The organism is Novosphingobium decolorationis, from assembly GCF_018417475.1.
Taxonomy (GTDB): Bacteria; Pseudomonadota; Alphaproteobacteria; order Sphingomonadales; family Sphingomonadaceae; genus Novosphingobium; species Novosphingobium decolorationis.
This window is the reverse complement of sequence record NZ_CP054856.1, coordinates 1678806-1734820: the sequence shown is the minus strand read 5'-3', so window position 1 is coordinate 1734820 and position 56015 is coordinate 1678806. Positions and strand designations below refer to the sequence as shown.

Below are 56015 nucleotides of genomic sequence, written 5' to 3'. Positions count from 1 at the left end.
GCGCGCCGGGCAGGAGGTCTTCGAGGCGCAGATCGAGGCGCTCCTCCACCGCCCCGATGTCGAGGACGTACTCTCGTCGCTCACCTGCCCCGTCGCGCTGATGGTGGGCGAGGACGATGCCTGGGCGCCGCCGTCGCAGCACCAGGACATTGCCGATACCATCGCGCCCCACTGGGCCGATCCCTGTCCGCTGACGGTGATCCCCAAGGCCGGCCACATGGCTCCGGCCGAGGCGCCCGAGGCTTTCAATGCGGCGCTGCGCCGCTGGCTCAAGGCCAGCGTCGACGCGCCGTCCGCCGCCTGAAGTTCACACCCGAACCCAAACAATAACCAACCAACCTGAAAGGCATAGCTGACATGACCGGACAAACCCTTCAGCAGCTGCTCGACGAAAAGGGAGATATCGTCGAGTTCCTGCGTAACCAGCAGACTGGTCCCAACGTCTATCCGGGCGTTCCGGGCGAATACTCGAACTGGCGCGACGAACAGCGCGCCTGGGCCGAGACGGCCGTGCTCTTCAACCAGAGCTTCCACATGGTGGACCTTCTGGTCACTGGCCCCGACGCCTTCGAGATGCTTTCGTACCTCGCGCCCAACAGCTTCAAGGGCTTCAAGCCGAACCGCGCCAAGCAGTTCGCGCCGGTTACCCCCGAAGGCTACGTCATCGGCGACGTCATCCTGTTCTACCTCGAGGAAGAGACCTTCGAGCTCGTCGGCCGCGCGCCGACCATCGAGTGGGTCGAGTACTGGGCCCAGACCGGCAAGTGGAACGTCAAGGTCGAGCGTGACGAGCGCACCGCCGCGCGTCCGGCCGACCAGCAGGGCTACCGCCGCAACTACCGCTTCCAGCTCCAGGGCCCCAACGCCATGAAGACGCTGGAAAAGGCGATGGGCCAGACCCCGCCCGACCTCAAGTTCTTCCACATGGCGCCGGTCATGATCGACGGTGTCGAAGTGCGCGCGCTGCGCCACGGCATGGCCGGCCAGCCGGGCTATGAACTGTTCGGCCCCTGGAAGGACTACGACAAGGTGCGCACCGCGCTCCTGGCGGCGGGTGAGGAATTCGGCATCCGTCCCTCGGGCGGCCGTACCTACAGCTCGAACACTCTGGAATCGGGCTGGATTCCCTCGCCGCTGCCCGCGCTCTACACCGGCGAAGGCTCCAAGGGCTTCCGCGAATGGGCCGGCGCCAAGTGCTATGAGGGCATGACGTCGCTGGGCGGCTCGTTCGTCTCGGACAACATCGAGGACTACTACCTCAACCCGTGGGAGCTGGGCTATGGCATCATGGTCAAGTTCGACCATGACTTCATCGGCCGCGAAGCGCTTGAAAAGATGGTCGACCAGCCCAAGCGCAAGAAGGTCACGCTCGCGCTCGACAACGAAGACGTGATGCGCGTCCAGTCCTCGATGCTGACCAAGGGCGCGCCGCGCGCCAAGTACATGGACTATCCGAGCGCGGTCTACGCGATGCACCCCTACGACATGGTGCTCGACGCCGACGGCAAGATGGCCGGTATCTCGACCTGGATCGGTTACACCCAGAACGAGGGCCGCTTCCTCTCGCTCGCCATGGTCGATGAAAGCATCGCCGAGCCGGGCACCGAAGTGACGCTGGTCTGGGGCGAGCCCAACGGCGGCACCCGCAAGCCCACCGTCGAGCCGCACGAGCAGACCCAGATCAAGGCGGTCGTCGCCTCGGTCCCCTATTCGGAAGTCGCCCGCGACAACTACGCCGACGGCTGGCGCACCAAGGCCAAGGCCTGAACGAACACCCGAACACTCTGACGCGAGTGAGAGAGGAGGGGCTGCCGGGACACCGGCGGCCCCTTTTTTGTGGCGCTGCGCTGAGGTGGCGGGGCAAAATTTGTCGCTACGTGGGCCATCTGCTTAGGGTGGCTGCGGGCATTGCCATTTTCATTGCCCAATGTCAGCTAACGACGAATTGCGGGGCGAATGAAACTCGGCCGGATATGGGGAATGGTGTTTTCAATGGGTCAATGCCACAAATTTCAAGTTATGATGTTTGCGGTTCTTCTTACTGGCTGTTCAAGCCAGCCAACGCATTGCGATTCGTTTGTATCTGAAAATATCTGGTTTGCCGAGTTAGAAGACCGCTTCCCTATTAAGACTTCTACAAGCCACGAGACGCAGGAACGGGTTGATAGCAGTCGATTTAATTTCGATTGCCTTAATCTGCGGCATCCAGAATTGGTCGGCGAATTGAAATATCATGAAACGCGTAAGTCTCGAAACGGTGAGGAAGTCTTTCTTTTCTGGCCCTCTGCGGTAACCGACACTCTCGTAGGTTTCATCCCAAGTGAAGGGGGCAGCCGTGTCGTCATTGTCGGCATGTTGTGATCAATGCGCCAGGCTTGACGTCTGCTTTCTCCGCCATGTCAGATATTGAGCCGGTCGAACCTGAATATCCATAAGGGGTCGGAACCGGACGCTTGTCATTGGCCATGCTGCTCAGAGAGACAGAGGTGAGCGTTGCGCAACTCGCTTGGGCCGGATGAAGGTAATTGCTCAAGGGAGCAATATTCCTTGATCCAAGGGCAAGTGCCCTCACGCTCTGCATCTGAGGCCCCACGCGAAAAGTGAGCCAGACAGTTCCGGGAGCCCGAGGGCGATGGCTCTCGGAATCTCTCTTCTGCCTACTTCACGCCGAGAAACTCTCCGCGATGGTCTTGAGCGTCTCGCCCGCGCTCGCTTCGACATTGGCGTCGCAGCGCACCACGGGGATGGCGACGGCGAGCGAGCCGACGACCTGGCCCGCATCCCGCAGCACCCGCCCGATACCGCAGATGCCCGGCGTATACTCGTTGCGGGTGACGGCAAAGCCCTGTTCGCGGGTGCGCGCCAGTTCGTTGCGCAGTTGGCCTTCGTCGATGATCGTGTTGGCCGAGAACTGCGCGCGCAGCGTGCCTGCGAAATAGGCGGCAAGTTCGTCCTCGGAAAGCGTGGCGAGGATCGCCTTGCCCGCAGCCAGGCAATGCATCGGGGTTAGTGCGCCCACCGCAATGGAATAGCGCAGGGTGTGTTCGGCGGTCTCGGTGATGATCGCCTCGATCTGCCAGTCGCGCCGCACGAAGAACGAGGAGGTTTCATCGAGGCGCATGCGCAAGGTGCGCACCAGCGGGCGCACGCGCTCGACCAGCGGGAGCCCTTGTGGAGCAAGCCGCAGGCGGTCGAGCCCGCTGCCCGGCTGGTAGAGACGTCCTGCACGCACCAGGTACTGACGGTCGACGAGCGTGCCCAGGAGGTAGGACAGGCTGCTGACGGGGATCGACAGCGCCTGCGAGATTTCCTGGGCGACGACGCCGGTGGGATGGGCCACGACATATTCGATGATGTCGAGCGTGCGCATGGCCGATTTGACGGCGCCGCCCGAGCCCGTCCCCCCTGTGGTGGCCATTGTGGGTCTACCTTTCCTTCGCGTTATCTTAGAATGTCATCAGGCCGCGGCGCTCGGCGAACTTCCAGCCCTCCACCGTACGCACGAAGCGATCCTCGAACGAGCCGACCTTGGGCACGCTCTCGCCGGTGAAGAGCAGCATCGCGCTCTCGCCGATGGCGGTGTCGGCGTCGAGGACGGTAATCTCGACGTTGGAGCATACGTGCCGGGTGGTGCGCGCGGCGCGGGCGGTGAAGGCAGCAAGGATCGCCTCGCGCCCCTCGATCCAGTCGTCGGGAGCGGAGGGGCGCGCCATGCGCCCGTCCTTTGCATAGAGCGCGACCACCGCCTCCCAGTCCGCCGCGTCGTTGTGGTTGGCGTAGCGGGCGACGAGCTTGGCGCAGTCGTGCTCGATCGCGCGCACGGCTTCGGGCGTGAGGTCTGCGCTCATGCGGCCACCCCGGCGCGGGCTTCGGCGATGTCGGCGCCTTCACGCAGCGCGCGCAGCTTCTTCCAGGTCACGTCCGGGTCGATCTTGCCATAGCCCGCGAAGGTGCCGAAGCCGCAGTCGGTACTGGCGACCACGCGGTCCACGCCGACGATGCCGATGTAACGCTCGAGGCGCTGGGCGATCAGCTCGGGGTGCTCGACGTAGTTGGAGCAGGTGTCGATGAGGCCGGGCGCGAGCATCTTGTAGTCGGGCAGCTTGGCATCGCGCCAGACCTTCCACTCATGCTCGTGGCGCGGGTTGGCCGCCTCGAACAGGACCGTCGCGGGACGCGCGGCGATCACCGTGTCGATGATCTTGGAAAGGTCGATGTCGCAGTCGTGCGGGCCCTCGTAGTTGCCCCAGCACACGTGCATGCGCAGGCGTTCGGGCGCGATGTTGGCGGTGGCCGCGTTGAGCGCCTCGACATTGGCCGCGGCGGTCTTGAGGAACTCGGCTTCCTCCTGGTCCTGGTAGCCGGTGTGGCGCGACATCGCGAGGTCGGGGCAATCGAGCTGGATGTCGAAGCCGGCCGCGACGATGGCCTCGTACTCGGGCTTCATCGCATCGACGAGGTCGGCGAGGTAGGCCTCGTGGCTGGGGTAGTGGCGGTTGACCTGGAAGGCGGTGACGAGCCCGGGCGAGGCCGCGTTGAGGAAGCCGCGCACGCCCGGCTTGCCGTGCTTGTCGAGCGCGTTGCGGAAGCGGCGAATGTCCTCGTGCAGCGGCTCGAGCGTCTTGAGCCGGACCGGCCCGATGCACGAGGCGCGGGTGAACTCCTGGCTGCCCATCATCGCGGAGAGCTTCTTGGAAAGGTCCGGGTGCGCGGCCAGGTCGGCGGCGGGCTTGCGGTCGATGTGTCCGCCAAAGCCGGTCAGGCGTTCGATCATGTAGGTCGAGTAGCCGACCTTGCCGAGTTCCCCGTCGCTGACGATGGTGACGCCGCATTCGACCTGCTTGCGGACGCCTTCGTCGACGGCGGCTTGCACCACGCGGTCGAATTCGGCAGCGTCATAGGCCTCGCCCTTGTCGCGGGCGAGCAGCAGCGGCGTCAGTTCGCTCCCGCGCGGCAGGCTGCCGACGTGGGTCGTGTCGATCGTCATCAGGGGCTCTCCTTGTTGGCTCCTCTCGGTCCTGTGAGGTCATGCCATTTTTTCACAAATGTGTATAGCTTCGCATCCATGAAATATACTATGTCCGCCGCAGTGAGGGCGGGAAACTGCGAGAGGATATTGAAATCATGACCGAAATGGCAAAGGCCGCGATCTGCACCGGCGAAGGTAGCGCGTTCGAATTCGCGGATGTGACGCTGGATGCGCTGCGCAGCGACGAAGTGCGCGTACGCATCGTCGCCTGTGGGATCTGCCACACCGACCTTGCCGTGCGCGACCGCCAGTTGCCGGTGCCGCTGCCCATCGTGCTTGGCCACGAAGGCGCGGGCATCGTCGAGGCCGTGGGCGAGGGCGTGACCGTCGCCAAGCCGGGAGACCGGGTGGTGATGAGCTTCCACTCCTGCGGCGAATGCCCCAGCTGCGCGGTCGAGGCGCCGACCTATTGCTACGACTTCTTCCCGCACAACTGGTCGGGCGCGCGCGCCGATGGCAGTCCCACGCTGTTCCGCGACGGCAAGCCGCTCCACGGCAACTTTTTCGGCCAGTCGAGCTTTGCCACCCACGCCATTGCGCACGAACGCAACGTGGTGAAGGTGCCCGAGACGATGGACGAGGTGCCGCTCGACGTGCTCGCCCCCATCGGCTGCGGCCTTATGACCGGCGCGGGCGCGGTGCTGCGCTCGATTCAGGTGCGCAAGGGCCTGCCTATTGCCATCTGGGGAGCCGGAACCGTCGGCATGGCCGCGATCATGGCCGCCAAGATTGCAGGCGCGGACCCCATCATCGCCATCGACATCCACGATTCCCGCCTAGAGATCGCGCGCGAACTGGGCGCGACCCACACCATTAACGGGCGCGAGGACGTGGCCGCGCAGATCCGTGAACTGTGCCCGCAGGGGCTGGGCTACGCCTTCGATACGACCGGCGTGAACACGCTGATCGAAGGGGCATTCCACCTGCTTGCGCCGATGGGTATCCTGGGCCTGGTCGGTGCGTCTGACCCGGCCGATACGCTTACTCTCAACGAGGCCGAGCTGATGGGGGGCGGGCGCCGCGTCATGGGAATCCTGGGTGGCGACAGCGACATCGCGACCTTCCTGCCCGAGCTGATGGAGCACTACCGTGCGGGTCGCTTCCCCTTCGACCGCCTGATCGGCCACTTTGCTTTTGCGGATATCAACGCGGCCATCGCGGCGAGCGAGAGCGGGGAGGTCATCAAGCCGGTGCTGCGGATTTCGGAAGAAAGCTAAGAGGAAGGGACGATTCAAGGGGCCATCGCCCCTTGGCCCCCGGAATCGGCGACCTCACCATTCTCCACTAACGTGGCGCGCGAAAGGTGAGGGTTCCTCTTCTTCGCAAATACGAACGAGAAAGGGCCGCTCCTTCCGGGACGGCCCTTTCTTCATACTGGTGAAGGCGGTGGATCAGGCCGGTTCGGCTTCGAGGCTCACCGCATTGATGATGTGCGCCTGGGTGTATTCCATGAGGCCGGCGGTGCCGTGCTCGGAGCCCAGGCCCGACTGCTTGGAGCCACGGAACGGAATGTTCGGGTCGATGGCGAGGTGCTGGTTGACCCAGACCGTCCCCGAATTGATGCGGCGGGCGACGTCCATCGCGCGCAGCTGGTCCATGCCCCAGACGGTACCGCCCAGGCCAAACGGGCTGTCGTTCGCGCGCTGGATGACGTCCTCGATGTCGTCGTAGGTGAGGACGGGGAGAACCGGGCCGAACTGTTCCTCGGCCACCAGCGGGGCATCATCGGAAAGGCCGCCGATGACGGTCGGCGCGATGAAGTAGCCGGCCTTGTCGGGCTTCGCGGCCTCGGCGATGAGGGTGCCGTTGGCCTTGGCATCCGCGATCATGGCGAGGACCTTGTCGTACTGCATCTTGTTCTGGACCGGGCCCACGGTCGCGCCCTGCTTGGAGCCGTCGTCGACGACGGCGGCCTTGGTCAGCTTGGCGATCTCGGCGCAGAATTCATCGTACATCGCGGTGGGCACGTAGGCGCGCTTGATCGCGACGCAGATCTGGCCCGCGTTCGCCATGGCGCCGTTGTAGACCTTCTCGGCGGCGACCTTGGCGGGGACGTCATCGAGCACGATGGCGGCGTCGTTCCCGCCCAGTTCGAGCGTTACGCGCTTCACCCCTTCGGCGGCCGACGCCATGACCTTCTTGCCCGTCGCGGTCGAGCCGGTGAACGAGACCTTGGCGATGTCCGGGTGGCCGGTGAGCTTGGGGCCAAGCTCGTTCTGGTCGCACACGACATTGAAGACGCCCGCGGGCAGGATGTCGGCGGCCAGTTCGGCCAGGAGCAGTGTGGTGAGCGGGGTCGTCGGCGCGGGCTTGGCGACCATCGTGTTGCCGGTGATGAGGCAGGGCGCCATCTTGCCCACGAGCAGGATCACCGGGAAGTTCCAGGGCGTGATCGCGGCGCACACGCCCAGCGGCGTGCGGTGCTCGATGATGGTGTTGCCGCCTGCATCGCGCATGGTCTGGTCGGGCAGGCGCATCGCGGCAATGGCGCGGATGGTGTAGATGCTGCCGCCGATCTCATACATCGCCTGGTCGAGCGGCTTGCCCTGTTCGGCGGTGAGGAGGCGGCCGAATTCCTCGTGATGCGCTTCCATCGCGTCGGCCAGCTTGTTGAGATAGGCCTGACGCTCGTCGGCGCTCAGCGCGGCCCAGGCTGGCTGGGCGGCCTTCGCTGCGGCCACGGCTTCGTCGAGCATGGCTTCGCTGGCGCGCGGGCACTGGGCAAAGGACTCTTCGGTCGCCGGGTTGACGACGTCGAACGTAGACACGCCATCGACGAGTTTGCCGTCAATCAGCAGCTTGAAATCGGTTTTCACGATCGCTCTCCTTGTTTAGCGTCGATGCTACAGGGAATTTTTCCCGCTGTCAGGCGCATTGACGCGAAGTCCCTTTCTCTCGGGCGCGGCTTTATGTACGCCTGGGATACAAAGATGGCAAGGTGTGGGGTGAACGGGAAATGAAGGTGGGAGGCGATCTTGCCGGGCAGTTGGGATACCAGGTCCAACTGGTCCATCCGATGGCGCATGAAGCCGCGCGTGCGGCGCTCGAGCACCTTGATATCACGCCCGCGCGCGCGACCGCACTTCTGCTCATTCGGGCCAATCCGGGGTGCTCGCAGTCGGCGCTCGGCGGCGCGCTCAACGTCAACCGGTCGAGCGCGATGAAGATCGTCGACCTGCTCGAGGGACGCGGCCTGATCCGCCGGGCACCCAGCGCGGACCCGCGCGCGCATGCGCTGGAACTGACCTCCAAGGGCGAGCAGTTTGCCGCCGATGTCGACGTGGCGTTGGAAGAGAATGAGCGGCGCTTCTTCGGTGTCCTGAGCGCGGCGGAGCGCAAGTCGCTCCTGGAAATGCTGCAGCGGCTGCACCAGCGCGCGCCATAATTCGTTACGTGCATGAGGGGAAAGGGGCCGCGCAATCGGCTTGCACGCTATGTATCCCTAGGATACAAAGCTGGGGCTTGCCGGAAAGGACCGGAAGCCGTGCGCCGGGCCCGTGGGGCGGCGCGTGAACCAGATGGGAGAGCTGAGAGTGTCCGTGCAGGAAGCCGCCGTACAGGATCGTGTCGCCAGAGCCGCGATCGACCGCCTTCTCAACCCGCGCAGTGTCGCCATCGTCGGAGCCTCGGACCGTCCGGGCTCGCTGGGGGCGTCTGTCCTCAAGAACCTAGTCGAGGCGGACTTTCCGGGTGACATTCATCTCGTCAATCCCAAGCGCGAAGAGATCGGCGGGCGCCCGTGCGTACCCGACGTGTCCGCGCTGCCCGAGGGGATTGATGCCGCCGTGCTGGCGATCCCGCAAGGTGCGGTGCTCGATGCGGTGAAGGCGCTGGCGCAGCGGGGCTGCGGCTCGGCGGTGATCTTCTCGGCCGGATTTGCCGAGGACGGTGCCGAAGGGCTCGCCCGGCAGGAAGAACTGGCCCGCGTGGCGCGCGAGGCGGGGATGGTCATCGAAGGGCCCAACTGCCTTGGCCTCGTCAATTTCGACGCCAACGTCGCGCTGACCTTCGTGGAATTGCCGCCCGCCCGCGCCAAGGGCGCGAAGAAGGTCGGCGTGGTCTCGCAATCGGGCGCGATGGCCGCTGTGCTGGCCACCACCATGATCGCGCGCGACGTGCCGCTCTCCTGCTATATCTCGACCGGTAACGAGGCCGCGAGCGGGGTCGAGGACTATCTCGACTATCTTGCAGGCGATGAGGATACCGCGGTCATCGCCATGATCGTCGAGCATTTCCGCAAGCCCATGGAGTACCTGGAAGCCGGCGAACGCGCGCGGGCTAAGGGCAAGACTGTTGTCCTGCTGCACCCCGGTTCGAGCGAGGCCGGGCGCGAGAGCGCGGCCACCCACACCGGCGCGATGGCGGGCGACCATGCGGTGATGGAGACCCTGGTCACTCATGCGGGCGTCATCATGGTCGAAGGTCTGGAGGAACTGGGCGACGTGGCCGAGATCGCGCTGCGCTGCCCATCGCTTCCGGGCCCCGACCTTGCCGTGGTCTCGGAATCGGGCGCGCTCAAGGCGATGATGCTCGACGGGGCGGAAAAGCTCAGCCTGCCGCTGCCCAAGTTGACGGACGCGGACAGTCCGGCGCTGCGCGAGGCGCTTCCCGTCTTCGTGCCGGTCAGCAATCCGCTCGACATCACGGCGCAGGGGCTTGTCGATTCCACGCTCTACAACCGCACGCTGGCCGCGCTTGGCAGCGATGACCGGATCGACACGATCCTCGTGCCGCTGATCCAGACCGATACCCACACCAGCCACATCAAGTTCGCCGCCGTGGCGCAGGCCGTGGGCGAACTGGGCGGGGCCAAGCCTGTCGTGGTGGCGGGCGTCGACGAGGGCGGCGGCGTCCTTGACGACGATATCGCAGCGCTGCGCAAGCTCGGTGTCCCCTACTTCCCGACCCCCGAACGCGCGCTCAAGGCGCTCGCGCGGCTGGCCCACAGCCGCACCGGCGTGCGCAGCGGAAGCGCACCGGCTCCCATCCGCATCGACGGCCCGGCGCCGGGCGAGGTGATCCCGGAATACCGCGCCAAGGCGCTTCTCGCGCCCCACGGCGTGCTCTTCTCGCCCGGCGAACTGGCGATGAGCGCGGCCGAGGCGCGCGCCATCGCCGAGCGGATCGGCTACCCGGTCGTGCTGAAGGCGCAGGCCGCCGCGCTCAGCCACAAGAGCGATGCGGGCGGCGTCATCATCAACATTGCCGATGGCGATGCGCTGGAAGCGGCCTGGAGCAAGATGCAGGGCGATGTCGCCAAGGCCCGTCCCGGCCTCGAACTCGATGGCTTGCTGGTCGAGGGCATGGGTCCGCGCGGGGTGGAGATGATCGTGGGTGCCAAGCGTGATCCCAGCTGGGGACCCGTGCTTCTCGTCGGCTTTGGCGGCGTGGCGGCGGAATTGCTGCACGATGCGGTGCTGCTCGCGCCGGATCTCACGCGCGAGGAGATCAAGGCGAAGATCCGCACACTGCGCATGGCGCCGCTGCTGGAAGGCTTCCGCGGCGCGCCCATGGCCGACCTCGACGCGCTTGCGGCCACGGTGGAGGCGCTGGGCGCGGTGGTGCGGGGCACCCCCGAGATCGGCGAGCTCGATCTCAACCCGGTCTTGGTGCTTCCTGAAGGGGAAGGTGCTCTGGCGCTTGATGCGCTGATTTCAGGGTAAGAAGAGAAGAGAGATTCCGAGGGCCATCGCCCTCGGGCTCCCCAAACTGTCGCCCTCACGTTGCGCGCACTGCGGTGGCTGCGAAAGGTGAGGTTGCCCGTTCTGGGGTCAAGGGGCGATGGCCCCTTGAATCTCTTCTTCTTGCCTACAAACGAAAAAGCCGCCCTTCCATAGGGAGAGCGGCTTTTTCGTTAATTCAGGAGGGCGTCAGCTGTCGGCCTTGGCGCGGTCCTTGTCGTAGGCGCCCAGGCCCGGCTTGTAGCTCTTCTCGTCGATGAACTGGCGGATGCCTTCCTTGCGGCCTTCGGTCTTGTCGTGGAAGTTGCAGGCTTCCTGCATGCGCACGAGGTAATCCTCGGCCTCGTCGTAGGTCATCAGGCCCACGCGGCGCACGGCGTCCTTGGCGAACTTGAGTGTGACCGGGTTCTTCTCCAGCATCATGTTGGCGATCTCGGCGGTGCGGGCCTTGAGCTGGTCGGCGGGAACGCTCTCATTGACGAGACGCATCGCGCTGGCCTGCTTGCCGTCGATGAGGTCGCCGGTCAGCGTCAGCCACATCGCGTCGCGCATCGGCAGGAGGTCGACCACGACCTTGGTCACGCCGCCGCCGGGTAGGATGCCCCAGTTGATCTCGGACAGGCCGAACTTGGCATCGTCCGAGCAGATCGCGAGATCGCAGGCGAAGAGCGGACCGAACCCGCCGCCAAAGCACCAGCCGTTGACCATCGCGATGGTGGGCTTCTGGTACCAGCGCAGGCGGCGGAACCAGCCGTAGCTTTCCGACTGCGACTTGCGAATGCCGCGAAGGCCGTTGGCCTCGGTCTCGCGGAAGTATTCCTTGAGATCCATGCCCGCCGACCAGGCCGTGCCTTCGCCGCCGAGCACAAGAGCGCCCACGTCGTCGCGGTATTCCAGCTCGTCGAGCACTTCCATCATGCGGCGGTTGAGCTTGGGGCTCATCGCGTTGCGCTTGGCCGGACGCGAGAAATAGACCCAGGCGACGCCGTTCTCGACCGTGTAGGTGACGGTCTCGGCTTGCTCTTCACTCATCCTTGTCTTCCTTTCCTTGCAGGCTCTCCCGGCCTGACGTTTTATGTATCCTCAGGATACAATATCGGAAGCTGGGATCAAGCGAAACCATCACCGTGCGTCATGGGACGCGTGATAGAACGCCTTGACTAGGCAAGGTCGTTGCTGCCGAAATGGACGTGGGTGAACATGGAATTCTTCTTCCGTGTCGGGGTTTGTTGTCAGGCCTGCTCGGGAGCGGCGCTGCGCGAAATGGCAAGGACGATCATGAGCATCAGCGCGAATGCGGACCCGAGAACGAGCGTCAGCGGCTGGAGCGATACCGGCGGCCAGAGGGTGACGGCCGCGCTGGCGAGGGCGGTGACGGCGAGCTGGATCGTGCCCAGGAGCCCGGCCGCCGCGCCAATGCCTTCGCGCACCGAATCGAGCGCGCTCGTCGCCGCCGGGGTCAGGACGAGCCCTGCGACCATGAAGAGCAGCACGGAGAAAAGCTGAAACCCGGCGAGCGGCACGCGGCCGGGCAGAAGCGTCGAGGCAAGTCCAAGTGCGGCGGTGATGGCCAGCGCTCCCAGCGCGGCGCGCAGGGCAAGGCGGCTGGCCCCCAGGCGCTTGAGCAGGTGCGGGGCGATCTGGGTGGCAATGATCGACATGCCTGCATTCACCGCGAGCAACACGCTGAACCAGACAGGAGCGAGGCCATAGACGCCCGAGTAGACAAACGGGGCGGCGGTCACGAAGGCGAAGGGGACCGTGGTGGCAAGACCCGCGACCACGGCCCAGCCGACGAACCGCCCGTTGCCAAGCAGCGCGGCGAGAGCACGGGGGAGGCCGCTCCAGTCGGGCGCGCGGTTCTCGGGCGCCAGCGTTTCGGGCAGGAACAGGACCACGCAGATCGCGGCGAGCAGACCTGCGCCCGAGAGGATCACGAAGAGCCCGCGCCAGGACACGAACTGGAGGAGGCCGCTTCCCAGGAGCGGCGCCAGCATGGGCGAGATGCCGATGATGAGGAAGGTAAAGGCCATCAGCCGTGCCGCGTGGTGCCCGCGGTGCAGGTCGCGGATGATTGCGCGCGCGCTGCTGGTGCCCGCACAGGCGCCCATGCCCTGCACGAAGCGCAGCGCCACGAGCTGGTCGAGGCTCGTGGCGAGGCTGCAGGCGAAGGAGGCAAGGATGAAGAGTGCAAGGCCGAAGATCAGCGGCGTGCGGCGTCCGAAGCGATCCGCCAGCGCGCCGATCGGGATCTGTGCGAAGGCGAGGCCGAAGAAGAAGGCCGAGAGCGTGCGCTGCACCGCGTTCTCGTTGCCCTGCAGCGCGCCCGCCATCTCCGGCATGGCCGGTAGATAGAGGTCGATGGCGAAGGGGCCGAGGGCGGACAGGAAGCCCAGCGCGATGCCGAAGCCGAGCGTGGGTTTTCCACTCGCCGCGGCGGCTGGGTTCTGGGGGGATGGGGAGGTCATATGGCCGTCGTCCCGGCCGTTCGGTGCGTGCGCGCGTCGATCATCATAATAACGAACGTTATAGTATGTGGGGCCAACGAGGCAAGGCGCACGTGCACGCTTCGCAGCCACGATGACGCGGCGGCGCATGGGGGGAGCGGAATGGAGGAGGCGCGCTACCTGCCTGGCAAGGCCCTGCGATGCCCGGCGATCAGGCCTCGTCGGTGGGGCGGGTGCGCTCGAGGAAGAGCGATTGCCCTTGCGCGTCGGTGGCTTCCAAGGTCGTGATCAGCGTGCTCAGGATGTGGTCGAACATCGCCACTTCGTGGGGCTTCAGATCGGAGAGGAGATAGTCGGCCACGCGCTCGGTCTGTGGGCGCATGATCGTGTAGAGGCGTTCGCCTTCCTCGGTCAGTGTCAGCCGCTTGCGGCGGCGATTCGTCTCATCGCGCTCAACGTTGACGCGGCCATGTTTCTCCAGGGCAGAGACCGCGCGCGAGACGCTCATCGAGTTGACGCCGGTACGTTCGGCCAGTTCGTGGCTGGCCGAATGCGGGTAGCGCCCGATCAGCATGAGCATGCGGAACTCGTTGATGCTGATCTTGTACTGGTGCTCCAGGTTGACTGAGAACGGTGTCATCAACCGGTTCGACAGCTTGAGCAGGCGGTGCAGAATCTCCGCGTGCGGGCTCGATGTTTCCATCGCCTCCAGCGCGCCGCTGTCAGCTCCATCTTCCAAGGATTCCTGATCGGTGTCAGCCATTGGCGGACATTTGGGCAGGAGCTTTGCTGGTTGTCAAGATAATCACGAATGTTACTTATCGCCGGAGGGATGAGGAGTGAAATTTCCGTGGAGCACAGCCGAGTGAATGTAAATAGGCACGAGGTTGCCGCGTTCCTGAAAACGGTTGCGCAGGTTACCGGTTCCGACCGCGTCCATGCGGGCGAGGAGGACCGGCAGGCCTACAGCGATCAGATGGGCTTCGATCTTGCCCGCCATGAACCTTCGGGCGCGGTGGCCCCGCGCTCGGTCGAGGAACTGCGCGAAGTCGTGCTGGCCGCCAACGTGCACAAGGTCCCGCTCTGGCCGATCTCGCGCGGCAAGAACTTCGGCTATGGCGGCGCTGCACCGGTCCAGGCAGGCGCCGTGGTGGTCGACCTTTCCGGGCTCCGGCGCATTCACGAGATCGACGAGAAGCGGGGCGTCTGCGTGGTCGAGCCGGGGGTGGGGTTCTACGATCTCTACGACGAACTCACCAGGCGCGGACATCCGCTCTGGCTCTCGGTGCCGGGCAATGCCTGGGGGAGCGTGGCGGGCAATGCGCTCGAACGTGGCAAGGGGCCGCAGCCCTACGGCGATCATGGCGCGCAGATCTGCGGTCTGGAGGTGATGCTCCCAGACGGATCGCTGGTGCGCACGGGCACCGGGGCCATGGAGGGCTCGGCGACCTGGCACCTGTCGCGCGACACCTACGGCCCGGCCTGGGACCAGATGTTCTGCCAGTCGAACTTCGGGATCGTGACGCGCCTTGGCCTGTGGCTCATGCCCGCGCCCGAGGCGACACTGTCCGTGGACTATGCGCTGCCCGACGCCAGCGATCTCGCACGCGGGGTCGATGCGCTCTACCCGCTTCGCCAGCGCGGGCTGATCGATCACGACCCGGCCTGGGTCAGCTATGTCGGCATTGCCTCGTTCGTGGGGCCCCGCGCGCAATGGTACGAGGGCGAGGGCCTTCTGCCCGAGGACGTGGGGGCAAGCATCCGCAGCCAGCTGGGCATCGGCTGGTGGAATTCGCAGCTCAACTTCTATGGGCCCGAAAAGGTGATCCGGGCCAAGTTCGAGGTCGTCGCCGAGGCGCTCGCGGCGCAGTTGGGCCAGCGTCCCGAGCCCCGGCTGTGGCGCCAGGGCGACGACTTTGGCGCGAGCCATGCGGGCATTCCCTCGACCCGCGACATGGCCATGATCGACTGGTACGGCGGGCGCGGGGGGCACCTTGGTTTCTCCCCGATCCTGCCTGCCGATGGCGCGCGCGCGCAGGCGCAGTTCGAAAGCACGCGGGCCCGCTTCGAAGCGGCGGGCATCGACTATTACGGGGCCTTCTCGGTAGGCGCGCGGGCGATCATCAATATCAACGAGATCCTCTACGACCGCGACAACGCCCAGATGGCGCGCGCGGTGCCCCAGCTGATGGACACGCTGATCGCGGACGCGGCGAAAGAAGGCTATGGCGAGTACCGCACCCATATCGATGCCATGGATACGGTGGCGGCAACCCAGAACTACGGCGTGGACGCCTCCGGGGTGGGCGCGATGGGGCGGCTCAACGGCGTGCTCAAGGATGCGCTTGATCCCCATGGCATCCTGGCGCCGGGCAAGCAGGGGATCTGGCCTGCGCGCTACCGGAGCTGAGCGGTGCGCTCTCGGACGTGCGCCACCATCGCGGCGACCGTCTCGACCGCGTTCCAGTGGCCGGCGACGGGGGCCTCTTCGGGGTAGATCTCCAGTTCGATCTCCGGCGCAAGGCCGGTCTCCTCGTAGACCGTGCCATCGGGCGCGGCGAAGGTCTCGTTCGCGAGTTCAAGCAGCCAGCCGTTGGGAAGCGGCTTGGCAAGAGGCGTGGAGAAGGCGCCGCGCGTGCGGGTGCCGACCTGCGTTACGCGCGGGTTCTGGCGAAAGGCGAGCGTGGCGAGTTCGCCGCCGCTGACCGTCACATCGCTCGTAATCACGTAGACCGGCCCTGCGAAACGCGCACCCGTGGCGGGCGTGATGGCATGAGGGAACGGGGCAAGCCCTGATCCGCGGGCGCGGGTGGTAAAGCCCGTCTGCGCGGTGTCGAGGAAGCGGGCGGGCAGAGCCTTGGCGATCTGGTCCCATCCGCCCCGGTTGTTGGAAAGATCGACGATCACGCCGTCGAGCCCGGCAAAGTCGGCCATGGCCTGGTCGAGTGCATCCTGGAATGCCGCCATTTCCGCCTCGGCCCATTGGGGCGTGGCAAAGTCGCTGCGCTCGGTGAACCCACCCATGACAAAGACCTGCAGATAGCCCACGCGCCCGTCGATCACGCCCCACACGATGCGCCCGCCTCCGACCGTGCGCGCGCTCTTACCCAGCTTCGCGGTGGTCTGCGCGATGAGCGCGCCGAGCCAGGCGGGTTCGCCACCCTCGCGGGCACGGATGCGCGGGAGGGTCTGCCCCTGACCGTCCTGCACGCGGCGGCGTTCTCCGTCGACTTCACCCAAGAGCTTGGTGTGGCTGTCGGAGAGCCCTTCCATGAAGGCGGCAAGTGCGTCCCACAACTGGGCCTCGTCCATGCCAGGATGCATCTTTGCGCGCAGCGCCGCGCGGCGCGCCGCAAACCCGGGAGGGCGCCTGTCGAAGAAGGCGTAGTGGCGTTCGAAATGGTCGAGAAAGGCCGCGGCTACGGCGCCGGGTGTGCGATCGGTCGGCGCGCTGCAGGCTTCGGGCAAGGCGGGGAGGCGGTCGAAGACGACGTTGGTGTCCCCCTCCAGCAACTGGAAGATCGCCGCCTGACCGCCGGGAAGCGCGCGGAAATAGCGGTAGCGCGCGCTGTCCATCTCGCTTTGCGCGCCCCGCTCCAAGGGCGGGCGATAGCAGGTCGTTCCCTCCTGGTGCCGGATGACGCCAGCCTCGTCGATCTCGAGCAGCCAGCCATAGCCGCGCGAACGCCAGATGCCGCGCACGGCCGGATCGGTGGAGCCATCGCTGCGTGCGATGCTCTGCACAGGACCTGCCGCCTCCCACGGGCGCGGCGCCTTGGATTGCGCGGCTTGGGCTTGGGCGGACAGGGGCGCGCTGAGGCAGGTGGCGGCGAGGAGCGCCGCGGCAGGAACTCGGATCATGGGCGACATGCTAGCGCGCGACCTGCCGCGCTCAAGCGCGCGCTCGATGGATGGCCGACCGGGATCGATGGGGGCTCAATCCATCAGCGCGCACGAGACGCCCGTGAACAGGCCATTCGTCACGTGGTAATGGATGTACTGGCGAAGTTCCTGCACCTCGCCCTTGCGGATCGGGAAGAACTGGTCGAGCCCCTGCGCGGCGAGCGCTTCTGCGGTCAGGTCCTTGCGCGCTTCGATGCGGATTACCCCTTCGAGGGCAACGAGTTCGGCGCTGGCGGCGAAGCGTTCGATGGTCAGCGTTTCCTCCACGTGGTCGTGCAGGAAGCCGTAGAAATCGCGGAACGCCTCACGCGTGGCGAGGTCGACGCCGAAGAAGGTGAGGTGCGCGCCGGGCGCGTAGAAGTCGTAGACGGCATCGTAGTCGCGCGCGTTGAAGGCCGCGGCGTAGCGGTCGTAGTCCTCGCGGGTCATCGGGCAGCTCCTCTCTTGTCGAAATGGCGTGTCGCTCCGCCTTGCACATATTGATAACGAGCGTTACGATTATGCGCAACGACTGCCCCGATGCAGCGAAGGGAGAGAGAGCTTGCACCCGACGACAGAGCCCGAGACGCGCGTCTATACCGCGCAGGAACAGGCGAACATCGACCACGTACGCACGATGATCCGCGAGGTGCTCGACGCGCTCGATCCCGATGCGGTCGACCGGTTCATCGTGCCCGACTACATCCAGCACAACCAGATGGTGGGGCAGGGCACCGAGCCGCTCAAGCAGTTCCTGCGCGAGGCCAAGGTCCATTCGCCCGAGCCGTGCCATGACATCAAGCGCATCTTTGCCGATGGCGACCACGTCATTGCGCACTACCACCTGCGCCGCTGGCCGGGGGATACGGGCTACGCGATCATGGATATCTTCCGGCTCGAGAACACGATGGTGGTCGAGCACTGGGACGTGATGATGGAAGTCCCGGTGGACAGCCCCAACCCAATCGGACCGTTCTGAGATGGCGCGCGCGGATCGCTTCATCGGCAAGCGGGTGGTTGTCCTGGGCGGCAACAGCGGCATCGGGCTGGCCTGCGCACAAGGGTTTGCCGAGGAAGGCGCGGGCGTGCGCCTCACTGGCCGGGACCCGCAGACCATCGCCAGCGCCGTCGCCTCGATCCCCGGGGCGAAGGGCAACGCGGTCGACATTTCCGACCTTGCCGCGATGGACGCCTTCTACGAGACCGTGGCGGCCGAGGAGGGCGGCATCGATGTCCTCATGGTCAACGCCGGGATGGGCGGCTTTTCGCTGATCGAGGACATGACGAGCGAATACTGGGACCAGGTCCATTCGATCAATCTCAGGGGCTGTGTCTTTGCCATGCAGAAGGCGGTGCGGCTGATGGGCGAAGGGGGCGCGATTGTCGTCACCGGATCTATCGGCGGCCATGCCTTCGTGCCCGGCAACGCGGCCTATGGCGCGGCCAAGGCGGGCCTTGCGCTCGCCATGCGCCAGTTCGCGGGCGAGTATGTTGCGCGCGGGATCCGGGTCAACATGGTGAGCCCGGGCCCCATCGAGACGCCGCTCCTCTACCGCAATCCCGGTATGGACGAGGCGGCGGTCGAGGCGATGCGCGAGCAGATGATCGCGGCCGTGCCGATGAAGCGCATGGGCGCGGCGAAGGAAGTGGCCGATGCGGTGCTCTTTCTCGCCTCCAACGAGGCAAGTTTCGTGACCGCGGCCAACCTGATGGTCGATGGCGGCGCGCTGGAAATCGGATGAGGATGGCATGACCCATAACGACACGACGCCCTTTGCCGGGCCTTTCTCGACGCTCGACAACCCGCGCCTCGAATTCGCGATGGAAGTGCGCCTGACCTTCCCGCGCGTGCAGATGATCGCCAACACCCCGATGGGGGGCAACCGCAGCGCGGTCTATGTCGATGGCGGGACGTTCGAGGGGCCGCACCTGAAAGGCAAGGCGGTGCCGGGCTCGGGCGGTGACTACGCGACCTTCCGCCCCGACGACGTCGCCGTGTTCGACGCGCGCTACATGCTGGAGGAGGACGACGGGACGCTGATCCTGCTCAACAACCGGGGCTTCCTGTGGGGGCGCAAGCCCGGCACGATGGAGCGCCTGCGCGACTGGGCCTTCAAGGGGGGCGAACCGGTCGAGCAGCAGGAATACTACCTGCGCGGCAACCCCAGTTTCGAATGCCCGGTGGGCAAGCACGACTGGCTGACCAAGCACGTCTTCATCGGCGTGGGTGAGCGGCGCGCGGATGGCAACCTGCTGCGCTACTACGCGCTGACCTGAGGTGCGTCATGGCCGAAGCTGAGACGCTCCAGCAGCGCAACGCCCGGATCGTGCTCGACATGTGGCAGGGCGTGATCCGCGAGGGGAGCCGCGAGGCCGTGCTGCGCTATATCCACCCGGACTACGTGCAGCATGCGGTGAACCTGCCTTCGGGGCGCGAGCAACTGCTGCACCTGACGGACCTCATCCGCAATCCGCCCGAGGGATTCGTACCGCCGGCAACCAAGCACCTTGTGCGCACGGTGGCGCAGGACGACACGGTCGTGGTGATCTGGCACCAGGACCAGCCCGATCCCGCACGGCCAGGGCAGACCTACCCCGGGCACGCCTTCGACATGTACCGGCTGGAGGATGGTCTCATCGTCGAACACTGGGACGACACCCGCAAATGGGCGCGCTCCTGGGCCGAGGAACAGTCGGGAGAGCGCTCATGAACATGGCCACACAGCTGGTCCCCGGCGCGAGTGTGCCCGAGGGGCAGACCCCGCCGATGGTGGCGGCCGACCATGCACAGCTGCTCGCCAGCGCAGATCCCGTTCTCGCGGCGAACAAGCGGCTTTGCTACGACATGTACCGCATCGTGCTGCAGGGCGGTCATGCCGACCGCGCGCACGAATTCATCGCCGAGGGCTATATCCAGCACAATCCCAACGTCGTCAGCGGGCGCGCCGCGCTGGAAAGCTTCATCCGCGGTTCGCGCCCGGCGCGCGAGGTCCGGCCCACCATCGAGCTGCCGCTGGTCTCCATCGTGGCGGAGCGGGACATGGTGACGATGGCCTTCGTGCGCACCGAAACGGGTGAGGTTGGAGAGACCTACCACACCAGCTGGTTCGATCTGTTCCGTATTCAGGATGGCCGGATAGCCGAGCACTGGGACCCGGCGATCAAGAGTGCGGCGATGCTCAGGACCGATCCCAACTCGCAACGTCTGGACTAGACGCGCGCGGCGTGCGGCGCTCCTTCGAGCGGTAGAGGTCGGCATCGGCCCGGCGGAAGAGCTCGTTCGGAGAGGACGGCTCTCCGGCGCGGGGCAGGGCGAGACCGAACGAGGCGCGGATCGAGAGGGACGTTCCCTCCCAGTCGAACGGCGTGGCGAGCATGTGCAGGGCAGCGTTCAGGCGCTGCTGCAACTGGTCCTCGTCCTGGTTCTGCGCAAGCACCATGGCGAACTCGTCGCCCCCGATGCGGGCGAGCAGCAGGGCTTCGGGAAAGGCGCTGCGCAAGTGCGCACCGAAGCGGGCAAGGCAGGCATCGCCTGCGATGTGGCCGAAGGCGTCGTTGACGGCCTTGAAGTGGTCGAAGTCGAACAGCACCAGTGCGCCGGCCGAGGCCATGTTGCGGGAGGCTGGCGAGGAAGGCGCGTGGGGCGCATGAAGAAAGGCGGCGTGGAACAGCGCGCGGTTGCCCAGCCCGGAGACCGGATCGGTGAAGGCGAGTTCTTCCAGTTTGCGCAAATAGAGCCGCTCGTGGGTGATGTCCTGCTTGGTGCCGTGCAGCCGCAGGGCCTGGCCATTGCGCGATTCGACATGGGCATGGATGCGCAGCCAGCGTTCCTCGCCCTCGGCGGTATATATCTGCGCCTCCAGAGAAAAGGCCCCGAGCACTTCGATGGCCTGCGCGCGTCGCACCTCAAGGAGGCGGCGCGATTCGGGGGCATACATGTCGAGCACCTCGCGCCGGTCGACCTTCTCGCCAGGGGCGAACCCGAAAAGCTCGAAAGTCGCTTCGTTCCAGCGCAGGCTCTGATCGCCCAGATCGCACGAAAAGGCTCCGATCGCTACGGGCGTGCCGTCACTCTGCGTGTCGCCCTCGGACGCGCACGAATCCCTGCGGGTGATCGCCTCGAAGGCGGCCCGCGAGATGGAAAAGGGAGGGACAGCCTGGGCCAATGAGAGGTCAAATACCGTAGGAGTGGTGAAGGTGCGTTAAGTATCCTGGAATACTTAAGGACGGGCTAAGGTCTTGGCTTCGCGAAGTATCTGGGCCACTCCTATAAGCATCTCGCGTTAACTAGAAAAGGGGGCAGTCATGGGCGCGACGCAGCGGCGGACATGGCGACGCCCGATAGCGCGGCGAAGCGCGTGAGAACGGCGTCCTGGACCTTCGTGTCGAGCGTCTTGGGATCGGGCTCGCGGCGCTCCATGTGGTGCCAGTAGCCTCCGCTGGCTCCCGCCTCGCCGTCCAGGCATGTTGCAAGCCAGCACTGTGTGAGGTGGGCTTCGTCGAGGGGATCGCTGGCCGATTCGCCGCCCATGCGGGTGGGCACCCAGCCCGGATCGACGGTGTGGCACGCGATGTCGGGAAGGTGGCGGGCAAGGCCGTTGGCCATGGCCGTCAGCAGCATCTTGCTCTCGCCATAAGCGCTCGCGCCCGACCAGCGGCGTTCGCGCCAGTCCATGTCGTCGAGCGCTTCCTCATGGCCATAGTGCATCGAGCTGCCGGTGAAGATCAGGCGCGCAGGGCGTTCGGCGAGCAGGCTGAGCATGTAGGGGGCGATCGCGTTCACCATCAGGACGCGCAGGAGGCCCTCGCGAGTTACCTCACGCGTCGAGTCGATGACCCCGGCGTTGTGAATGATCGCGTCGACAGGGCCCGTTTCGTTGAGCGCCCGGGCAAGTGCGCGGACCTCCTCGAGGCTGGCAAGATCGCCGGTCAGGACCGTATTGACGTCGGCGAGCGCGCCAAAGGCGTTGATGCGCTCTTTCGAGCGGGCATGGAGGATGACATCGTGTCCGTTGCCGATCAGTGTCTGGATGGCGTTGCGACCGATCCCCTGCGTTGATCCGGTGACGAAAATGCGGGCCATGTCGCGCTCCTTTCCCGCTTCTTCGGGGTGGTCGTGACGGCCCTGGTGTGCGGGAAAACAAAGCCGCGCCAAGCCCCTGGATGGAGCCTGTCGCGGCAGGATGTGGTCATGGAGCGTCCGCCCTGCAAGGCGCAGGTGCAGGGCATCGGTCTCGGCTCAGGGGCGTTCCGGCTCCCAGACCGCGCCCTTGATGTGGTGGATGAGGCCGGCCGCGTCGACCTTGTAGAGGATCAGGAACTCGACCTCGACCCGTGCCCCTTTCGGCACGAGCGACATGCCGGAAAATCCACGCGCCTCCAGCACCTCGCGGGAGAGGTCCTTCAGGCCCTCGAAGGTGATGACGACATGGCCGACGAAGCCCTCGGCGCCGGGATAGAACCCGCGAAAGTCGACGGTTTCACGGCAGTACTCGTGGAAGAAGGCGTAGAACGCGCGGAACGCGGGCTTGCCGCGCACCGCAAAGCCTGCGTTCTCCAGCACGAAGTCGTCGGTGAAGAAGGTCTCCAACGCGGCGTAGTCGCGCGCGTTGAAGGCCTCCACGTACCGAATGTAGTCCGCTTCGCACAACGGCATCGTCGCGGCCGAAGCGCTCACAGCTGCGAGGGCATGCCGTCGAGCAGCATCGTCTTGCTCTCGAGGAAGGAGTAGAGACCTTCCACGCCGCCCTCGCGGCCGATGCCCGACTGCTTGAAGCCACCGAAGGGCAGGCCGAATTCGAGGCGCATGCCGTTCTGGCCGAAACCACCCGCGCGCACCTTGCGCCCGATGCGGTAGGCCGCTTCGTGGTCGTTGGTCAGGACCGAGCCGTTGAGGCCGAAGGCGCTTTCATTGGCGATGCGGATCGCGTCCTCTTCGTCCTCGGCCGGGATGAGGCTGAGGACCGGGCCGAAGATCTCTTCCTGTGCGATGCGGCTCGTGTTGTCGACGTTGGCAAAGAGGGTGGGCTCGAGGAAGTAGCCCTTGTTCATCGTGGTCGGGCGGTTGCCACCGGTGATGAGGTCGGCGCCTTCGGCCTTGCCGATGGCGATGTAGTCCTCGACGCGTTCGAGTTGGCGCTTCATGGCAAGGGGACCAAGCTGCGTGTCGGGCGCGGTGCTGGCCCCGATTTTCACGCCCTGCATGACCCTGGCGATGGCATCGGCCAGTTCGTCGTGGCGCGCTTTGGTGACAATGGCGCGGCTCAGCATGGCGCAGACCTGCCCGCTCATCACGGTGATGGTGTTGCCCAGGATCGCGGCGGCGGCCTCGATCGGGAAGTCGTCGCGCACGATGGCGGCCGACTTGCCGCCCAGTTCGAGCGTGCAGCGCGCGACGCGGCCCGCGCAGACCTCGCCGATGCGCTTGCCCGCGATGGTCGAGCCGGTGAAGCTGACCTTGTCGATACCGGGGTTGTTGACGAGGTGATCGGACGCGTCGCGCCCGCCGCACACCAGGTTGACGACGCCCGCCGGGATGCCGGCCGCGTCCGCCGCTTCGGCCATGATATAGGCTTCGAGCGGGGTTTCGGGCGAGGGCTTCATGATGACCGTGCAGCCGGCAACCAGCGCGTAGGCGACCTTGCTGGAAAGAATGCCGTAAGGCGCGTTCCAGGGCGCGATGCAGGCGGCAACGCCAACCGGCTCGTAGGCGACAAGCGCGGTGTCGACCATCTGGCTGGGGCGGCGCACGACGAACTCGAAGTCCTTGCCCAGCGAGGCGATGAACTTGATCGTGGCGGTCGCGCCGCCGTGCATCTGCGGGGCAAAGCTGGAAAGGCCGCCGACCTGCGCGGTCCAGCAGGCGCACAGTTCGGCTTCGCGCTTCTCCAGTTCCTCGGCCCAGCGCAGGACGGCGGCCCCACGCTCGGCCGGGCTCATCTGCGGCCAGGGGCCGGTGTCGAAAGCCTCGCGCGCGGCGGCAACGGCCTTGTCCATGTCCGCGGCGGTGGCGTCGGCAACCACGCCGATCACCTCCTCGCTGTTGGGCGAGACGAGTTCGAAGCGTTGGGTGCCGGTTGATTCGATCCAGCTGCCACCGATGTAGAGTTTCTCGGGGTTGCGGATATCCACGCCTTCAGGGGTCATTGCAGGTGTCCTCTTCCATGTGCGCACGGCTTGCGATCCGACAATGATGCCGGAGGGTGCGCGTCTCTTGCCAAAACGATAACGAACGTTACGATGGTGCGCAACGCCCAAAACGCGTTTCGGGGGAGCCGATCTGGTTTCTCCGGCCGCGGGAAGAGGGCTCGGGAGAGGAGAGAGGCTGCATGGATCAGGATCCGGCAATTGCCCAGTTGCGGGCCGAAGTGGCGCAGCTGCGCGAAGAAGCACGCGCCGCGCGCGACTGGACCGAGATCGCCAACCTCCAGGCGATGTACGGATACTATGTCGACAAGGGGCTGTGGGACAAGGCAGCGGATCTGTTCGCCCGCGAGGGTACGCTCGAGATTGCGGGGCGCGGCGTCTATGTCGGGCGTGAGCGGGTGCGGGCTTACCTGCATGCCTTGCCGCCCTACGAGCGCGGCGCATTGTTCAACCACATGCAGCTCCAGCCCGTGATCCACGTCGAGGGAGATACGGCAAAGGCGCGCTGGCGCACCTTCATCCAGATCGCCTGGCTGGGCGGGGTCGCGCGCTGGGGCGAGGCGACGTATGAAAACAGCTACGTGCGCGAGGACGGGGCCTGGCGCATCGCCTCGCTCCATGGCTTCATCACCTTCTATTGCGAGTACGACAAGGGCCTGAACGAGGGCGGCATCCCGCTTCTGCGCAAGATCGACGGGCTGAAGCCAGACCTTCCCCCCACGGTCGAATATGAGGCGTTTCCCGAGGTCTTCGTGCCGCCCTTTCATTACGGCGATCAGGCGGCGGAGGCGGGCGCGTGAGCGGCCTGTCGTCAGGGCTTGATCGCGCCGCGCTCTATGCCGTGCTCGACCGCTATCTGGCCGCCCTGGACGCGCGTGATCCGACGCAGGTGGCCTGGACGCGCGATGTCTTCCACACTGAGAACAACGTCGCGCTGCTTCCGGGCGATGGGCTGTGGGCGACGATCACCGGCCGGGGTACCTACGACTTTCGCTTCTGCGATCCCGAGACGGGGCAGATCGGCCTGTTCACGACGGTGATCGAGAGCGGCGACGAATCCGCCGCCGCGCTGCGCCTTGGCGTGAGCGGGGCGGGCGAGGTCTGCGAGGCCGAAATGATCGTCGTGCGCCAACGCGACGAGGCCCTGCAGTTCCCCGATCCCAGGTTCGAGGCCAAGCCGGTCATGGACGCCTTTGTGCCCGAGGCCGAGCGGATGACCCGCGAACGGCTGCTGACATTGGCCAACGGCTACTTCGCGACGCTCGAGCAGAACGACGGGCAGCTCTTCACCGCCTTTCACCCGGACTGCCAGAGGGTCGAGAACGGGACACAGACGACCAACAATCCGGCCTTCATGTTGCCCATTGCGAAGCTGGGCTGCGAGGCGCAGTTTCGCCTCGGCTGGTACCGTTACGACGATCGCCTGCGCGCGCGCCGCTTCCCGCTTGTCGACGTGGAACGCGGGCTGGTCATGGCCCATGGCTTCATCGACCATCGCGGCGTGCTGGAGCGCTATACCCTGACCGACGGAACCGAAGTGGAATCGCATATCCGCCGCCCGCACACGTTCTATCTCTCCGAAGTCTTCAAGATCGAGGCCGGCGCGATCCGCCAGGTCGAGGCGAACTTCATCACCGTGCCCTACCACATGCCCTCGCCCTGGGACGCTCAGGGGCAGGGGCGATGAGCGCGACCCTCCTGCCGGATGCAGCGCCCGCGCTTTCTGCCCGCGCGCGCTGGACCTCGCTGATCCTGTGCGGCGCGGTCATGCTGCTTGACGGCTATGACCTGACCGCGATGCCGCTGGCCGTGCCGCACCTGGTTCAGGCCTATGGCCATGCGCCCGAGACCTTTGGTCTCGCGCTCTCCGCCGTTCTGCTGGGGCTGGGTCTTGGCGCGGTGGGGCTGGCGCCGCTGGGCGATCGGTTCGGGCGGCGGCGTGTGATCCTCCTCGTCCTGCCGGTGCTGGCGCTGGCGACCTTCGGGACGGCCACGGGCCAGAGCGTCGAGGCGTTTACCGCCTGGCGGCTTCTCACCGGCCTTGCCCTCGGCGCGTGCCTACCCAACGTCACTGCGCTCAGCGCCGAACTGGCGCGGCCCGGTCGGCGGGCGAGCACGATGACGATTGTCTCGATGGCGATCCCACTCGGCGCGGCGGGATCGGGTCTGGTGGTCTCACCGCTTGTTGCGGCCTTCGGGTGGCAGGCGATCTTCATCCTTCCGGGGCTTGTAACTTTGCTGCTGCTGGGCCTCCTCTGGTTGGCCTTGTCCGAATCCCCGGCGGTCGCGGGTGATGTCGAGGAGGGGGCAGGTTCAGGAGCGCCACTGGTGCAGTTGCTGCACCGGCCCATCTTCTACGTCACCGCGCTTATATGCGTGCTCTACGGGGTCAACGCCGCAGCGCTCTACTATATCAATTCCTGGGTGCCCACGGTCCTGCCGAACGCTGGTTTCACGCTGGAGACGGCGGCCCATGCGGTCTCGCTCCTGCAATTCGGAGGCATGGTCATCGGGCTCCTGCTCGCCCGCATGCTTGACGGGGGGCGGGTGACGGTGGTGCTGGCGACAAGCTACGGCGCGATAGGGCTGGCGCTGCTGGCCTTTGGCCTCGTCCCGCCCACGCGGCTGGGCTGGGGTATCCTCCTGCTGATCGCAGGCGGCGGCATCTCAGGCGTGCACGTCGCGATCCTGGCGGTGGCCTCGGGGCTCGTCCCGCCGCGCCTGCTCTCCAGCCTCATTGGCCTTGCCGTGGCGGTGGCCCGGATCGGCGCCATCGGCGGCCCCTTGCTGGGCGCTGCGGTCATCGAGGGAGATGTAGGGGCTGCGCTGTTCTTCGCCTTTGCCGCGCTGCCGGTGGCCTTGTGCCTGGGCCTCACGATGTTGCTGCCCGTCGTGCGACGGGCCGCGCGTCCCGCGCCTCAGTCGAGTGAAAGCGAGAAATCCCGCTCCCCGCGCCAGGCGGTGAGCGTGGGTCGGTAATAGGCCCGATAGGGCCAGAGCAGGACCGCGTTGAAGAGGATCGTCAGCGCGCCGAAGACGACTTCGACGACGCCCCATTCCAGCGCGAAGTTCCAGTAGGCGATGACGACCGTCAGCGGCACGGCTGCGGCCGCAACGAGCGGCATCATGCGGTCGGCAAGGACAAGGACTGCAATCGCGATCTCGGCCACCTTGATCCAGGCGAAGAGCCCGGAGTGGATGAGCGCCAGCGTGAATTCCTGGCCCAGCGGCGTATTGCCGAGCGGCTGGAGTTCGAAGGGGGTGAAGTACTCCACCCCCGAGAACAGGTACCACAATCCGAAGATCCAGCGGCTGGTGTGATAGAGCGCGCGCATCGTGTCGTCCTCTCGTCCTGGAAACGTGCCGGAAAGGTCCGCGCTCAGAACGCGCGGCGGACCGAGAGGAACCACTCGCGCGGACGGCCGACCGAGCCGGTGTTCACGCCGTAGTTCTGCACGTTTTCGCTGACGCCGGTGTAATAGAATTTGTCGAAGAGGTTGGTGATGCCGGTGCTGACCTGCCAGGTCTCGTCGTCCGAGGCGTAAGTCAGGCGCAGGTTGAAGAGGCTGCGCGAACCGATCTGGTTGTCCGGGTTGTTGACCGAGTTGAAGTAGAACGAAGACTGGTAGGTCCAGTCGACGCGCGGGGTGAGCGTGCCGATGCCATCGCCTAGCTGTGCCTTGTACTGCATACCGGCGCTCAGCTGCCAGCTGGGGTTGAAGGGGGCGACCATGTCCTCTTCGACAAAAGTCGTGGGATCGACGCGGGTATAGTCGAAGTTCAGGTAGCCCATCGCGCCGTCGATGGTGAGGTTGTCGATGGGCTCGGCAAAGAGCTCGGCCTCCAGGCCCCATACGTCCGCATCGCCCGCATTGGCCGGCTGCGAGCAGGTCGGGCTCACGCTTTCCGGGCAGAAGTAGCGGTTGATCTGGAGATCCTTGTACCGGTTGAAGAAGAACGTGCCGTTGAAGCGCACGCGGTTGTTCAGGAGGTCCGACTTGAAGCCCGCCTCGTAGGTGGTGAGCGTCTCGGGATCGAAGGGCACGATCTGGTCAGGCGTGTAGGGGCGCGGGTTGATGCCGCCGCCCTTGTAGCCCGTCGCGATCTGCGCATAGACCATCAGCTCGGGCATGAAGCGGTAGTTGACGCCGAGGCGATAGTCGGTGCGCGTGCCCTTGAAGAGGCCCACTTCCCCGTCCAGCCCCGCGACGAGGAAGTTGGTCGTCAGGGGAATGCCCGAGGGCAGGGTGCCGTCCGGATTGCGCCGGGTGAACTGGTACGTCTTCTTGTCGTCGGTGTAGCGGATGCCCGCGATCACGTTGAGGTCGGGCGTCAGGTGAAACTCGGAGTGCGCGAAGGCGGACACGGAGCGGTTCGAGATCGGGTCGTCCTGCACGAAGTCGAACATCGCGGTCGGGATGAGCGAGCGTCCGGCGATGTTGTCGTCGGCATCGTAATAGTAGCCGCCCACGGTGAAGTCGACGAGCGTGCCGACCTGGCCGGAAAGGCGCAGTTCCTGGGTGAACTGGGCGTGTTCGTAGTCGAACTCCTGGACCAGCACCGAGAGGGGCGAGCCATCGAGATCGATGCCCGAGGTGCCGCTCGCCTCGCGGTAGGCGGTGATCGACTTGACGGCGAGGAAGTCGGTCAACTTGAAGTCGACCGTACCGGCCACGCCCCAGCTCTTGGCGGTGCTCTGCGGGCTGGTGTCGAAGGTGCCGGGCGCGACTTGCAGCGGCGTGCCGAAGATCGTGGTGTAGTTGCCGCCCGAGGCGTAGTTGGCGTAACTGGAATAGGACTTCGGCCCGGTCAGGAAGCGGCTGTCGAAGGGGACGCCGCCCATCGGATCGGCCGCGTCGTAGGAGCGGGTGTCGTTGCTGTTCGCATAGATCAGCTTGGTGGCAACCTGCTCGGACTTGTTCATCGCGTAGTCGCCGATGAGGTTGATCTCGAGGCTCGATCCGACAGGGGCATAGCGCAGCGCAAGGCGCCCGCCCTGGACATCGACGCCGCCCTCGGTGCCGGTCTGGCAGTCGCCGCCACCCACGGTCGGCGCAATGCCGGAATCGGGGTTCAGGCAGCCGTAGTCGTAGAGCTTGAAGAAGCCGTCGGTGTGTTTCGAGACACCTGAAATGCGCGCGTAAAGCCCATCGGCAATGGTGAAGCCGGCGCTCGCGCGCAGGTCGATGCGGCCGTAGCTGCCCGTGGTTGCCTCCACGAAGCCATCGCTGACCTCGTCGGGCTTGCGGCTGAACAGCTTGATCGAGCCGCCGATCGAGTTCTTGCCCGAGAGGGTGCCTTGCGGCCCGCGCAGGACTTCGACGCGGTCAAGGTCGTTGAGGTCGAGGATCGCGCCGAAGGTGGTGCCGTAATAGACATCGTCGATGTAGATGCCCACGCCCGGTTCGAGCGCGAAGCTGGAATCGTTCTGGCCGATGCCGCGGATATAGGCCTGCACCGCGCTGCCGTTGAGGCCGGTCGCTTCGGACAGGTTCACGTTGGGCGCGATGGCGGTGAGGTCGGTGACGCTGTCGACGCTCTTGGCGGCCAGCTGGTCGCCGCTCGTCGCGGTGATGGCGATGGGCGTGTCCTGCAGGCGCTGTTCGCGAAACTGCGCGGTCACGATGATCTCGGGGGCGTGGACTTGCGCACTGTCCTGTGCGCCGTCCTGCGCATGGGCGCTGCCAGGGCTCAGGGTCAGGCCGGTGAGGCCCGTGGCCAGGGCGATCACGGCGCTGGCCGTGCGACGACAGGTGAATGGGGCTCGTGCCATGATATTTCCTCTCCCTCGACCATCGGATCGGGCAGGCGGATGGAGGACGCTGGCGGTCCTTTCTCACCCTTCATGGTCGCGTGAAAAGCCCTGCCGGGCATTCCTTGCGGCCACCGTTCTCCCTGCCCCAACGGTCCATCGTTGGTGACTTCGTCATTGTGCAAAGGGCAGTCTGGACCCGGGCAGCGGTGCCCCTGTCAGCCGGACTACCAGCTTGGGTAAATTAGTAACGATCGTTATTAATGTGTCAATCGATTTCGTCGCCCGAAAGGAGCCTCCTCTCTCCTTCCGGACGACGTCCCGACAGCGCGCCTCGGCGCGTGCGCATCAGGCCGCGGCGGCCTGCGCCTTGCGGGCCTTGGCCTTGTCGAGCTGTTCGCGCGAAACCCACCAGCCGTGGACCTGCGCGCGCATGGGCAGGGGCATCGGCACGCGGGCGATGGGCCCCTTGGCCACGGCATCGGCCTCGACCACCCAGAGTTCGGAATCGAAGCTGTTCTCGCCGGTCTGGCGGTCGACCACCATGAGCAGCCAGCCGTCCTTGTCCGGATCGGAGGAGGGCACATGGACCGGCTCGTTGATGGCCATGCCCGGTTCGAGCGGCATCGCTTCGATGCGTCCATTGCCCGGCTCGATCTGCACCAGCATGTTGAACGAGACCCCGACCGGGCCACCAAGGACGGGCGGGCCGCCTTCGGGGTTGATGGTGAGGTACCAGCCCTTGCGGTGCATGCGGCCCTGGCTGGCGTCGGGAATGCGCGGCATGTCGCCCGGAGGGCCGATGACGCGCGATTCAAATTCCTCGCCGGGCTTGGACATGTCGAAGGTCCAGCGGGTCATGCCACCCTGGATGCTCTGCTGCGCGCGCTCGACGCCGCCCGCCTCGCGCATGAAGCCGAAGGCGCAGGTGTCGGACAGGCACACGTCGAGATGGACCAGATCGCCATCGTCGTAGGCGTTGAGGAAGTGGAAGGCCGAGACGCCCTTGGGTCCCTTGAACCAGCGCATGTCCTCGACCTTGCCGTAGCGCGGCATGATCCCGACCCAGGATTCCAGGTCCTGCTGGTGCGCCCAGTGCGCGCCGCCTGCCTTAAGGCGGTCAAGATCGGCGGTGGTCGGGAAGATCGGGAAGACAGCGTACGTCTCGGTGATCGTGAAGTCGTGGATGGTCGAGCAGTAGGGCTGCTTGAACCATTGCTCCGAGATCAGGTTGCCGTCCTTGTCGGCAATGCCATAGGCCACATCGAGGCTGGCGAGACCGCCCGCTTCATAGCCGAAGAAGAACATTTCGCCCGTCTCGGGGTCGATGCGCGGGTGGGCGGTGAAGGTCTCGGACTTGAGCGCACCATAGTAATCGAAGCGGCCGATGGTCTCGAGCGTCTCGGGATCGACCTCGTAGCCAAGCCCATCTTCCTTGGTCATCAGCAGGCGGCCGCCGTGCCAGACAGGCGTGGTGTTGGCGACGGTGCGGTCCTTGCCCGCGACGCTGGGATCGTCGGTGTAGGGGTTGCGGTAGCGCCCGAAGAGCGCGGTGCGCGCCTCCTTCTCGAGGAGGTAGCGCTCGGTCTCGACATACTTGATCGCGTAGTCGACGGTGCCGCCGCGGATGTCGAACTTGGCGACCATGCCATCGGCTGAAAGCGCGACCTCGTCCTCGAAGATCGGGGCCATGGCCGGGTCGGGGACGGCGCGGAAGAAGGCGCCGTCGATCTCCTCGGGAATGGTGCCGATGACATCGAGATTGCGGGCCGACCACTCGACCCCGATGGGGGTGTTGGTGCCGGTGAAATGGATGGTGTGCGGGAACTGTGTCACAGTGACGTCCTCTCCAGAATGTATCCAGAACCTGTTTTGGGTGGTGTCTCCCCGGGGACCCCGGTTTGTTGTGTCACGCGTTCCATCAGCGGTTCGCGCGCAGGGCCTTGAGTACGTGGTCCGAGCCCTTGTCGCCGACCATGATCGCGGTTGCGTTGGTGTTGCCGGCAGGCAGGCTCGGGAAGATCGAGGCGTCGGCGACCCACAGGCCCTCAACGCCGTGGACGGCAAGGTCGGGATCGACCACCGCCATCAGGTCCTCGGCCGCGCCCATCTTTGCGGTGCCGACCGGGTGGTAGAGCGGGATCGAGGCGAGCTTGACGTATTCGCGCAGAGCCTCGGGCGCGTCGAGCCCGGCGCCGGGGCGGACCTCGCCGGTGATCTGGGCGGCCATGGGAGCTGCCTCCATGATCTTGCGCGCAATCGCGATGCCCTCGACGATCTGCTCGATGTCGTCCTCGCTGCCCAGCTGCTGGTGCGCGATGACCGGCGGCGCCAGCGGATCGGCCGAGCGCAGGGTGATGCGCCCGCGCGCGGAGGGGCGCATGAGGCCGATCAGCGTGGAGACCGCCGCGTCCTTGCGCAGCATGAGGCGGCCCTGCTCGTCGAAATCGAAAGCGAAGGCGGCAAACGAGATCTGCAGATTGGGTGCGGGCAGTCCCGGGCGCCCATGGACGAAGGCCTGCGCATGGCCGATCCCGGTGGTGAGGGCACCTGTGCGCAAGGCGGCGAACTTGAGCAGTTGCAGCGCGCCCCGCAACCCTTGCGCATCGGTGTTGAGCGTCGTGCCCGAAACCGTGTTGACGAGGTGCGTGCCGACATGGTCCTGCAGGTTGCGCCCGACGCCGGGCAGATCGCGCACGAGGGGGATGCCCATGTCCTGCAGATGCTCGGCCGGGCCAATCCCCGAGAGCATGAGCAGGCGCGGCGTGTTCATCGAACCCGCGCTCAGGACCACGCCGCGCGTGCTGCGCCAGGTGCGTTCCTCGCCGCCTTGCCGCACGACCACGCCGCAGGCGCGGCCCTCCTCGATGAGGATGCGCAGGACCTGGCATTCCAGTTCCACCTTGAGCCGCCCGTCGTAGTCGCGCCCCTCCAGATAACCGCGCGCGGTCGAGCAGCGCAGGCCGCCGCGCTGCGAGACCTGAACGTAGTCGACGCCTTCGGCGCTCTTGCCGTTGAGATCGTCCGAGCGCGGGATTCCGGCAGCTTCGGCCGCGGCAATCCAGTCGTCTGTGATGGCATAGCGCGCGCGGACTTCGGAGACCCCGATGGGGCCGCCCGTCCCGCGCCAGGCGTCGGGACCGCGCTCGTTGTCCTCCAGGCGGCGGAAGTAGGGTAGCACGCTCTGGTAGTCCCAGCCTGCCGCGCCCAGGTCAGCCCAGTGGTCGTAGTCCCACTTGTGCCCGCGGATGAACATCATCCCGTTGAGCGAGCTGCCTCCGCCCAGGAGCTTGCCCGCCGGCCATACGTCGGCACGCCCGCCGAGCGAGGGGTCGGGCTCGACCTTGTAGCACCAGTCGTAGTCCGGGTTCTGGACGACCGAGCTGGTAAGGGCAGGGACGCGCGATTTCAGCGTCTTGTCGGAGCGTCCGGCCTCGACCAGGAGCACGCGCGTGCCCCCTTCGGCGAGCCGTCCGGCCATTGCCGCGCCGGCGGAACCGCCGCCGATGACGATGATGTCAGGGGTATCCATGGCCTGTCTCTCCTTCGTCAGTAGCTGGACAGGATGGTGAGGCTGGGCGCGTCGAGCGGCTTGCCCGCGGCCTTCAGCTTGAGTTCACGCGCGCGCACCTTGGCCTGCTCGTCGATCAGCCAGGCGTGGATCGCATGCGCGTCCTCCTTGCTGATGAGATCGTCCCAGCGGGGCATGCCCATCGGCAGGAACGCGCCTTCCAGCACGATCTGGTCGAAGGCTTCGTGGATCTCGGGCTGCATGCGGCGCAGGTCCGGCACGCCCGAGATGATCTGGTTCGAGTGGCAGATCGCGCAGTTGCCGAAGAACACCGCCTGGCCGCGTGCGATCGTCGCCGGGGTTACGCCGGGAAGCTGTGCGGGCGGCTCGGGCGCAACTTGCGGAGCGGGCAGCGGATCGGGCTTGGGTACTTCGCCGCCGTCGATCTTGAAGACGAGCAGACGGTTGGCGTTGCCGTATTTATAGGGCGCGGAGTAGCGCGGGACGAAGCCCCAGCCACCCCCGCCGAAGCCCGCCTGGACTGCGACGTACTGCACGCCGTCGACGCGGTAGGTCATGGGCGCGGCCATGATCGCGGTACCGGTGTCGATTTCCTTGAGGATCGCGCCCGTCTCGGCGTCGCGCGCGATGAAGCGCCCGTCGATGCTGCCGTGGAAGACGATGCCGGTCTTCGTCGCCATGACGCCGGGGCGGTCCTGCCAACCCTCGGTGTCGACCGCCCACTTGGCCTTGCCGGTCATCGGGTCGATGGCGCGGATCTGCGAGGAATAGGGCTTGTCCTTGACCCACTGCCATTCGGGCAGGGCCTTCACCATGTCCTGGAGCGGCGGGGGCAGGGTGGCGATCGACTTGTCGAGATCGGCGGTGAAGAGCAGCGCGGTCTGGATGTTGAGCGCCTTCTTGCGGTGCGGATCGGCCGGGTCGAGCGGGGGCGTGGTGAACATGAGGTTGCCCATGTCGAGCACGGAGGCGAAGTAGAGCTCGCGGTCCGGGTCATAGGCGGGTGGGTACCAGTTGCGCGCGCCGGGCGAGGCGGGGAAGATGATCTTCGGTCCCTTCCAGTAATGGGCGCTTTCGGGCTTTTCCTTGGGGCGCCCGGTCTTCATGTCGTAGCCGTCGGCCCAGCTGGTGCGCACGATGGCGTTGATCGCGATGGGTTTTCCGGTCTCGCGGTCGAGCACGAACATGTAGCCGTTCTTGGGCGCGTGGATGAGCACGGGGCGCATCTCGCCCTCGACGTCCATGTCGGCAAAGACAATGGGCTGGGTCGAGGTGAAGTCCCAGGCATCGCCCGGCGTTTCCTGGTAATGCCACTTCACGCGGCCCGTCCTGGCCTCAAGCGCGACGAGCGAGGCGACGTAGAGGTTGTCCCCTCCGCCCGGCGAGCGACGCTCCAGGTTGTAGGGCCCTGCGTTGCCGACACCGATGATGACCGTGCCGAAGCGTTCGTCGTAGTTGATCGCGTCCCACACGGTGCCGCCGCCGCCGATGTCCCAGCGGCTTTCGGGCGACCAGGTCTTGACCGCCTCTTCCAGCTCCGGGTTTTCCTGAGGTCCTTGGGCGGGATCGTGGGGCACGGTGTAGAAGCGCCAGGCCTGTTCGCCGGTGGCGACGTCATAGGCGGTCACATAGCCGCGCGCGTCGTATTCTGCGCCCGCATTGCCGATGAGCACGAGGTTCCCGGCCACTTCGGGCGCGCCGGTGATGGTGTAGCCGCGCGAATGGTCGGTGATCGTGTCGGCCTTCCAGGCGACCTTGCCGGTCTTGGCGTCAAGCGCGTAGAGCCAGCCGTCGAGCGCGGCTACCATGACCTTGCCGTTCGCGACAGCAACGCCGCGGTTGCCCTGGTCGCAGCACGCGCCGCGGTTGGCCTGCATGTCGACCTCTGGCTCGAAGGTCCACAGCTCCTCTCCGGTCGCGGCGTTGAGCGCGTAGGTCCGCCCCAGATTACCCGAGGTGTACATTACCCCGTCGAGGACGACCGGGGTTGCCTCCTGCACGCGCGAAGAGCCCAGGTCATAGCTCCAGGCAAGTCCCAGACGCCCGACATTGCCGGGGTTGATGTCGATGAGGCGCGAGAAATGGGCCGCATTTGCGCCGCCCTTGGGGGTGGTCCAGTCATCGCCCATCGCGGCGCTGTCGGACGAGCCGGTCGCCCCGGAACAGGCGCTCAGCAGCAGGGCTGCGGCAACGGTCAGGCTTGCGGAAAGTACCTTCATTTCGGCCAGCTTTCGCAGTGCTGCAGCATCACCTCGCGCAAGCTACGCGGCGGCTTGCCGGTCAGCTTCTCGACGTGGACGGTCGCAAGGTCGAAGAAGCCCTCGCGGATCGACTGCCCGAAAGTGACCATGTCGTCGCTCGACCAGGGGATCGGCCCGTCGGGCACGATGTCCGAGGCGTGGCGCGGCACGCCCAGCGAATCGAAGTAGGCGAACATGGCCTCGTCATCGACATGCTCGACTTCGATCGGCTTGCCCGCGATCTCGCTCGCCATCGCAAGCGCTTCGGGGATCGAGATGAGCTCGGGGCCGGTGAGGGTGTAGGCGGTGTTCGCGTGCCCGTCCTGGGTAAGCACGCCAACCGCCGAGGCCACGCAGTCGTCGCGGCTGACGAAGGCGACCTTGCCGTCCGCGCAGTTGTCGGGCTTGTGCCCTGCCATCAGCGCAGGGATGACCATGGCGCCCGCGATGGCTTCGGAATACTGGCTGTCGCGAAGGTGCGTCCAGGCCGCGCCCGAGGCTTCGATGATCTCCTCGGTGGCGCGGTGGTCGAGCTTGACGATGGCCGGGTTGTCGGGCGCATCGGCCGCGATGAGCGAGGTGTAGACGATATGGTTCACGCCAGCGGCCACGGCGGCCTCGACGGCATTTCGGTGCTGGCCGACGCGGGTGCCCACGCGCGCGGTGCTGATGAGCAGCATGCGCTCCGCGCCTTCCATCGCGGCAGGCAGGCTTGCGGGATCGTCGAAGTCGGCTGCGCGTACGTGCGCGCCAGCCTCCGAAAAGTGTTTCAACTTGTCCGGGGTCCGTGTCAGGAACACGAGGTCGTCCGCCGCGCATTTTTCCAGAAGAAGTTGCGCTGCGCTGTGTCCGAAGGCGCCCGATGCGCCGGTGACAATGATCTTGCCCAAGGGTCCTCTCTCTTCCCGATTTCGCTCCGAGTCAGCCCGGAGTTCTTGTGGAAGAAAGTAACGAGTGTTACTGTTGCGTCAAGGCACCTCGTACCGGCCCGCAAACGCGATGCGGGCGGCGAGGGCGAACATGGGAGAGATTTACCTTGCCGAAATTGCCGATCGAAGACCGTCTTGCGCTGCAGGATCTGATTGCGGACTACAGCTGGGCGCTGGACACGGGCGACGTGGAGGCGCTGGTCGCCTGCTTCACGCCCGATGCGCGGATGGTCGAGGAAGTGTTCGAGGACCCGGACATCTGGGAAGGCCACGAGGGCATTCGCGGAATTGCCGAGCATTACCGCAACGCACCGGGCTTTCCGGGGCGTCAGCACCACGTCACGCAGACCCAGTTCCGCCCGCAGGACGATGGCAGCGTCAAGATGCGCAGCTTCGCCTTCGTGACCGAGTGCGAGGACGAGCCGCCCTATCTCCTGCGCTTCACCGGCTGGTACGACGACCACGCGGTACGCTGCGAAGACGGGAACTGGCGCTTCCACCGCCGCACCGTCCGTCTCTGGGACGGTGAAGTTCTCAGCAAGTTTCCCGGACGCGGCCAGTGGGTGCCGCGCAAGCGGCCGGAATCGCTCATCATTCGTAAGTGACGAAGAAGAAGGAGAGGATTCAAGGGGCCATCGCCCCTTGGACCCCAGACTTGGCGACTTCACCTTGTTCCGCCCGCGTGGCGTGCGGGACGTGAGGTCGCCGGTTCGGGGAGCCCGAGGGAGATGGCCCTCGGAACTCTTCTTACTCTATGCGAGAAAAAAGCCCTTCCGGAGCCGCCGTTCCGGAAGGGCTTTTTTGTGGGCAAGATCACCCCTTTCGACGTAGCACCCAGCTGAAGCTGGTCGGCGCATCCGCTCCCTGTATCTCCAGGGCGTCCGTCAGCGGCGCGGCCCCCAGAGCCAGTTCGGCGAAGGCGCGCGGCCAGTTGGGGCCACTCGCGCGGGCGAGGGCGGCGAAGGCTTCGGCGCCGCTCCGGCAGCGGCTCTCATGGATACATCCGGCGCGCTGGGCGATCTGGACGAGTTCCTCGTAACCCGCTTCGCGGGCGACCTCGGCAAAGAGCAGGCGGTCGCTGGCCCGGCTAACTCCAAACACGACCTGTGGACAGCGTGCAAAGAGCGCCTGGGCCTGGCGCACGGCGTCTCCGGCGAGGGCCTGCGAGGTCTGGCCAAGCTGGGCGGCGCGGGCGGCAAAGCGCCGCGCGTCGGGAAGTGTGGCGTCATGCAGTAGGGTGGTGGGCGTTGTGGCGGCATTCGCTCCGGAGGCGAGAAGCGTGGAGCCAAGGGCTGCGAGTGGTACGCCTGCGGCGGTGAGAGCGAGCAGTTCGCGCCGGGCCAGAGCCGTCATCGGGTGTCCCCTTCCATCGTGCCGCCCATGTCCCTGGGCGTCTTGCTTGCTAGGTAGTCGGCGATGAGCTGCATATCGGCATCGCTTACTTCGCCGCGCGGGATCGCGGGCATGTTGCCGATGCCCATGCGCGCGGCCTGGATGACGTAGTCGGCGGGAAGGTCCTCGCGCTCTTCAAGCAGGGCCACGTCCATGCGGCGCGCGAGGAGGCCGGTGCCCATGCCGTTGGGGCCGTGGCACATTACGCACTTCTCGATGAAGAGCTTTTCGCCCGGGCCCGCATCGGGGCGCGAGGAGAGCGTAACGGGCGCGGGCATCGGCGGCGGGCCGCCTTGTGGCGCGTCCTTGGCGTCCTGGGCCGGGGCTCCGGTGCCACATGCCGCGACGGCGATGAGGACGGCCGTGCAGGCACCGGTCAGCGCTGACTTGGAAAGTGTGCTCATGCGCAGGTTCCTCCCTTGGCGCCGGGCCAGATGCCGCTCTTGCCGGGCGCGATGACGCCGGCCGGATCCAGCGCATTCTTCACGCGCTCATTGAGCTTGAGCAGGGCGTTGTCGTTGAAATCGTACGTCGAGGCGACGAGGTCCATGTAGTCGAGATGGGTGCGGTACTCGCCATAGCCTTGCGCTTTCGCGTCGGCGACAAGCTGGCGCAGGAAGGGATCGACCCGGCCCATCATCTCCGGGTCGTCCTTGTCGAGGAGGACTGCGTTGACGTTGATGAGATGGCGCTCGCCGAAGGCGAAACTGGCCTGGTAGTCCATGCCGTATTCGCGGTAGCGGTCATAGGTTCGCTTGAACTGCGCCATGGCGGCCGTGCCCGACTGGGGCAGCACCGGCGAGAAGCCGATGTGCCCGCCGCGCCCGCCGTGCCAGTTGGCGTTCTGCATCGGGAAGCTGATCGGCGTGCCGGTCCAGCCCGAATTTTCCAGCGGCTCGCCGCGCTTCCACTGCGCAGGGTGCATGGAGAGGGGCTTCAGGTCGTTCATCGCCTTTTCCAGGATCGGATAGGCCGCCTTGTTCACCTCTTCGCGGCCATAGAGGCGCAGGCTCACGCCCCACCAGCCCACACGGTACTTCGTGCGGATCGCCGAGATCACCTCGTCGCTCAGCGCGCCGGGCTGGTCGGTCCATTCCGAGCGCGTGGTGAGGACGGCCGCCGCGCGCAGCCAGTTGCCGATGGTGGGCGACTGCTGGAGCAGGCCTTCGCGGCGCAAGGGGGCCAGCGTGTCAATGAGGGGGCCGAGGTCCTCGGGATTGTCGAACTCGACATCCATGCCCATCAGCGATTCGGGCTCGGGCATGAGCCAGAGGCCCATCTTGGTGACGACGCCGAAGTTCGATTGCACGAAGAGCTGGTCCCAGGCCGGACCGAAGCCGTAGCGGTAGAGCTGCCAGGTGGGCGAACCTTCAAGCGCGCCCATCCCGGTGCGCACCAGCGAGCCGTCCGCCAGCGCAACTTCCATCCCGCAGATCTTGCTCGTGTTTTCGCCATAGGGGGTATAGCCCACGCCGCGGTCGAGCGCGTTGCCGACGACCGATCCCCAGGAATTTCCGGGCGTCGAAAGCCAGTGCTTCATGCCCCGGGCCTTGAGGAAGTCGTAGAGATCGTAGAAGCCCACACCAGGCTCGAGCAGGACGGTGCCGTTTTCCTCGTCGTACTCGATTTTCTTCATGCGGGAGAGATCGAGGATGACCGAGCCGGCCAGGACCGGTGCGCTGCCGCCGTAGCCCAGGTTCTTGCCCCGGCTGATCGGCCAGAGCGGAATGCCGACTTCGGAGGCGATGCGCAGGGCCGCCTGGACTTCCTGTGCGCTGCCCGGCGCGATGGCGCCGGATGGGTGGTGGAGCGTGTCGTCCACCGCGAACTTGTCGTTGTAGGCGGCGGCGTCCTCTTCGCCGAAAAAGACGTTGTCGGCGCCCAGCGCCGCCTGGAAGGCGGCCCGCGCCTGCCGGATGCGGGCCGGGTCGGGCCCCTGCGCACGTTTCGAAACCATCGCTCTCCACCTTGTCGCAAGCCAGGTCATGCGCCTGCGAAGCGCACGGGCTGGCTGCCACCTTATTAGTAACGTTCGTTACTTTGCAGGAGGTGCGGGCGCCTGTCAACGCGGCGCAGGCGCAAGGCGGCTCAGTCGCTGGGCGGCAGGCTGTGGATGCGGGTGAGCAGACCGATCAGCGTGGCCACTTCGGCGTCGGTGAAGCGCTCCTTGAGCCAGGTCTCGTGCGCGAGAATGGACGTGCGGGCCTCCTCGAGCACGCGCTCGCCCTCAGGCTGGAGGTGGAGCGAACTCTTGCGGCGGTCGAGCGGGGAGGGCTCGCGGCGCAGGAGGTCGCGCGCGGCCAGCCGGTTGATGATCTCGGTCGTGGTCGCGCGGTCCATCTGCAGCTGTTGGCCCAGGTCCGCCTGGAACAGCCCGGGCTGCTCGGCCACCGTCCACAGCACCGAGACCTGCTTCTGGGTCAGGCCCAGATCGGTGAAGGTCTCGGTGAAATGGCGATAGACCGCGCCATGGGCCAACCGGATATGGAAGCCCAGGATCGAGTCGAGATCGCCGTGTCCCCCGGTCCGCGCAGCGGCGCCGGGTGTCTCGGATTTTGGTTCGTTCGTGCCCACGCGCTCATGCTTAGCCCGTCGCGCAAATCGTGCAAGTCGCCGCATGAAAACAAAAAATAATGCATATAATCATATGTTTGCTGGATATTGGTTCGTTCCACGAACATTTTCTCTTGTGCGGATTTCGGGGCCGCGATACTCTCAGCAGGCACGCAGCGAGGCTGCGGCTGAATTTTTTGGAGAGGTGAGATGGCTGACAATCTCGAGCAGGTTCTTCAGGGGACCGGCAATATCGTTGAGATGCTGCGCAATTCGCAGCTTGGCGCCTACGTATACCCCGTTGTGGCGCCCGAATTTTCCAACTGGCGTTCGGAGCAGTGGGCCTGGCAGCACAGCGCCGTCCTGTTCGACCAGTCGCACCACATGGTCAATCTCTACATCCGCGGCAAGGACGCGCTCAAGCTCCTCACCGACACGATGATCAACAGCCCCAAGGGCTGGACCGTGAACAAGGCCAAGCAGTACGTCCCGACCACGCCCTACGGCCACGTCATCGGCGACGGCATCATCTTCTGGGAAGAAGAGGAAAGCTTCACCTACGTCGGCCGCGCGCCTGCGTCCAACTGGCTGCGTTACCAGGCAGAGACCGGCGGCTACGATTGCGAGATCGAGCTCGACGACCGCTCGCCGATGCGCCCGATGGGCAAGCCGGTCAGCCGCAAGGAATGGCGCTTCCAGATCCAGGGGCCCAAGGCTTGGGACGTGATCGAGAAGCTGCACGGCGGCCCGCTCGAGAAGCTCAAGTTCTTCAACATGAGCACCATGAACATTGCCGGCAAGACCGTGCGCACGCTGCGCCACGGCATGTCGGGCGCGCCGGGTCTCGAGATCTGGGGTCCCTACGAAGAGCAGGAAGAAATCCGCGCCGCCATTCTGGAAGCGGGCAAGGAATTCGGCCTGATTCCCTGCGGCAGCCGCGCGTACCCCTCGAATACGCTGGAATCGGGCTGGATCCCCTCGCCGCTCCCGGCGATCTACACCGGCGAGAAGCTCAAGGGCTTCCGCGAGTGGCTCGGCGCGAACAGCTACGAGGCCACCGGTTCGATCGGCGGTTCGTTCGTGTCGGACGATATCGAGGACTACTACCTCAACCCGTGGGAACTGGGCTACGGCAACTTCGTGAAGTTCGACCACGACTTCATCGGCCGTGAAGCGCTCGAAGCTCTTGACCCGGCCAAGCAGCGCAAGAAGGTGACGCTCGCCTGGCATCCCGAAGACATGGCCAAGATCATGGCCTCGATGTTCGATCCGGATGGCGAAGCCTACAAGTTCTTCGACGTGCCGCTCGCGAACTACGCCTCGTCCAACTACGACGCGGTGCGCGACGCTTCGGGCAAGACCATCGGCTACTCGATGTTCACCGGCTTCTCCTACAACGAGAAGCAGGCTCTGAGCCTGGCGACCGTCGATCCCGAAACGCAGATCGGCGACGAAGTCACCGTGCTGTGGGGCGAAGAGAACGGCGGCACCAGGAAGTCGACCGTCGAGCCGCACAAGCAGCTTGCCGTGCGCGCGATCGTCTCGCCGGTTCCCTACTCGCGCGTCGCGCGTGAAAGCTATCAGGAAGGCTGGCGCACCGTGAAGGCCGACGCCTGATCCTTTCGCTCTCCCGATGAAGAAGGGCCGCCCGGATTTCGATCCGGGCGGCCTTTTCTTGTGTGCCGGGCACGGCGTTGATGCAGGAGGTGTAAGTCCTTTGCAGGCCTGCTGGTGGGAACTGCTAGCTGAAGGCAACTGCGTCGCCGCGAGGCGGGGTGGGGAGGAAGCCGGAGGCAAAGCTCGGAGCTGACGAACAGGAATCGGATAGAAGGCCGGTGCGGCGGGATAACCCAGCAATGGATGGGGATGTCCGATAGCCAGACAGACGCGCGCATTGGTAAATCCGGCAGCGACCGAGTGAAGGATCAACGTCTTACCCCGGGAGATCTCCTGGCCTCTCCGGACGATCCGGAGAACAGCGGCAGTGATGTTGCTGGATGGGCCCGGAGAAGTCAGCAGCGGTCATAGTAGCGGGCGCAAGCCGGCGAAGGACCAAATTCGGTACCCAAGGAGCAAGACTGGGCACATTCGATGGGTGTGGAGCGGCAGCAAGGTAGCGGGAAGCAGCAGGACTTCTTCGATGAAGCCCTGAAGGCATCGCTTGGCCACGACGTCACCGGCAAAGGCGGAACTGGCGCTGGGACGATCGAGGAGCGGCAATCACCCACGGCATGGGCCGAGCCCCTCGCCTTGACGCGTTACGTGATGGAGGAGGTGGCCAGCTCGGCCAACCTGAACCAAGCCTACAAGCGGGTGAAAGCGAACAAGGGGGCGCCGGGCGTGGACGGGATGACCGTCCCCGACCTGCGTGACTGGATTGCAGGAAACCGTGAGAGGCTGATCGCCTCGTTACTCGACGGTACTTACCGTCCAAGCCCGTGCGCGGAGTTGAAATTCCCAAACCCGGCGGGAAAGGAGTGCGCCAGCTGGGCATTCCGACGGCTGTCGACCGGCTGGTACAACAGGCGATACTGCAAGTCCTGGATCCCGTCCTTGATCCGACATTCTCGGCATCGAGTTTTGGGTTCCGCCCCGGACGCGGCGCACACGATGCGCTGCGTCAGGCCCGGACTATGTGCGGGACGGCTATGCGATCGTCGTAGACCTCGACCTGGAGAAATTCTTTGATCGGGTGAACCACGACATCGTCATGGCCCGTCTGGCCCGGCACATCGCCGACCCACGCCTGCTCGTCATCATCCGCCGGTTTCTACAGGCCGGGATGCTGTCGGGTGGTGTGCACGTCGAACGGCAGGAGGGGACCCCGCAAGGCGGCCCTCTCTCGCCGCTGATCGCTAACCTCATTCTGGATGACCTCGACAAGGAGCTCGAACGCCGGGGCCACCGGTTCTGCCGCTACGCCGACGACTGTAACATCTATGTACGGTCACAGGCAGCGGGGGAGCGCGTCATGGCTTCGGTTACCGCCTTGCTGGAAGGCAAGCTCCGACTCCGCGTCAATCAGGCCAAGAGCGCGGTTGCACACGTCCGGGAACGTACCTTCCTCGGCCACCGTCTGACAGCGGGAGGCTTTTTGAGCATAGCGAACAAAAGTCTCACGCGGCTGAAGGAGCGGCTCAGGGCGATTACGCGCCGCAACCGAGGCATCAGCCTCGCGGCGATGATCGCACAGACCAATGCCTTCACTACAGGGTGGGTCACCTACTACCGACACGCCCGGGCTCAGACGGTTTTGCGCGAGATCGACAGCTGGCTCCGGCGCAAGCTTCGCTGCGTCCGGCTCAAACAGTGCAAGCGCACCATGACGATCGCCACTTTCTTAAGGGAAAACGGCGTCCCAGAATGGCAGGCTTGGATCTTCGCGCTCTCGGGAAAGGGCTGGTGGCGCCTGTCGGGCAGCCCTCAGGCCGCCCACGGCATGCCCAACGCATGGTTCGATCAGGCAGGTCTCTCAAGCCTCGCTCTCCAACATGCCGCCTTAAACCGTACCGGAAACCGCCGTGATACGCAGTACGTACGTCCGGTGGTGTGAGAGGGGGGCGCCGTGAGGCGCCCCCCTACTCGATTTGTGCGCAGCAGATGAGCCCATCAGGGCTTCGCGTCTCTCGCTTCGCGCAGGATCTCGAAGGCTTCCTTGATGACATAGACGCCGATGGCCAGGCCGACGGCTAGATCGAAGGCGACGATGCCGGTCGCCCAGACCAGCGCGCCCGAAACAAGGACGGCGGCGTTGGCGATGACGTCGGCGCGGGTGAAGATCCAGGCGGCGCGCATGTGGACTTCGGCGCTGCGCTGGCGCGCGAGCAGGCGCAGGACATAGGCGTTCACCGCCAGGGCCATGAGGCCGATTGCCATCATCCACAGGCCGCCCGGCTCGGCGCCGGCAAAGGCCCGGCGCACAGTTTCGAGCACCACGCCCACGCCGACGAGAAAGAGGAGGGCGCCGCTCCACGTCGCCGCGCCCTTCTTGAAGCGGGCGCTGCGGGTGAGGGCGAGTAGGGCCACGGCGTAGACCGAGGCGTCGGTGGCCATGTCGAGGCCGTCGGCGAGCAGGCTCGCCGAATCGGCGTGGAGACCTGCAGCGGTCTCGACCACGAACATGACCGCGTTTAGCCCCAGCGCCACGACGAGGGCACGGCGCTGGGAGGTGGTTTCGAGGCCCGTCGGGCGGCATCCGCAATCGCTCATCCAGGCAGGGTAGCGCGGGGGCTGCGCGCAGCCAAGCTCAGGCCCAGTAGGCGATGAAGCGCAGTTCCACCGAGCTGCGAGGCCGCGTGCCGGGCGGGGCGAGCGGGTTGTCGAAGGCGACATGGGGCACGCAGGTTGCCGCCTCGGTATCGCTGTCGAAGGTCTTGAAGAGAAGCGCTTCGCCCGGCTGCATGTCGGGGAACCAGACCCATTCGTGCCGGGGCGCGTGGGCCAGGACGAAGCTTTCCATGGTCCACAGGTCCTCACCGTCCCGGTCGAATACGGCGTCGGCCAGGATCAGGTCCTCACGTGCGAACGAGCGGGCATCGCACAGCGCCAGCGGCACGTCCTGCGGCGGGGGCGAGGTGACGCACCACAGGTTGTAGTGCGCACTGCGGCGGTAGTGGCCGAGGTCGTTCGGGCAGGAGCGTGTGGAGAAGGCGAGGGCGGTGGTGTCCGAGACGTCGACATGGGCAAAACGCGCGGGGCGTGAGTTGTCGAGCTGGCCTGAAAGGTCCGAGCGTTCGCCGAAGCGGTGGACCGGAGGGGCGGTCGCCACCACGCGGTCAGCGCCGCACAGATCGCGGATCAGCGCGCAGGCGGCGTCGGTTGCAGGCTCGAGATGGCCACTGGTGCCGGGTGACATAACAACCGAGACAATTTGGTACCCATTGCAATCCAGCGTGGATTCGCGCGTGCGACCATCGTGGATCGTCATGGATTCGGGGGCTATGCGAACGGTGTCTCGGGTGTGGTCGTTGGCCCGGTAGAGCATGCGCTCTGCGTTCCGGGCGGCATAGTTGATGGTGCCTACAAGTTCGGTCATCCCTCTCAAGTCCTTCTTTGATTGTTATTTTTTGCGATTTCTTTGGTGCTTGTGTGGGCCTTGCGCGGTTTCCCTATAGGTGATCTGGGCAACTGTATCTCTTTCAAAAAAGTCGCCTCCGAGCCTCTCCGGGCTTGCCTTCCACATATTGTATGCCATACAAACAACATGTCGCACAACGCGACGGCATGAAAGGCGCACGGAGACGCATAATCCCCGGCGCTGGTTCAGGAGAGGGCCAATATGCAGATCACTTCCAGATCAGGGCTGCGCTGTGCGTTGCTCGCAACCGCTTCGGCGGCCACGCTTTTCACAGCTACCGGCGCGCGGGCGCAGGACACCGCGGAGACGACTTCGGAGCCGCAGCAGCAGACCACCAATGATGCCGCCATGCGCGAGATCATCGTGACCGCGCAGTTCCGCTCGCAGAAACTGCAGGACACGCCGCTTTCGATCACCGCAGTCGACGCCGCGCTCCTTGAGGCGCGCAACCAGACTGATCTTTCGCAGGTCGCCGGTCAGGCGCCGAACGTGCAGCTGACCGAAATGGGCGGCGCTTTCGGCTCCTCGATGGCTGTCTATATCCGCGGCATTGGCCAGTATGACTTCAACCCCGCCTATGAGCCGGGCGTGGGCATGTACATCGACGATGTCTACTACGCGACGCTGACCGGCAACATCATGGACCTGCTCGACCTGGAGCGTGTCGAGATCCTGCGCGGGCCGCAGGGCACTCTGACCGGCCGCAACTCGATCGGCGGCGCGATCAAGATGTTCTCGGTCAAGCCCGAGCCCGGAAGCAGCGGCAAGGTGGACGTGGTCTACGGTGCGCGTGAACGCATCGACCTTCGCGCCAGCATGAACTTCGCGCTGACCGACAATCTCTATGCGCGTGTCGCGGGTGTCTACAAGCACCAGAACGGCTACGTCGACCAGCTCGACTATGGCTGCGTGAACCCGGACAACGAACTGGGCATCACCGGCAATCCCTCGACCCCCGCCAACTGCGTCGTCGACAAGCTGGGCGAGCGCAACTACGCAGGCGTGCGCGGATCGCTGCGCTTCAACCCGACCGACAGTTTCGACTGGATCGTGACCGGTGACTACACCTGGGAGAACCGCACAGCGGCCGCCGGTGTCATCACCGAGAACAACACCGACCTGACCGGCGCGGACTTCCGCTGCGGCAGGTTCTGCACGTACGCCAGCTGGTACCTGCCCGCCGGCGGCCAGGCGGGCCAAGCCTACTACATGCCCAACTCGGTCAAGTTCTGGGGCTGGGGCGTGTCGAGCGACATGTCGGTGAACCTTTCGGACTCGATCAACGTCAAGTCGATCACCGCCTACCGCGAATACCAGCAGACCTATGGCACGGACGACGATTACACGCCCAACCCGAACATCGGCGGCGGCGGTTTCAACGACCTGACCTTCCGCTTCTTCAGCCAGGAACTGCGCGTCAACGCGGAACTGGGTGATTTCGCGGACCTGACCGTGGGCGGCTACTACAGCGACCAGAAGTCGGTCTACTTCACCCGCCAGGACATCCGCTACATCGGCATGGGCAATCCGGCGCTGTTCCTGCAGTTCCAGGGCGATGACCCGGTCCGTGCCGACAGCAAGGCGGTGTTCGGGACCGTCATCCTGCACCCGACGCCCAACCTCAACGTCACCGGTGGTCTGCGCTACACCAAGGAGCACAAGGACTACACCTTTGTGCGCAAGGCCTGGGACGGCGGCCCGCTGGTCGACATCTTCGGCGTGGGGGCGCTCGATGGCACTGTCGCCGTCTACGATGGCGACCGGATCGACTACCGCATCTCGGTCGACTACCGCTTCAGCGACGAGGTCCTCGCCTACGCCACGGTCAGCACGGGCTTCAAGGGCGGCGGCGTAACCGCGCGTCCCTTTACCCAGTCCCAGGCCGTCAACGGCACCTTCGATCCCGAAACGCTGACCGCCTATGAGGTGGGTGTAAAGACCGACCTCCTTGGCCGTACGCTGCGCATGAACCTTTCGGGTTTCTACAACGATTACAAGAATATGCAGCTGCCAATTGCGGACTGCGCCATCCTCGACGGTTTCCCGCCGGGTGAGGATCCGTTCCCCTGCGCGGCCATCAGCAACGCGGGCGACGGCGAAATGTACGGCGTCGAGTTCGAACTCCAGGCGAGCCCGATCTACGGCCTCGACATCGACGCCACCGTCAGCTGGATCGAAGGCAACTGGAAGCGTATCGGCCCCATGGTCGGCAACAACATCCGCCTCGAGGATCCGCTCACCACGCCCAACTGGCGCGGTAGCTTCGGCATCCAGTACCGCGGCGAACTGGGCGACAATGCAGGCACGATCACGCCCCGCTTCGACATCGCCTACACCGGCAAGCAGGGCATGGGCCGCCTTCCGGGCAGCAGTGAGCTGGACTTCAACCCGGCCCGCGCCATCGCCAATGCGCGTCTGACCTGGCGCAACGCGGACGAGGACCTGGCGATCTCGTTCGAGGTCCAGAACCTCTTCGACAAGTACTACTATCTGCCGATCCGCTTCGCCGCGCTCTACGCCAGCGCGGGCACGACCTACTCCAACGTGGGCCGCCCGCGCGAGTGGGCCTTCACCGTGCAGAAGAAGTTCTGACGATCCGAACCCCTCGCGGCGGGGCAGGCCCCCGGGCCTGTCCCGCCGCACCCATTTCGATACGATAGACGCACGGGGGAGAGACGCGATGGCCGAGGTCACGCTTTACCACTGGGAGCCCAACGCCAACTCGGGCAAGCCGATGCTGGCGCTGATGGAAAAGGGCGTTCCCTTCGACAGCCACTACATCGACATGCTGAACTTCGATCAGCACCGCCCGGAATACCTGGCGATCAACCCGCAGGGGACGATCCCGGCGATGACCCATGGCGACAAGGTTCTCGTCGAGAGCACCGCGATCATGGAATACGTGAACGAGTGCTTCGAGGGCCCCGACCTGATGCCCGCCGATGCGCGTGATCGCTGGCGCGTGCGCTGGTGGATGAAGTTCATGGACCAGTGGCTCGCCCCCAGCTTCTCGATGATCGGCTGGTCGGTCTTCATCGGTCCCGTCGTGCGCCAGCGCGACCCGGCCGAACTCGAAGCCGCGATTGAGCGCATTCCCATGCCCGAACGCCGCGTCTCCTGGCGCAAGGCCATCTACGGGACGTTCTCCGAGGCCGAGATCGCCGAGAGCCAGCGCCGCGTGGCGATGGGCATCGCGATGCTGGAGAAGGAACTGGGCAAGCGCGAATGGCTTGGCAGCGACAGCTACTCGCTTGCCGATATCAACGGCTTCAACCTGGCTTACGCCATTCCGCTAAGCCAGCCCGAGCTCTCCAACGACGAGCTTACCCCCAATCTCCTGCGCTGGCTGCGCGCGATCTATGCGCGCAAGGCGGTGAAGGACTGCTGGGCGCTGGGGCGCACCGACATGGTGAAGCGCGTGACCATTCTCGAACAGGAGCGCATCTGATGGCGACGATCCTCTATCACGGTGAGCCCAACGGGCCCTCGCTGGCGGTGCTCGCCGCCATGGCCGAGACAGGTGCCGACACGGCACTCGATATCGCGTGTCATGCCATCGATCTTCTGGGCGGCAAGCGGCATACGCTGCCCGGTGTCACCGAGCCACTCGCCCGCGACATGGGCGTGGAAGGCGAGGGACCTGTCCTCGTGATCGACGGAGAGGCGATGACCGAGTCCGTCTTTCTGGCCCAGTTCTTCGACGAGGTCGGGGGCGGCACCTCGCTCCAGCCCGAAGATGCCTATGCGCACTGGGAAATGATGATGTGGTGCCGCCAGATCACCGAGCGGCTGTCCCCCGCGGCGTCCCTGCTGGGCAATCTGGCCACCTCGCACCAGCGTCTCGAGGCGCTGAGCGAGGATGCCTTCGCCGCCCAGGTGGAACCCATCGTGAGCGCCGACCTCAAGGTGCGCTGGGACCTGGTGCGCGACGGCGAAGCCGACGACGCGCAGCTCAAGGACTGCGAGGCCAAGGTCATGCAGGCCGTCGAACGCTGCGAAAAGCAGCTTGCCGATGGCCGGGAATGGCTGATGGGCGCGCTGACCATTGCCGACTTCGAGACCTTCGCCTGGCTGGTCGGCATGGAGCCGATCGTTCCCGAGGCCTTCAAGGGCAAGAGCGAGACCCAGGCCTGGATGAAGCGCGTGAAGGCGCGCCCGAGCGTTCAGGCGGCTCTGGCCAGGGCCACGAGCGAGGCGCCGGAGCGCAGCTGGGCGCCCGGGCCGGAAATCAACCGCTGGGGCTGAGCCCGGGCACGAAACGAAGACACGATGAGAGAAGGTTCCTGGTCCCACCTGCCGGCACAAGGCGCGGGGGACACCGGAACGCACGAGAGGATTGGGTTTGGACATGATCAGGCTGACGGGCGCGCAGGGCAATTCGCAGGCAAGGCAAGGTCGCGTGCGGGCCCGGCGCGGCTGGCTGGCCGGGCTTGCGATGTCCGGCGCCCTGATTCTTGCCGGCTGCACGGCAAGTGCGGACGGCAGTGGCGAAGCCGGCGTCGATGGCCAGCTCATCGCACAGGGCGTGGACAGCGAGTGGCTGAGCTATGGGCGCACCTACGATGAGCAGCGCTACTCCCCGCTCGACCAGATCAATCGGGAGACCGTGGGCAAGCTGGGGCTGGCCTGGTCGCAGGACCTCGACACCTCGCGCGGGCAGGAGTCGACCCCGCTCGTCATTGACGGGGTGATCTACATCACCACCGCCTGGTCCAAGGTGCGCGCCTATGATGCGAAGACAGGCAAGCAGCTGTGGGGCTACGACCCCGAGGTGCCCGGCTCGGCAGGCGTGAAGGGATGCTGCGACGTCGTCAACCGCGGTCTCGCGGCCTGGGGGGGCAAGCTCTATCTGGGCACCTTCGACGGGCGCCTTGTCGCGCTTGACCGCAAGACCGGCAAGCCGCTGTGGATCAAGGAGACGGTCGATCCCACCAAGCCCTACACCATCACCGGCGCGCCGCGCGTGGTGAAGGGCAAGGTCGTGATCGGCAATGGCGGGGCCGAAATGGGCGTGCGCGGCTACGTGACGGCCTATGATGCCGAGACCGGCGAGCAGGCCTGGCGCTTCTACACGGTGCCCGATGCGCCGGGGAAGAACGAGGCCAAGTACCTCAAGGACGCGGAAAAGACCTGGCACGGTGAGTACTGGGCCGAGGGTGGCGGTGGTACGGCCTGGGATTCGATGGCCTACGATCCCGAACTGGACCTCCTTTACATTGGCGTGGGCAACGGCTCTCCCTGGAACCAGGGCATTCGTTCGGAAGGCAAGGGGGACAACCTCTACCTCTCCTCGATCGTCGCCATCCGTCCCGAGACCGGCGAATACGTCTGGCACTTCCAGACGACGCCGGGCGAAACCTGGGACTTCACCGCGACGCAGAGCATCATCCTCGCCGACCTCGAAATCGAGGGCAAGCCGCGCAAGGTGCTGATGCAGGCGCCCAAGAACGGCTTCTTCTACGTGATCGACCGCGAGACGGGCCAGTTCATCTCGGGCAAGAACTTCGTGCCGGTGAACTGGGCCACGGGTCTCGATCCCAAGACGGGCCGCCCGATCGAGAACCCCGAGGCGCGCTACTACAAGACGGGCAAGATGTTCATCGGATCGCCGGGGGCTGGCGGCGCGCACTCGTGGCACCCGATGGCTTACAGCCCCAAGGACAAGCTGGTCTACATTCCTGCCCAGCTCGCCTCCTTGCCGTATTTCCCCGACAAGGACTGGAAGGCCAAGCCCAAGGGCTTCAACACCGGCGTCGACATGTCGGCAGGCGCGATGCCGGCCGATCCGGCGGTGCGCAAGGCGGCGGCCGATGCCACCAAGGGCGAATTGATTGCCTGGGACCCGGTCGCGCAGAAGGCGCGCTGGAAGGTCACGTTGCCCAGCGTCAACAACGGCGGCGTACTGGCGACAGGCGGCGGCCTCGTCTTCCAGGGCAACATGAAAAGCAATCTCGTTGCCTATGCGTCGGACACGGGCAAGGAGCTGTGGTCCTATCCGGTCCAGACCGGGGTTGTCGCGCCCCCGATCACCTACGAGATCGACGGCACGCAGTACGTGGCTCTGGTCGCGGGCTGGGGCGGGATCTGGGCGCTGGCGCCGGGCATCCTTTCGCAGGATGGCGGGCCGGTGCGCAATGTGAGCCGCCTGCTCGTCTTCAAGCTCGATGGCAAGGCGAAGCTTTCGGAGCCGCTGACGCTCGATGAACTGCCGCTCGACCCGCCGCCGTTCGCCGGGACCAAGGAGCAGGTCGCGCGCGGTGGCTACCGCTTCGGACGCTTCTGCTCCACCTGCCACGGCGATGCGGCCATCGGCGGCGGCGTGCTGCCCGACCTTCGCCGCTCGGGCTTCGTCCAGGACCATGACGCCTTCCAGCAGGTGGTCCATGACGGGGCGCTTGAGGACCTGGGCATGGTCAGCTTCGCCGACACTCTGACGCCGGAGGAAGTGGAGGACGTGCGCCAGTACATCATCCACCGCGCCAACGAGGACAAGGCGCTCGAGGCCAAGTCGGGCAAGGCGCCAAAGGCCGCGCCCAGTGTCCCGGCCAGCGAGGCCACCAAAGCGGCGGCGCAGATCGTGAAGGACCAGCAGGCGACGGGCCGCCGTCCGTGACGCTCGATCTCGCGCGGCTTGCCGCCATCGACGTTCACGTGCACGCCGAGGTATCCTGCCACGATCCGGAAGACCCGGTGATGGCGCAGTTCTTCGACGCGGCGTCGGCCTATTTCAAGGCACCGCGCGAACGCCCGAAGATGCCCGAGATCGCACAGATCTACCGGGAGCAGAACATCGCCTTCTGCCTCTTCACGGTCGATTGCGAGAGCGGGGTGGGGGCAAAGCGGGTTTCGAACTACGAGGTGGCTGAGTTTGCCGCAGCGAATTCCGACGTGTGCATTCCCTTCGCCTCGATCGACCCGCGCAAAGGGAAAATGGGCGCGCGGGAGGCCCGCGACCTTATTGAGAACCATGGCGTGCGGGGCTTCAAGTTCCACGCGATCATGCAGGACTGCCACCCGGCCGACCGGGTCGGCTATCCCATCTACGAAGTCATCGCCGAGTACGGTCTGCCCGCCATCTTCCACACCGGCCATTCGGGCATGGGCACCGGCATGCGCGGCGGCGGGGGGCTGCGCCTGAAATATGGGCGCCCGATGCTGGTCGACGATGTCGCGGTGGACTTCCCCGACATGAAGATCATTCTGGCCCATCCCAGCTGGCCCTGGGTGGATGAGAGCCTGTCGATGGCGCTCCACAAGGAGAACGTCTTCATAGACCTCTCGGGCTGGAGCCCCAAGTACTTCCCGCCACAGATCGTGCGCTACGCGAATGGGCAGCTCAAACACAAGATGATGTTCGGCTCCGACTTTCCGCTGATCCGCCCGGACAAGTGGATCGAGGCGGCGAGGGGCATCGGCTTCAAGGACGAGGTCATGCCGGGCATCATGAAGGACAACGCAGCGCGGGTTCTGGGGCTCGCGGGCTGAGACGGCAAAAAGGCAGGGCTCATGAATTTTACCGGCAAGCACATCATCGTCACCGGCGCGTCGAGCGGGATCGGGGCCGCCACCGCGAAGGCGATCGCCGCGCGCGGCGGGGCGGTCACGCTGATGGCGCGCCGAGCCGAACGGCTGGAGGCTCTGGCCGCCGAGCTGGGCGAGGGCGCGCGCTGGTTCGCGGTCGACGTCAGTGATGGAGCCGCGCAGGCGGCCGCGCTGGATGCCGCCGTGGAGGCGGGCGGGCCGATTGACGGGCTGTTTCTCAATGCTGGAACGGGTGGTTCCTTCGCGGCAGTGGAGGACTATGGCGAGGAGGCGTTCGCGCAGGTTCTCAACGTCAACCTGACGGCCCCCTATCGCGCCATCGCGCAGGTGCTGCCAGCGATGAAAGCACGTGGACGCGGCGCGATCCTGGTAACGGGCAGCCTTGCGAGCGAACGCGGCATGGCGAACAACGTGGCGTACGTGGCTTCCAAGCACGCGGTGCTGGGGCTTGCGCGCGCGGTCGCGCTGGAAGCGGCGCCCCACGGCGTTCGCTGCAATTGCGTGGTGCCCGGTTTCATCGATACCGAGATGTTCGCCGCGCTCCCGCCCGACGCGCTGGAGCAGATCGCCGCGCGCGTGCCGCAGGGGCGCACGGGAAGCGCCGACGAACTGGGCGCGGTGGCCGCGTTCCTGCTCTCGGACGCGGCCTCGCACGTGACCGGGCAGAGCCTTGCAGTCGATGGCGGGGTGCTGGGTACGCTTTCTGTTTAAGGAAGGCAGAAGAATGAAACCGAGGGCCATCGCCCTCGGGCTCCCAAACCTGTCGAGCTAACCTCTAACAAAGAGCGGCGAGGTCACCCATTCCGGGGTCTAGGGGCGATGGCCCCTTGAATCAGTCGCTTGTCTCTCTTCAATCCTCGAAGAAGTTGAGCTCCAGCAGCACTCCGTCGGGATCGTGGACGAAGATCTGGCGCAGGCCGATCGACTGGATCAGGTTGCTCTCATAGGTGAGCCCCCGGTCTTCCAGGCGATCGCGGATGTCGTCGAAGCCTTCGCAGCGCAGCGCAATGTGGTGCAGCGCGCCGGTCGGGCCCTTCGCCATGTCGCGGTCCATCGCGCGCGGCGCGGATTTCGCGTTGAGATGGATGATCGGCCGCTCCTCGTGATCGTAGATCCAGCGCGCGGTTTCGCGGGTGAGCGGGGCGGGCGCAGGGCACGATTCCAGCGAAAGCACATCGCGGTAGAAGGCTTCCGAACGGTCGAGGTCCGCGGCAACCACGCAGAAGTGGTCGAGGGCGACGACGCGGGCTCGCACCCGCGTCTCGAACTGGAGGAAGGGACTGTTCATGCCGTCTTTTCCTCCTCCTTGGCCTCGCCGCCCGGTACGCCGTGCGCCACGCGCCGGTCGTAGTCGGGATCGTCCTCGGGATTGGCGAGGGCGGCCATGACGCGCGCGTGGATGTCTTCCAGCGGCTTGCGAAATTCCGGGTAGGCGAGCACGTAAAGCTGGTTCTCCTCCACGGCCTTCAGGACGTGGTTCGCCAGCGTCTCGGGCTCCATGCCGCATTCGATCACGTTCTTGAGATGCGCGAACATCTCCGGCCCGGCCTGGTAGTAGCCGGTGTCCGCCAGATGCTTGGGGCGGGTCAGCAGCGCTTCGTGAATGTTGGTGTTGACCGCGCCCGGGCACAGCAGCGATACGCCGATGCCATGCTCTTCCAGATCGAGGGCCAGGGTCTCGGTCAGCCCGCGCACCGCCATCTTGGTGGTGCAGTAGATGCCCGTGCCCTTGAGCGCCACGAAGGCCGACATCGAGGCGGTGTTGACCACGTGGCCGCCGTTGCCGCGCTCGATCATGCGCGGCACGAAGGTGCGCACGCCGTTGATCACACCGCGCAGGTTGACGTCGATCTGCCAGTCCCAGTCGTCGTAGGTGGCGTCCTGGATGGCGCCGAAGTGCGAGACCCCGGCGGTGTTGAACAGGAGTTCGACGGGGCCCAGCTTCGCTTCCACCTCGTCGGCGACCTTGGCGTAGGCCTCGCGGTCGGTGATGTCGAGCTTGACCGCCATCACCTCGTAGTTCGCGCCCTTGGCGTTCTCGGCCTCGAACCAGGCCATGGCCTCGTCGAGGTGGTCCTGGCGGATGTCGGCAATGGCGACCTTGCAGCCAGCCCTGGCGAAAACCTTGGCTTGGCCGAGCGCCACGCCCGAACCGCCGCCAGTGATGAACGCGGTGCGTCCCTTTACCTGTGTCATGTCCTCTCCACTCCCTCTTTATTCTCTCAGATGGTGACAGACGCGCTCAGGCGTAGGCGTGGTTCGCCAGGCCCAGCAGGTCGCGCGTCTCGCCCGCGCTCGAGACCTCGGCGCCCATGCGGTCGATGAGGTCGACGGCCCAGCGCACGTGGGCGGCGTTGTCGGGGGCAAGCTGGCCCTTGCGCAGCCAGATCGTGTCCTCGAAGCCGACGCGGACATGCCCGCCCAGAAGCACCGACTGTGCGGCCATCGGGTAGGAATGGCGGCTGACGCCAAAGCCGGTGAAGGCCGCGCCGCGCGGGATCTGGTTGGCTGCGTACATCATCGCCTCGGGGGTGGCGGGCAGGCCGTACTTGGTACCCAGCACGAAGGAGAAGGGGACATTCCTGGGGATCGCGCCCTTGGCCATGAGGTCGTCGGCAAAGACGAAGTCACCGGCTTCGAAGCATTCGATCTCGGGCATGACGCCGGCATCCTGGATCATGTGGCCCATGCGCGTGATCATCGGGTCGAGGTTGATCGCGACGCCGCCCCACAGCTGCATGGTGCAGATGTCGAGGGTGCACATGTCGGGCTTGAGATCGAGGATGTGTTCGAGGCGCCGCTCGGCGGTGAAC

53 protein-coding genes (2 of these 53 cut by a window edge) are annotated in these 56015 nt (G+C 65.8%); 25 read left to right on the top strand and 28 right to left on the bottom strand.

Translation table 11 applies throughout. The annotated features are described in order from the left end of the window. The 3 genes from HT578_RS07855 to HT578_RS07845 all read left to right on the top strand — a co-directional run. Nucleotides 1-304 carry the final stretch of an alpha/beta fold hydrolase gene (locus HT578_RS07855; RefSeq protein WP_213503499.1) on the top strand. The gene continues 455 nt to the left of window position 1, outside the view, so 304 of the gene's 759 nt are visible here — the last part of the coding sequence; its start codon lies beyond the left edge, outside the window; it ends in the stop codon at nt 302-304. Nucleotides 305-357: 53 nt separating this feature from the next. Continuing rightward, nucleotides 358-1767, top strand: coding sequence for a syringate O-demethylase (gene desA, locus HT578_RS07850; protein ID WP_213503497.1), 1410 nt, complete (start codon nt 358-360; stop codon nt 1765-1767). A gap of 189 nt (nt 1768-1956) precedes the next feature. Beyond that, nucleotides 1957-2361, top strand: a complete 405-nt coding sequence (locus HT578_RS07845; RefSeq protein WP_213503489.1) for a hypothetical protein — start codon at nt 1957-1959, stop codon at nt 2359-2361. A 301-nt stretch (nt 2362-2662) separates the two neighbouring features. Here HT578_RS07845 and HT578_RS07840 read toward each other — a convergent pair whose 3' ends face one another. From HT578_RS07840 to HT578_RS07830, 3 genes are read right to left on the bottom strand one after another with little or no spacing between them, the layout of a single operon-like run. Then, on the bottom strand, nt 2663-3418 hold the full coding sequence (locus HT578_RS07840) for an IclR family transcriptional regulator (protein WP_239026553.1): 756 nt from the start codon (nt 3416-3418) through the stop codon (nt 2663-2665). Nucleotides 3419-3446: 28 nt separating this feature from the next. Next, the gene (locus HT578_RS07835; RefSeq protein ID WP_213503487.1) at nt 3447-3848 is read right to left on the bottom strand and encodes a nuclear transport factor 2 family protein; all 402 of its coding nucleotides are present in this window, start codon (nt 3846-3848) and stop codon (nt 3447-3449) included. Further along, the gene (locus HT578_RS07830) at nt 3845-4987 is read right to left on the bottom strand and encodes a cobalamin-independent methionine synthase II family protein (protein ID WP_213503479.1); all 1143 of its coding nucleotides are present in this window, start codon (nt 4985-4987) and stop codon (nt 3845-3847) included. Before HT578_RS07830 ends, HT578_RS07835 begins: the two co-directional genes overlap by 4 nt. Before the next feature lie 137 nt (nt 4988-5124). On the opposite strand from HT578_RS07830, the gene HT578_RS07825 reads away from it, so the two are divergent. Continuing rightward, entirely contained in the window at nt 5125-6246 is a 1122-nt protein-coding gene (locus HT578_RS07825; RefSeq protein ID WP_213503477.1) for an NAD(P)-dependent alcohol dehydrogenase, read from the top strand. A gap of 174 nt (nt 6247-6420) precedes the next feature. On the opposite strand, the gene HT578_RS07820 is transcribed toward HT578_RS07825, so the two are convergent. Beyond that, a complete protein-coding gene (locus HT578_RS07820) occupies nt 6421-7845 on the bottom strand; it encodes an aldehyde dehydrogenase family protein (RefSeq protein WP_213503475.1) in 1425 nt (474 codons plus the stop codon). A 122-nt stretch (nt 7846-7967) separates the two neighbouring features. Here HT578_RS07820 and HT578_RS07815 point away from each other — a divergent pair, with 122 nt between their 5' ends. Then, a complete protein-coding gene (locus HT578_RS07815; protein ID WP_213503473.1) occupies nt 7968-8414 on the top strand; it encodes a MarR family winged helix-turn-helix transcriptional regulator in 447 nt (148 codons plus the stop codon). A gap of 133 nt (nt 8415-8547) precedes the next feature. Then, nucleotides 8548-10692, top strand: a complete 2145-nt coding sequence (locus HT578_RS07810; protein ID WP_213504178.1) for an acetate--CoA ligase family protein — start codon at nt 8548-8550, stop codon at nt 10690-10692. Between the two features lie 207 nt (nt 10693-10899). Here the strand turns inward: HT578_RS07810 and HT578_RS07805 are convergent, their stop codons facing one another. The 3 genes from HT578_RS07805 to HT578_RS07795 form a co-directional block, all read right to left on the bottom strand. Then, nucleotides 10900-11742: a p-hydroxycinnamoyl CoA hydratase/lyase gene (locus tag HT578_RS07805; protein WP_039391071.1), complete on the bottom strand. Its 843-nt coding sequence runs from the start codon at nt 11740-11742 to the stop codon at nt 10900-10902. Nucleotides 11743-11942: 200 nt separating this feature from the next. Then, nucleotides 11943-13178: a multidrug effflux MFS transporter gene (locus HT578_RS07800; protein WP_213503471.1), complete on the bottom strand. Its 1236-nt coding sequence runs from the start codon at nt 13176-13178 to the stop codon at nt 11943-11945. Between the two features lie 190 nt (nt 13179-13368). After that, the gene (locus tag HT578_RS07795; RefSeq protein WP_213503469.1) at nt 13369-13920 is read right to left on the bottom strand and encodes a MarR family winged helix-turn-helix transcriptional regulator; all 552 of its coding nucleotides are present in this window, start codon (nt 13918-13920) and stop codon (nt 13369-13371) included. A gap of 102 nt (nt 13921-14022) precedes the next feature. Between HT578_RS07795 and HT578_RS07790 the strand changes: the two genes are divergently transcribed. Continuing rightward, nucleotides 14023-15567: an FAD-binding oxidoreductase gene (locus tag HT578_RS07790; RefSeq protein ID WP_239026551.1), complete on the top strand. Its 1545-nt coding sequence runs from the start codon at nt 14023-14025 to the stop codon at nt 15565-15567. Here the strand turns inward: HT578_RS07790 and HT578_RS07785 are convergent. After that, on the bottom strand, nt 15555-17018 hold the full coding sequence (locus HT578_RS07785) for a S41 family peptidase (protein ID WP_213503465.1): 1464 nt from the start codon (nt 17016-17018) through the stop codon (nt 15555-15557). The genes HT578_RS07790 and HT578_RS07785 overlap by 13 nt on opposite strands. A 75-nt stretch (nt 17019-17093) precedes the next feature. After that, nucleotides 17094-17489: a nuclear transport factor 2 family protein gene (locus HT578_RS07780; RefSeq protein WP_213503463.1), complete on the bottom strand. Its 396-nt coding sequence runs from the start codon at nt 17487-17489 to the stop codon at nt 17094-17096. Between the two features lie 112 nt (nt 17490-17601). On the opposite strand from HT578_RS07780, the gene HT578_RS07775 reads away from it, so the two are divergent. The 5 genes from HT578_RS07775 to HT578_RS07755 are packed head-to-tail and all read left to right on the top strand — an operon-like array spanning nt 17602 to nt 20253. After that, a complete protein-coding gene (locus HT578_RS07775; protein ID WP_239026550.1) occupies nt 17602-18018 on the top strand; it encodes a nuclear transport factor 2 family protein in 417 nt (138 codons plus the stop codon). Nucleotide 18019: 1 nt separating this feature from the next. Further along, a complete protein-coding gene (locus HT578_RS07770; RefSeq protein WP_213503461.1) occupies nt 18020-18781 on the top strand; it encodes an SDR family NAD(P)-dependent oxidoreductase in 762 nt (253 codons plus the stop codon). 7 nt (nt 18782-18788) lie between these two features. Further along, a complete protein-coding gene (locus tag HT578_RS07765) occupies nt 18789-19316 on the top strand; it encodes a DUF3237 domain-containing protein (RefSeq protein ID WP_039392330.1) in 528 nt (175 codons plus the stop codon). Between the two features lie 8 nt (nt 19317-19324). Further along, complete coding sequence (locus tag HT578_RS07760; protein ID WP_213503459.1) at nt 19325-19750, top strand: nuclear transport factor 2 family protein; 426 nt, start codon at nt 19325-19327, stop codon at nt 19748-19750. Continuing rightward, entirely contained in the window at nt 19747-20253 is a 507-nt protein-coding gene (locus HT578_RS07755) for a nuclear transport factor 2 family protein (RefSeq protein WP_213503457.1), read from the top strand. Before HT578_RS07760 ends, HT578_RS07755 begins: the two co-directional genes overlap by 4 nt. On the opposite strand, the gene HT578_RS07750 is transcribed toward HT578_RS07755, so the two are convergent. The 4 genes from HT578_RS07750 to HT578_RS07735 form a co-directional block, all read right to left on the bottom strand. Beyond that, a complete protein-coding gene (locus HT578_RS07750; protein WP_213503450.1) occupies nt 20219-21205 on the bottom strand; it encodes a GGDEF domain-containing protein in 987 nt (328 codons plus the stop codon). The genes HT578_RS07755 and HT578_RS07750 overlap by 35 nt on opposite strands. A gap of 137 nt (nt 21206-21342) precedes the next feature. Continuing rightward, complete coding sequence (locus HT578_RS07745; protein WP_213503440.1) at nt 21343-22122, bottom strand: SDR family NAD(P)-dependent oxidoreductase; 780 nt, start codon at nt 22120-22122, stop codon at nt 21343-21345. Between the two features lie 156 nt (nt 22123-22278). Beyond that, nucleotides 22279-22716, bottom strand: a complete 438-nt coding sequence (locus tag HT578_RS07740) for a nuclear transport factor 2 family protein (RefSeq protein WP_239026549.1) — start codon at nt 22714-22716, stop codon at nt 22279-22281. Continuing rightward, nucleotides 22713-24185, bottom strand: a complete 1473-nt coding sequence (locus HT578_RS07735) for an aldehyde dehydrogenase (RefSeq protein ID WP_213503438.1) — start codon at nt 24183-24185, stop codon at nt 22713-22715. The genes HT578_RS07740 and HT578_RS07735 overlap by 4 nt, the downstream gene beginning before the upstream one ends. Nucleotides 24186-24367: 182 nt before the next feature. On the opposite strand from HT578_RS07735, the gene HT578_RS07730 reads away from it, so the two are divergent. From HT578_RS07730 to HT578_RS07720, 3 genes are read left to right on the top strand one after another with little or no spacing between them, the layout of a single operon-like run. Continuing rightward, nucleotides 24368-24985, top strand: a complete 618-nt coding sequence (locus tag HT578_RS07730; RefSeq protein WP_213503436.1) for a nuclear transport factor 2 family protein — start codon at nt 24368-24370, stop codon at nt 24983-24985. Next, nucleotides 24982-25872: a DUF8021 domain-containing protein gene (locus HT578_RS07725; protein WP_213503434.1), complete on the top strand. Its 891-nt coding sequence runs from the start codon at nt 24982-24984 to the stop codon at nt 25870-25872. Before HT578_RS07730 ends, HT578_RS07725 begins: the two co-directional genes overlap by 4 nt. Next, nucleotides 25869-27164, top strand: a complete 1296-nt coding sequence (locus HT578_RS07720; protein WP_213503432.1) for an MFS transporter — start codon at nt 25869-25871, stop codon at nt 27162-27164. Before HT578_RS07725 ends, HT578_RS07720 begins: the two co-directional genes overlap by 4 nt. Here the strand turns inward: HT578_RS07720 and HT578_RS07715 are convergent. The 6 genes from HT578_RS07715 to HT578_RS07690 form a co-directional block, all read right to left on the bottom strand. Continuing rightward, nucleotides 27104-27520 carry a hypothetical protein gene (locus HT578_RS07715; protein ID WP_213503430.1) on the bottom strand — a complete coding sequence of 139 codons (417 nt, stop codon included), beginning with the start codon at nt 27518-27520 and terminating at the stop codon, nt 27104-27106. The two genes, HT578_RS07720 and HT578_RS07715, sit on opposite strands and share 61 nt — an antisense overlap. Before the next feature lie 44 nt (nt 27521-27564). Beyond that, nucleotides 27565-29958: a TonB-dependent receptor gene (locus HT578_RS07710; protein WP_213503428.1), complete on the bottom strand. Its 2394-nt coding sequence runs from the start codon at nt 29956-29958 to the stop codon at nt 27565-27567. 327 nt (nt 29959-30285) lie between these two features. After that, nucleotides 30286-31773: a lignostilbene-alpha,beta-dioxygenase NOV2 gene (locus HT578_RS07705; RefSeq protein WP_213503426.1), complete on the bottom strand. Its 1488-nt coding sequence runs from the start codon at nt 31771-31773 to the stop codon at nt 30286-30288. An 85-nt stretch (nt 31774-31858) separates the two neighbouring features. Beyond that, nucleotides 31859-33469 carry a GMC family oxidoreductase gene (locus HT578_RS07700; protein ID WP_213503424.1) on the bottom strand — a complete coding sequence of 537 codons (1611 nt, stop codon included), beginning with the start codon at nt 33467-33469 and terminating at the stop codon, nt 31859-31861. 17 nt (nt 33470-33486) lie between these two features. After that, on the bottom strand, nt 33487-35688 hold the full coding sequence (locus HT578_RS07695) for a PQQ-dependent dehydrogenase, methanol/ethanol family (protein ID WP_213503415.1): 2202 nt from the start codon (nt 35686-35688) through the stop codon (nt 33487-33489). Beyond that, nucleotides 35685-36599, bottom strand: coding sequence for an NAD(P)H-binding protein (locus HT578_RS07690; RefSeq protein WP_213503413.1), 915 nt, complete (start codon nt 36597-36599; stop codon nt 35685-35687). The genes HT578_RS07695 and HT578_RS07690 overlap by 4 nt, the downstream gene beginning before the upstream one ends. Nucleotides 36600-36745: 146 nt before the next feature. On the opposite strand from HT578_RS07690, the gene HT578_RS07685 reads away from it, so the two are divergent. Further along, entirely contained in the window at nt 36746-37243 is a 498-nt protein-coding gene (locus HT578_RS07685; protein WP_039391093.1) for a nuclear transport factor 2 family protein, read from the top strand. A gap of 208 nt (nt 37244-37451) precedes the next feature. On the opposite strand, the gene HT578_RS07680 is transcribed toward HT578_RS07685, so the two are convergent. From HT578_RS07680 to HT578_RS07665, 4 genes are all read right to left on the bottom strand, one after another. Beyond that, the gene (locus tag HT578_RS07680) at nt 37452-37991 is read right to left on the bottom strand and encodes a hypothetical protein (RefSeq protein WP_213503411.1); all 540 of its coding nucleotides are present in this window, start codon (nt 37989-37991) and stop codon (nt 37452-37454) included. Further along, on the bottom strand, nt 37988-38434 hold the full coding sequence (locus HT578_RS07675) for a c-type cytochrome (protein WP_213503409.1): 447 nt from the start codon (nt 38432-38434) through the stop codon (nt 37988-37990). Before HT578_RS07675 ends, HT578_RS07680 begins: the two co-directional genes overlap by 4 nt. Next, the gene (locus HT578_RS07670; protein WP_213503407.1) at nt 38431-39987 is read right to left on the bottom strand and encodes an FAD-binding oxidoreductase; all 1557 of its coding nucleotides are present in this window, start codon (nt 39985-39987) and stop codon (nt 38431-38433) included. Before HT578_RS07670 ends, HT578_RS07675 begins: the two co-directional genes overlap by 4 nt. 131 nt (nt 39988-40118) lie before the next feature. Continuing rightward, nucleotides 40119-40604, bottom strand: a complete 486-nt coding sequence (locus HT578_RS07665; protein ID WP_039391095.1) for a Saro_0803 family transcriptional regulator — start codon at nt 40602-40604, stop codon at nt 40119-40121. 189 nt (nt 40605-40793) lie between these two features. Between HT578_RS07665 and ligM the strand changes: the two genes are divergently transcribed. The 3 genes from ligM to HT578_RS22390 all read left to right on the top strand — a co-directional run bounded on the left by ligM (nt 40794) and on the right by HT578_RS22390 (nt 44136). Then, entirely contained in the window at nt 40794-42200 is a 1407-nt protein-coding gene (ligM, locus tag HT578_RS07660) for a vanillate/3-O-methylgallate O-demethylase (protein WP_213503403.1), read from the top strand. 474 nt (nt 42201-42674) lie between these two features. Next, nucleotides 42675-43271: a reverse transcriptase family protein gene (locus HT578_RS22650; RefSeq protein ID WP_277884193.1), complete on the top strand. Its 597-nt coding sequence runs from the start codon at nt 42675-42677 to the stop codon at nt 43269-43271. Further along, on the top strand, nt 43219-44136 hold the full coding sequence (locus HT578_RS22390; protein ID WP_213502132.1) for a reverse transcriptase domain-containing protein: 918 nt from the start codon (nt 43219-43221) through the stop codon (nt 44134-44136). Before HT578_RS22650 ends, HT578_RS22390 begins: the two co-directional genes overlap by 53 nt. A 56-nt stretch (nt 44137-44192) precedes the next feature. Here the strand turns inward: HT578_RS22390 and HT578_RS07645 are convergent, their stop codons facing one another. Continuing rightward, entirely contained in the window at nt 44193-44792 is a 600-nt protein-coding gene (locus tag HT578_RS07645; RefSeq protein WP_213503399.1) for a cation diffusion facilitator family transporter, read from the bottom strand. Between the two features lie 37 nt (nt 44793-44829). After that, entirely contained in the window at nt 44830-45618 is a 789-nt protein-coding gene (locus HT578_RS07640) for a CmcJ/NvfI family oxidoreductase (RefSeq protein ID WP_213503397.1), read from the bottom strand. A gap of 243 nt (nt 45619-45861) precedes the next feature. On the opposite strand from HT578_RS07640, the gene HT578_RS07635 reads away from it, so the two are divergent. The 6 genes from HT578_RS07635 to HT578_RS07610 all read left to right on the top strand — a co-directional run bounded on the left by HT578_RS07635 (nt 45862) and on the right by HT578_RS07610 (nt 53913). Continuing rightward, nucleotides 45862-48252, top strand: a complete 2391-nt coding sequence (locus HT578_RS07635; RefSeq protein ID WP_213503395.1) for a TonB-dependent receptor — start codon at nt 45862-45864, stop codon at nt 48250-48252. 88 nt (nt 48253-48340) lie between these two features. Continuing rightward, complete coding sequence (locus HT578_RS07630; protein ID WP_213503393.1) at nt 48341-49108, top strand: glutathione S-transferase family protein; 768 nt, start codon at nt 48341-48343, stop codon at nt 49106-49108. Then, nucleotides 49108-49905: a glutathione S-transferase family protein gene (locus HT578_RS07625; RefSeq protein ID WP_213503385.1), complete on the top strand. Its 798-nt coding sequence runs from the start codon at nt 49108-49110 to the stop codon at nt 49903-49905. Before HT578_RS07630 ends, HT578_RS07625 begins: the two co-directional genes overlap by 1 nt. A 190-nt stretch (nt 49906-50095) precedes the next feature. After that, nucleotides 50096-52273, top strand: coding sequence for a PQQ-dependent dehydrogenase, methanol/ethanol family (locus HT578_RS07620; protein WP_213504175.1), 2178 nt, complete (start codon nt 50096-50098; stop codon nt 52271-52273). Beyond that, complete coding sequence (locus HT578_RS07615; protein ID WP_213503383.1) at nt 52270-53145, top strand: amidohydrolase family protein; 876 nt, start codon at nt 52270-52272, stop codon at nt 53143-53145. The genes HT578_RS07620 and HT578_RS07615 overlap by 4 nt, the downstream gene beginning before the upstream one ends. Nucleotides 53146-53166: 21 nt before the next feature. Next, nucleotides 53167-53913, top strand: coding sequence for an SDR family NAD(P)-dependent oxidoreductase (locus HT578_RS07610; protein WP_213503374.1), 747 nt, complete (start codon nt 53167-53169; stop codon nt 53911-53913). Between the two features lie 139 nt (nt 53914-54052). Here the strand turns inward: HT578_RS07610 and HT578_RS07605 are convergent, their stop codons facing one another. The 3 genes in view from HT578_RS07605 to HT578_RS07595 are tightly spaced (at most 46 nt apart) and all read right to left on the bottom strand, a layout consistent with a single transcriptional unit that may run on beyond the window. Continuing rightward, complete coding sequence (locus HT578_RS07605) at nt 54053-54490, bottom strand: VOC family protein (protein ID WP_052322247.1); 438 nt, start codon at nt 54488-54490, stop codon at nt 54053-54055. Continuing rightward, nucleotides 54487-55398 carry an SDR family oxidoreductase gene (locus HT578_RS07600; protein ID WP_039391111.1) on the bottom strand — a complete coding sequence of 304 codons (912 nt, stop codon included), beginning with the start codon at nt 55396-55398 and terminating at the stop codon, nt 54487-54489. The genes HT578_RS07605 and HT578_RS07600 overlap by 4 nt, the downstream gene beginning before the upstream one ends. Before the next feature lie 46 nt (nt 55399-55444). Continuing rightward, on the bottom strand, nt 55445-56015 hold the 3' portion of the coding sequence (locus tag HT578_RS07595; RefSeq protein ID WP_213503372.1) for a beta-keto acid cleavage family enzyme. 317 nt of this gene lie beyond the right edge of the window; the window shows 571 of its 888 coding nt (coding positions 318-888); its start codon lies off the right edge, out of view; its stop codon occupies nt 55445-55447.

What these genes read in the sequence shown, in the direction of transcription:
- HT578_RS07755 (WP_213503457.1), top strand. Translation starts at nt 19,747, where the DNA reads ATGAACATGGCCACACAGCTGGTCCCCGGCGCGAGTGTGCCCGAGGGG.
- HT578_RS07825 (WP_213503477.1), top strand. Translation starts at nt 5,125, where the DNA reads ATGACCGAAATGGCAAAGGCCGCGATCTGCACCGGCGAAGGTAGCGCG.
- HT578_RS07635 (WP_213503395.1), top strand. Translation starts at nt 45,862, where the DNA reads ATGCAGATCACTTCCAGATCAGGGCTGCGCTGTGCGTTGCTCGCAACC.
- HT578_RS07745 (WP_213503440.1), bottom strand. Translation starts at nt 22,122, where the DNA reads ATGGCCCGCATTTTCGTCACCGGATCAACGCAGGGGATCGGTCGCAAC.
- HT578_RS07845 (WP_213503489.1), top strand. Translation starts at nt 1,957, where the DNA reads ATGAAACTCGGCCGGATATGGGGAATGGTGTTTTCAATGGGTCAATGC.
- HT578_RS07760 (WP_213503459.1), top strand. Translation starts at nt 19,325, where the DNA reads ATGGCCGAAGCTGAGACGCTCCAGCAGCGCAACGCCCGGATCGTGCTC.
- HT578_RS07785 (WP_213503465.1), bottom strand. Translation starts at nt 17,018, where the DNA reads ATGATCCGAGTTCCTGCCGCGGCGCTCCTCGCCGCCACCTGCCTCAGC.
- HT578_RS22650 (WP_277884193.1), top strand. Translation starts at nt 42,675, where the DNA reads ATGGGTGTGGAGCGGCAGCAAGGTAGCGGGAAGCAGCAGGACTTCTTC.
- HT578_RS07795 (WP_213503469.1), bottom strand. Translation starts at nt 13,920, where the DNA reads ATGGCTGACACCGATCAGGAATCCTTGGAAGATGGAGCTGACAGCGGC.
- HT578_RS07830 (WP_213503479.1), bottom strand. Translation starts at nt 4,987, where the DNA reads ATGACGATCGACACGACCCACGTCGGCAGCCTGCCGCGCGGGAGCGAA.
- HT578_RS07715 (WP_213503430.1), bottom strand. Translation starts at nt 27,520, where the DNA reads ATGCGCGCGCTCTATCACACCAGCCGCTGGATCTTCGGATTGTGGTAC.
- HT578_RS07835 (WP_213503487.1), bottom strand. Translation starts at nt 3,848, where the DNA reads ATGAGCGCAGACCTCACGCCCGAAGCCGTGCGCGCGATCGAGCACGAC.
- HT578_RS07700 (WP_213503424.1), bottom strand. Translation starts at nt 33,469, where the DNA reads ATGGATACCCCTGACATCATCGTCATCGGCGGCGGTTCCGCCGGCGCG.
- HT578_RS07680 (WP_213503411.1), bottom strand. Translation starts at nt 37,991, where the DNA reads ATGACGGCTCTGGCCCGGCGCGAACTGCTCGCTCTCACCGCCGCAGGC.
- HT578_RS07810 (WP_213504178.1), top strand. Translation starts at nt 8,548, where the DNA reads ATGGGAGAGCTGAGAGTGTCCGTGCAGGAAGCCGCCGTACAGGATCGT.
- HT578_RS07840 (WP_239026553.1), bottom strand. Translation starts at nt 3,418, where the DNA reads ATGGCCACCACAGGGGGGACGGGCTCGGGCGGCGCCGTCAAATCGGCC.
- HT578_RS07735 (WP_213503438.1), bottom strand. Translation starts at nt 24,185, where the DNA reads ATGACCCCTGAAGGCGTGGATATCCGCAACCCCGAGAAACTCTACATC.
- ligM (WP_213503403.1), top strand. Translation starts at nt 40,794, where the DNA reads ATGGCTGACAATCTCGAGCAGGTTCTTCAGGGGACCGGCAATATCGTT.
- HT578_RS07800 (WP_213503471.1), bottom strand. Translation starts at nt 13,178, where the DNA reads ATGACCTCCCCATCCCCCCAGAACCCAGCCGCCGCGGCGAGTGGAAAA.
- HT578_RS07675 (WP_213503409.1), bottom strand. Translation starts at nt 38,434, where the DNA reads ATGAGCACACTTTCCAAGTCAGCGCTGACCGGTGCCTGCACGGCCGTC.
- HT578_RS07770 (WP_213503461.1), top strand. Translation starts at nt 18,020, where the DNA reads ATGGCGCGCGCGGATCGCTTCATCGGCAAGCGGGTGGTTGTCCTGGGC.
- HT578_RS07630 (WP_213503393.1), top strand. Translation starts at nt 48,341, where the DNA reads ATGGCCGAGGTCACGCTTTACCACTGGGAGCCCAACGCCAACTCGGGC.
- HT578_RS07600 (WP_039391111.1), bottom strand. Translation starts at nt 55,398, where the DNA reads ATGACACAGGTAAAGGGACGCACCGCGTTCATCACTGGCGGCGGTTCG.
- HT578_RS07610 (WP_213503374.1), top strand. Translation starts at nt 53,167, where the DNA reads ATGAATTTTACCGGCAAGCACATCATCGTCACCGGCGCGTCGAGCGGG.
- HT578_RS07695 (WP_213503415.1), bottom strand. Translation starts at nt 35,688, where the DNA reads ATGAAGGTACTTTCCGCAAGCCTGACCGTTGCCGCAGCCCTGCTGCTG.
- HT578_RS07710 (WP_213503428.1), bottom strand. Translation starts at nt 29,958, where the DNA reads ATGGCACGAGCCCCATTCACCTGTCGTCGCACGGCCAGCGCCGTGATC.
- HT578_RS07780 (WP_213503463.1), bottom strand. Translation starts at nt 17,489, where the DNA reads ATGACCCGCGAGGACTACGACCGCTACGCCGCGGCCTTCAACGCGCGC.
- HT578_RS07670 (WP_213503407.1), bottom strand. Translation starts at nt 39,987, where the DNA reads ATGGTTTCGAAACGTGCGCAGGGGCCCGACCCGGCCCGCATCCGGCAG.
- HT578_RS07640 (WP_213503397.1), bottom strand. Translation starts at nt 45,618, where the DNA reads ATGACCGAACTTGTAGGCACCATCAACTATGCCGCCCGGAACGCAGAG.
- HT578_RS07605 (WP_052322247.1), bottom strand. Translation starts at nt 54,490, where the DNA reads ATGAACAGTCCCTTCCTCCAGTTCGAGACGCGGGTGCGAGCCCGCGTC.
- HT578_RS07730 (WP_213503436.1), top strand. Translation starts at nt 24,368, where the DNA reads ATGGATCAGGATCCGGCAATTGCCCAGTTGCGGGCCGAAGTGGCGCAG.
- desA (WP_213503497.1), top strand. Translation starts at nt 358, where the DNA reads ATGACCGGACAAACCCTTCAGCAGCTGCTCGACGAAAAGGGAGATATC.
- HT578_RS07805 (WP_039391071.1), bottom strand. Translation starts at nt 11,742, where the DNA reads ATGAGTGAAGAGCAAGCCGAGACCGTCACCTACACGGTCGAGAACGGC.
- HT578_RS07645 (WP_213503399.1), bottom strand. Translation starts at nt 44,792, where the DNA reads ATGAGCGATTGCGGATGCCGCCCGACGGGCCTCGAAACCACCTCCCAG.
- HT578_RS07625 (WP_213503385.1), top strand. Translation starts at nt 49,108, where the DNA reads ATGGCGACGATCCTCTATCACGGTGAGCCCAACGGGCCCTCGCTGGCG.
- HT578_RS07620 (WP_213504175.1), top strand. Translation starts at nt 50,096, where the DNA reads ATGTCCGGCGCCCTGATTCTTGCCGGCTGCACGGCAAGTGCGGACGGC.
- HT578_RS07720 (WP_213503432.1), top strand. Translation starts at nt 25,869, where the DNA reads ATGAGCGCGACCCTCCTGCCGGATGCAGCGCCCGCGCTTTCTGCCCGC.
- HT578_RS07765 (WP_039392330.1), top strand. Translation starts at nt 18,789, where the DNA reads ATGACCCATAACGACACGACGCCCTTTGCCGGGCCTTTCTCGACGCTC.